At 60.3% G+C, this 56177-nt stretch carries 53 protein-coding genes, 8 tRNA genes and 1 pseudogene (2 of these 62 cut by a window edge); 27 read left to right on the top strand and 35 right to left on the bottom strand.

Features of this window, described 5'->3' with window-relative positions:
• The 3 genes in view from ICY20_RS05520 to ICY20_RS05510 are tightly spaced (each overlapping or abutting the next) and all read left to right on the top strand, a layout consistent with a single transcriptional unit that may run on beyond the window.
• A protein-coding gene (locus tag ICY20_RS05520; RefSeq protein WP_159963175.1) for a metal ABC transporter ATP-binding protein crosses the window boundary here: on the top strand, positions 1-698 show its 3' portion. The gene continues 49 nt to the left of window position 1, outside the view; 698 of the gene's 747 nt are visible here — the last part of the coding sequence; its start codon lies off the left edge, out of view; it ends in the stop codon at positions 696-698.
• Entirely contained in the window at positions 695-1594 is a 900-nt protein-coding gene (locus ICY20_RS05515; RefSeq protein ID WP_135287966.1) for a metal ABC transporter permease, read from the top strand. Before ICY20_RS05520 ends, ICY20_RS05515 begins: the two co-directional genes overlap by 4 nt.
• Entirely contained in the window at positions 1594-2550 is a 957-nt protein-coding gene (locus ICY20_RS05510) for a metal ABC transporter substrate-binding protein (RefSeq protein ID WP_159963177.1), read from the top strand. The genes ICY20_RS05515 and ICY20_RS05510 overlap by 1 nt, the downstream gene beginning before the upstream one ends.
• On the opposite strand, the gene ICY20_RS05505 is transcribed toward ICY20_RS05510, so the two are convergent.
• Positions 2531-3256, bottom strand: coding sequence for a UTRA domain-containing protein (locus ICY20_RS05505; RefSeq protein ID WP_159963176.1), 726 nt, complete (start codon positions 3254-3256; stop codon positions 2531-2533). The two genes, ICY20_RS05510 and ICY20_RS05505, sit on opposite strands and share 20 nt — an antisense overlap.
• A gap of 352 nt (positions 3257-3608) precedes the next feature.
• Here ICY20_RS05505 and ICY20_RS05500 point away from each other — a divergent pair, with 352 nt between their 5' ends.
• The 6 genes from ICY20_RS05500 (at position 3609) to ICY20_RS05475 (ending at position 8908) form a co-directional block, all read left to right on the top strand.
• Positions 3609-4685, top strand: coding sequence for an ABC transporter substrate-binding protein (locus ICY20_RS05500; RefSeq protein WP_122489178.1), 1077 nt, complete (start codon positions 3609-3611; stop codon positions 4683-4685).
• 127 nt (positions 4686-4812) lie between these two features.
• A complete protein-coding gene (locus ICY20_RS05495; protein ID WP_194937074.1) occupies positions 4813-5619 on the top strand; it encodes an alkaline phosphatase family protein in 807 nt (268 codons plus the stop codon).
• Positions 5616-6452: an ABC transporter permease gene (locus ICY20_RS05490; RefSeq protein WP_122489180.1), complete on the top strand. Its 837-nt coding sequence runs from the start codon at positions 5616-5618 to the stop codon at positions 6450-6452. Before ICY20_RS05495 ends, ICY20_RS05490 begins: the two co-directional genes overlap by 4 nt.
• Positions 6439-7239, top strand: a complete 801-nt coding sequence (locus ICY20_RS05485) for an ABC transporter permease (RefSeq protein ID WP_159963214.1) — start codon at positions 6439-6441, stop codon at positions 7237-7239. Before ICY20_RS05490 ends, ICY20_RS05485 begins: the two co-directional genes overlap by 14 nt.
• Positions 7236-8225, top strand: coding sequence for an ABC transporter ATP-binding protein (locus tag ICY20_RS05480; protein ID WP_159963213.1), 990 nt, complete (start codon positions 7236-7238; stop codon positions 8223-8225). The genes ICY20_RS05485 and ICY20_RS05480 overlap by 4 nt, the downstream gene beginning before the upstream one ends.
• A 29-nt stretch (positions 8226-8254) precedes the next feature.
• Positions 8255-8908 (top strand): HAD family hydrolase, encoded by a 654-nt coding sequence (locus tag ICY20_RS05475; protein WP_194937073.1) that lies wholly within the window; start codon positions 8255-8257, stop codon positions 8906-8908.
• 128 nt (positions 8909-9036) lie between these two features.
• On the opposite strand, the gene ICY20_RS05470 is transcribed toward ICY20_RS05475, so the two are convergent.
• Positions 9037-9999 carry a zinc-binding dehydrogenase gene (locus ICY20_RS05470; RefSeq protein ID WP_159963211.1) on the bottom strand — a complete coding sequence of 321 codons (963 nt, stop codon included), beginning with the start codon at positions 9997-9999 and terminating at the stop codon, positions 9037-9039.
• Between the two features lie 138 nt (positions 10000-10137).
• Between ICY20_RS05470 and ICY20_RS05465 the strand changes: the two genes are divergently transcribed.
• Positions 10138-12219 (top strand): carboxy terminal-processing peptidase, encoded by a 2082-nt coding sequence (locus ICY20_RS05465; RefSeq protein WP_194937072.1) that lies wholly within the window; start codon positions 10138-10140, stop codon positions 12217-12219.
• Between the two features lie 118 nt (positions 12220-12337).
• Positions 12338-14107: a bifunctional diguanylate cyclase/phosphodiesterase gene (locus ICY20_RS05460; RefSeq protein ID WP_159963209.1), complete on the top strand. Its 1770-nt coding sequence runs from the start codon at positions 12338-12340 to the stop codon at positions 14105-14107.
• On the opposite strand, the gene ICY20_RS05455 is transcribed toward ICY20_RS05460, so the two are convergent.
• From ICY20_RS05455 to ICY20_RS05440, 4 genes are all read right to left on the bottom strand, one after another.
• The gene (locus tag ICY20_RS05455) at positions 14104-14475 is read right to left on the bottom strand and encodes a hypothetical protein (RefSeq protein ID WP_005786715.1); all 372 of its coding nucleotides are present in this window, start codon (positions 14473-14475) and stop codon (positions 14104-14106) included. The genes ICY20_RS05460 and ICY20_RS05455 overlap by 4 nt on opposite strands.
• Complete coding sequence (locus ICY20_RS05450; protein WP_159963208.1) at positions 14472-14813, bottom strand: helix-turn-helix domain-containing protein; 342 nt, start codon at positions 14811-14813, stop codon at positions 14472-14474. The genes ICY20_RS05455 and ICY20_RS05450 overlap by 4 nt, the downstream gene beginning before the upstream one ends.
• 96 nt (positions 14814-14909) lie before the next feature.
• Complete coding sequence (locus tag ICY20_RS05445) at positions 14910-15365, bottom strand: YkvA family protein (RefSeq protein WP_159963207.1); 456 nt, start codon at positions 15363-15365, stop codon at positions 14910-14912.
• Between the two features lie 476 nt (positions 15366-15841).
• The gene (locus ICY20_RS05440; RefSeq protein ID WP_194937071.1) at positions 15842-16582 is read right to left on the bottom strand and encodes an FKBP-type peptidyl-prolyl cis-trans isomerase; all 741 of its coding nucleotides are present in this window, start codon (positions 16580-16582) and stop codon (positions 15842-15844) included.
• 247 nt (positions 16583-16829) lie between these two features.
• On the opposite strand from ICY20_RS05440, the gene ICY20_RS05435 reads away from it, so the two are divergent.
• The 3 genes from ICY20_RS05435 (at position 16830) to ICY20_RS05425 (ending at position 20049) form a co-directional block, all read left to right on the top strand.
• The gene (locus tag ICY20_RS05435; RefSeq protein WP_194937070.1) at positions 16830-18638 is read left to right on the top strand and encodes a di-heme-cytochrome C peroxidase; all 1809 of its coding nucleotides are present in this window, start codon (positions 16830-16832) and stop codon (positions 18636-18638) included.
• Positions 18635-19801: a catalase family protein gene (locus ICY20_RS05430; protein WP_194937069.1), complete on the top strand. Its 1167-nt coding sequence runs from the start codon at positions 18635-18637 to the stop codon at positions 19799-19801. The genes ICY20_RS05435 and ICY20_RS05430 overlap by 4 nt, the downstream gene beginning before the upstream one ends.
• Before the next feature lie 110 nt (positions 19802-19911).
• Complete coding sequence (locus ICY20_RS05425) at positions 19912-20049, top strand: hypothetical protein (protein ID WP_194937068.1); 138 nt, start codon at positions 19912-19914, stop codon at positions 20047-20049.
• Positions 20050-20098: 49 nt separating this feature from the next.
• Here ICY20_RS05425 and ICY20_RS05420 read toward each other — a convergent pair.
• The 4 genes from ICY20_RS05420 to ICY20_RS05405 all read right to left on the bottom strand — a co-directional run bounded on the left by ICY20_RS05420 (position 20099) and on the right by ICY20_RS05405 (position 20618).
• Positions 20099-20175 (bottom strand) — tRNA-Asp (locus ICY20_RS05420).
• 19 nt (positions 20176-20194) lie between these two features.
• Positions 20195-20270, bottom strand: a tRNA-Val gene (locus ICY20_RS05415).
• Positions 20271-20446: 176 nt separating this feature from the next.
• Positions 20447-20523 (bottom strand) — tRNA-Asp (locus tag ICY20_RS05410).
• Positions 20524-20542: 19 nt separating this feature from the next.
• Positions 20543-20618: transfer RNA gene (locus ICY20_RS05405), tRNA-Val, on the bottom strand.
• A 159-nt stretch (positions 20619-20777) separates the two neighbouring features.
• On the opposite strand from ICY20_RS05405, the gene rdgC reads away from it, so the two are divergent.
• From rdgC to sugE, 3 genes are all read left to right on the top strand, one after another.
• Positions 20778-21698: a recombination-associated protein RdgC gene (rdgC, locus tag ICY20_RS05400; protein WP_122489196.1), complete on the top strand. Its 921-nt coding sequence runs from the start codon at positions 20778-20780 to the stop codon at positions 21696-21698.
• A 153-nt stretch (positions 21699-21851) separates the two neighbouring features.
• Positions 21852-22817, top strand: coding sequence for a bile acid:sodium symporter family protein (locus ICY20_RS05395; protein ID WP_159963203.1), 966 nt, complete (start codon positions 21852-21854; stop codon positions 22815-22817).
• 105 nt (positions 22818-22922) lie between these two features.
• Positions 22923-23237, top strand: a complete 315-nt coding sequence (gene sugE / locus ICY20_RS05390; protein WP_010211634.1) for a quaternary ammonium compound efflux SMR transporter SugE — start codon at positions 22923-22925, stop codon at positions 23235-23237.
• A 118-nt stretch (positions 23238-23355) separates the two neighbouring features.
• Here the strand turns inward: sugE and ICY20_RS05385 are convergent, their stop codons facing one another.
• From ICY20_RS05385 to ICY20_RS05375, 3 genes are all read right to left on the bottom strand, one after another.
• Positions 23356-25224 (bottom strand): MFS transporter, encoded by a 1869-nt coding sequence (locus ICY20_RS05385; RefSeq protein ID WP_194937067.1) that lies wholly within the window; start codon positions 25222-25224, stop codon positions 23356-23358.
• A gap of 67 nt (positions 25225-25291) precedes the next feature.
• The gene (locus tag ICY20_RS05380; RefSeq protein ID WP_159963201.1) at positions 25292-26440 is read right to left on the bottom strand and encodes a TDT family transporter; all 1149 of its coding nucleotides are present in this window, start codon (positions 26438-26440) and stop codon (positions 25292-25294) included.
• 91 nt (positions 26441-26531) lie between these two features.
• Positions 26532-27716: an MFS transporter gene (locus tag ICY20_RS05375; RefSeq protein WP_194937066.1), complete on the bottom strand. Its 1185-nt coding sequence runs from the start codon at positions 27714-27716 to the stop codon at positions 26532-26534.
• A gap of 91 nt (positions 27717-27807) precedes the next feature.
• On the opposite strand from ICY20_RS05375, the gene ICY20_RS05370 reads away from it, so the two are divergent.
• Complete coding sequence (locus tag ICY20_RS05370; protein ID WP_159963199.1) at positions 27808-28347, top strand: TetR/AcrR family transcriptional regulator; 540 nt, start codon at positions 27808-27810, stop codon at positions 28345-28347.
• Between the two features lie 134 nt (positions 28348-28481).
• Here the strand turns inward: ICY20_RS05370 and ICY20_RS05365 are convergent, their stop codons facing one another.
• From ICY20_RS05365 to ICY20_RS05350, 4 genes are all read right to left on the bottom strand, one after another.
• The gene (locus tag ICY20_RS05365) at positions 28482-29261 is read right to left on the bottom strand and encodes an ABC transporter permease (protein ID WP_194937065.1); all 780 of its coding nucleotides are present in this window, start codon (positions 29259-29261) and stop codon (positions 28482-28484) included.
• Positions 29258-30190, bottom strand: a complete 933-nt coding sequence (locus ICY20_RS05360; RefSeq protein ID WP_159958355.1) for an ABC transporter ATP-binding protein — start codon at positions 30188-30190, stop codon at positions 29258-29260. The genes ICY20_RS05365 and ICY20_RS05360 overlap by 4 nt, the downstream gene beginning before the upstream one ends.
• Positions 30191-30324: 134 nt before the next feature.
• Positions 30325-30942 carry a glutathione S-transferase family protein gene (locus ICY20_RS05355; protein WP_159958353.1) on the bottom strand — a complete coding sequence of 206 codons (618 nt, stop codon included), beginning with the start codon at positions 30940-30942 and terminating at the stop codon, positions 30325-30327.
• Between the two features lie 43 nt (positions 30943-30985).
• Positions 30986-31645 carry a transglutaminase-like domain-containing protein gene (locus ICY20_RS05350; RefSeq protein ID WP_194937064.1) on the bottom strand — a complete coding sequence of 220 codons (660 nt, stop codon included), beginning with the start codon at positions 31643-31645 and terminating at the stop codon, positions 30986-30988.
• 157 nt (positions 31646-31802) lie between these two features.
• Here ICY20_RS05350 and ICY20_RS05345 point away from each other — a divergent pair, with 157 nt between their 5' ends.
• Complete coding sequence (locus ICY20_RS05345; RefSeq protein WP_159958349.1) at positions 31803-34250, top strand: acyl-CoA dehydrogenase; 2448 nt, start codon at positions 31803-31805, stop codon at positions 34248-34250.
• A 75-nt stretch (positions 34251-34325) separates the two neighbouring features.
• Positions 34326-34733, top strand: coding sequence for a PA2817 family protein (locus ICY20_RS05340; protein ID WP_194937063.1), 408 nt, complete (start codon positions 34326-34328; stop codon positions 34731-34733).
• Between the two features lie 67 nt (positions 34734-34800).
• On the opposite strand, the gene ICY20_RS05335 is transcribed toward ICY20_RS05340, so the two are convergent.
• Complete coding sequence (locus tag ICY20_RS05335) at positions 34801-35733, bottom strand: LysR family transcriptional regulator (protein ID WP_159958345.1); 933 nt, start codon at positions 35731-35733, stop codon at positions 34801-34803.
• Positions 35734-35822: 89 nt separating this feature from the next.
• On the opposite strand from ICY20_RS05335, the gene ICY20_RS05330 reads away from it, so the two are divergent.
• Together ICY20_RS05330 and ICY20_RS05325 are read left to right on the top strand one after the other, a co-directional pair.
• Positions 35823-36452, top strand: a complete 630-nt coding sequence (locus ICY20_RS05330) for an alanyl-tRNA editing protein (protein WP_159958343.1) — start codon at positions 35823-35825, stop codon at positions 36450-36452.
• Between the two features lie 113 nt (positions 36453-36565).
• Complete coding sequence (locus ICY20_RS05325; RefSeq protein WP_194937062.1) at positions 36566-38305, top strand: dipeptidase; 1740 nt, start codon at positions 36566-36568, stop codon at positions 38303-38305.
• Positions 38306-38406: 101 nt separating this feature from the next.
• Here ICY20_RS05325 and ICY20_RS05320 read toward each other — a convergent pair.
• The 4 genes from ICY20_RS05320 to ICY20_RS05305 form a co-directional block, all read right to left on the bottom strand.
• Positions 38407-38482: transfer RNA gene (locus ICY20_RS05320), tRNA-Gly, on the bottom strand.
• Positions 38483-38485: 3 nt separating this feature from the next.
• Positions 38486-38561 (bottom strand) — tRNA-Glu (locus tag ICY20_RS05315).
• Between the two features lie 104 nt (positions 38562-38665).
• Positions 38666-38741: transfer RNA gene (locus ICY20_RS05310), tRNA-Gly, on the bottom strand.
• Between the two features lie 3 nt (positions 38742-38744).
• Positions 38745-38820: transfer RNA gene (locus ICY20_RS05305), tRNA-Glu, on the bottom strand.
• Positions 38821-39190: 370 nt separating this feature from the next.
• Here ICY20_RS05305 and ICY20_RS05300 point away from each other — a divergent pair.
• Both ICY20_RS05300 and ICY20_RS05295 read left to right on the top strand, forming a co-directional pair.
• Positions 39191-39949 carry a hypothetical protein gene (locus ICY20_RS05300; protein ID WP_194937061.1) on the top strand — a complete coding sequence of 253 codons (759 nt, stop codon included), beginning with the start codon at positions 39191-39193 and terminating at the stop codon, positions 39947-39949.
• A gap of 116 nt (positions 39950-40065) precedes the next feature.
• The gene (locus ICY20_RS05295; protein WP_194937060.1) at positions 40066-40878 is read left to right on the top strand and encodes an alpha/beta fold hydrolase; all 813 of its coding nucleotides are present in this window, start codon (positions 40066-40068) and stop codon (positions 40876-40878) included.
• A 36-nt stretch (positions 40879-40914) separates the two neighbouring features.
• Here ICY20_RS05295 and ICY20_RS28375 read toward each other — a convergent pair whose 3' ends face one another.
• The 4 genes and pseudogenes from ICY20_RS28375 to ICY20_RS05280 form a co-directional block, all read right to left on the bottom strand.
• Positions 40915-41757 (bottom strand): methyl-accepting chemotaxis protein, encoded by an 843-nt coding sequence (locus ICY20_RS28375; RefSeq protein ID WP_407692616.1) that lies wholly within the window; start codon positions 41755-41757, stop codon positions 40915-40917.
• Between the two features lie 15 nt (positions 41758-41772).
• A pseudogene (locus tag ICY20_RS28370) lies at positions 41773-42000 on the bottom strand (HAMP domain-containing protein); the annotation flags it as partial.
• A gap of 997 nt (positions 42001-42997) precedes the next feature.
• Positions 42998-44410 (bottom strand): aminotransferase-like domain-containing protein, encoded by a 1413-nt coding sequence (locus tag ICY20_RS05285; protein WP_194937058.1) that lies wholly within the window; start codon positions 44408-44410, stop codon positions 42998-43000.
• A 202-nt stretch (positions 44411-44612) separates the two neighbouring features.
• Positions 44613-45374, bottom strand: a complete 762-nt coding sequence (locus ICY20_RS05280; RefSeq protein ID WP_159958331.1) for an SDR family oxidoreductase — start codon at positions 45372-45374, stop codon at positions 44613-44615.
• Between the two features lie 173 nt (positions 45375-45547).
• On the opposite strand from ICY20_RS05280, the gene ICY20_RS05275 reads away from it, so the two are divergent.
• Positions 45548-46555: an NADP-dependent oxidoreductase gene (locus ICY20_RS05275; RefSeq protein WP_194937057.1), complete on the top strand. Its 1008-nt coding sequence runs from the start codon at positions 45548-45550 to the stop codon at positions 46553-46555.
• 180 nt (positions 46556-46735) lie between these two features.
• On the opposite strand, the gene pyrF is transcribed toward ICY20_RS05275, so the two are convergent.
• A complete protein-coding gene (pyrF, locus tag ICY20_RS05270) occupies positions 46736-47434 on the bottom strand; it encodes an orotidine-5'-phosphate decarboxylase (protein ID WP_017734306.1) in 699 nt (232 codons plus the stop codon).
• Between the two features lie 259 nt (positions 47435-47693).
• Between pyrF and ICY20_RS05265 the strand changes: the two genes are divergently transcribed.
• Positions 47694-48458 carry a response regulator gene (locus tag ICY20_RS05265; RefSeq protein WP_194937056.1) on the top strand — a complete coding sequence of 255 codons (765 nt, stop codon included), beginning with the start codon at positions 47694-47696 and terminating at the stop codon, positions 48456-48458.
• Positions 48458-49495 (top strand): sensor histidine kinase, encoded by a 1038-nt coding sequence (locus tag ICY20_RS05260; protein WP_194937055.1) that lies wholly within the window; start codon positions 48458-48460, stop codon positions 49493-49495. Before ICY20_RS05265 ends, ICY20_RS05260 begins: the two co-directional genes overlap by 1 nt.
• Before the next feature lie 127 nt (positions 49496-49622).
• Here the strand turns inward: ICY20_RS05260 and ICY20_RS05255 are convergent, their stop codons facing one another.
• From ICY20_RS05255 to ICY20_RS05220, 8 genes are all read right to left on the bottom strand, one after another.
• Entirely contained in the window at positions 49623-50684 is a 1062-nt protein-coding gene (locus ICY20_RS05255) for an AI-2E family transporter (protein WP_194937054.1), read from the bottom strand.
• A 72-nt stretch (positions 50685-50756) separates the two neighbouring features.
• Positions 50757-51575 carry a DUF4892 domain-containing protein gene (locus ICY20_RS05250; RefSeq protein WP_159958319.1) on the bottom strand — a complete coding sequence of 273 codons (819 nt, stop codon included), beginning with the start codon at positions 51573-51575 and terminating at the stop codon, positions 50757-50759.
• Between the two features lie 102 nt (positions 51576-51677).
• Positions 51678-52532 (bottom strand): alpha/beta hydrolase, encoded by an 855-nt coding sequence (locus tag ICY20_RS05245; RefSeq protein ID WP_159958317.1) that lies wholly within the window; start codon positions 52530-52532, stop codon positions 51678-51680.
• Entirely contained in the window at positions 52529-53332 is an 804-nt protein-coding gene (locus ICY20_RS05240) for an alpha/beta fold hydrolase (RefSeq protein ID WP_159958315.1), read from the bottom strand. Before ICY20_RS05240 ends, ICY20_RS05245 begins: the two co-directional genes overlap by 4 nt.
• Before the next feature lie 98 nt (positions 53333-53430).
• Complete coding sequence (locus ICY20_RS05235; protein WP_159958313.1) at positions 53431-53874, bottom strand: hotdog fold thioesterase; 444 nt, start codon at positions 53872-53874, stop codon at positions 53431-53433.
• 31 nt (positions 53875-53905) lie between these two features.
• Entirely contained in the window at positions 53906-55552 is a 1647-nt protein-coding gene (locus ICY20_RS05230) for an AMP-binding protein (RefSeq protein ID WP_194937053.1), read from the bottom strand.
• An 85-nt stretch (positions 55553-55637) separates the two neighbouring features.
• Positions 55638-56087, bottom strand: coding sequence for a phosphohistidine phosphatase SixA (gene sixA, locus ICY20_RS05225; protein ID WP_159958309.1), 450 nt, complete (start codon positions 56085-56087; stop codon positions 55638-55640).
• Positions 56084-56177 carry the 3' end of a DUF4389 domain-containing protein gene (locus ICY20_RS05220; RefSeq protein ID WP_159958307.1) on the bottom strand. 254 nt of this gene lie beyond the right edge of the window, so only the last 94 of its 348 coding nucleotides appear in the window; its start codon lies off the right edge, out of view — the gene reads right to left on this strand; its stop codon occupies positions 56084-56086. The genes sixA and ICY20_RS05220 overlap by 4 nt, the downstream gene beginning before the upstream one ends.

Genomic DNA, 56177 nt, shown 5'->3' with positions numbered 1-56177 from the left:
AGTTCGATAACGTGTCCCTGACCCTGGGCCGCACAGTGATCCTCGACGGTGTAAGTTTCCAGGTTGAGCCCGGCAGCATCCACGCGCTGGTCGGCCCCAATGGCGGCGGCAAGAGCTCGCTGATCAAAACGTTGTTGGGGCAAACACCGCACCAGGGGCAATTGCGCCTGCAATGGCCGAACGCGGTAGGCACCATCGGTTATGTACCTCAGGCGTTGGAGTTCGACCGGGGCCTGCCGATGACCGTCGATGACTTCATGGCCGCCATGTGCCAGCGGCGACCGGCGTTTCTTGGCCTGTCCAAGCATTACGCTGGCGCCATCGGTGATGCGCTTGAGCGTGTAGGCATGCAGGACAAACGCAAGCGGCGCATGGGTGCGCTGTCTGGCGGTGAGCGTCAGCGCGTGCTACTCGCCCAAGGCTTGATTCCGGCACCGCACTTGCTGGTGCTGGATGAGCCGATGTCAGCCCTCGATGAAGCCGGCATCCAGGTGTTCGAGCGCCTGCTCAATGACTGGCGCCTCGCCGGCATCACCGTCTTGTGGATCGAACACGACCTGGAAGCCGTGGGCCGCCTGGCCGATCGCGTCACCGGTCTGAACCGCCACGTGCTGTTCGACGCAACGCCGAAAGAAGCGCTGACGCCGGACCGCTTGCTGACCCTGTTCTCCACCCACCCTCGGAGCCCGGCGCAATGAGTTATGAAGCCTTTCGCTTGATGGTCCAGGGCTGGGCCTCTTCCGGGTATCTGCCGGAAGCGCTGGCCTATGGTTTTGTGGTCAACGCCCTGCTTGCCGGCCTGTTGATCGGCCCGGTGTTGGGCGGTTTGGGTACGCTGGTGGTGGTCAAGCGCTTTGCGTTTTTCTCGGAAGCGGTCGGGCATGCGGCGCTCACCGGCGTGGCCGTGGGCATTCTGTTGGGCGAACCCTACACCGGCCCATACGGCGCGCTGTTCGGCTACTGCCTGTTGTTTGGCATCCTGCTCAATTACCTGCGCAACCGTACCGGCCTGGCGCCGGACACTTTGATCGGCGTGTTCCTCTCGGTGTCCCTGGCACTGGGTGCGAGCCTGCTGCTGATCCTGGCGGGCAAGATCAACGTACACATCCTCGAAAACGTGCTGTTCGGGTCGGTACTGACGGTCAACGGCAATGACCTGCTGGTGCTGGCAATTGTCGGCTCGCTGGTGATGGCCCTGGCGCTCCCGCTATACAACCGCATCATGCTCGCCAGCTTTAACCCACAGCTGGCCGCAGTGCGCGGCGTGGCGGTGAAGACTTTGGATTACCTGTTCGTGATCCTGGTGACGCTGATCACGGTGGCGGCGGTCAAGGTGATCGGCGCGATCCTGGTGGGTGCGTTGCTGGTGATCCCGGCCGCTGCTGCGCGCCTGTTGAGCCAGTCGCTCAAGGGCTTCTTCTGGGTGTCGGTGGTAATCGCCACGGTGAGCACCCTGTGCGGCATTCTGCTGCCGATCATCTTCGACCTGCCTATCCCATCCGGTGCCGCGATCATTCTGATGGCCGGTATCGCCTTCGCCTTCGCTGCCATCGCACGCGGCATTGTGCCCAGCCTCAAAGGGAATATTGGATGATGCGCCCCGTTTTTCGCCCACTGGCCTTGGCCATCGCTTGCTTGATCACCACCCCCGCGCTGGCGGCTGTCGACGGCTTCGACACGAAGGACTTCAAAGCCAATCACGGTCTGGGCCATGCTGCCCTGACCAACGCCAAGAAGCCGGTAAAAGTGCTGGCCTCGCTGCCGATCACCCATGGCTTGGCCGAGGTGTTGCTCAAAGGCACCGATGTGCAACTTGAACGTGCTGCACCGGCCAACCTGCCTGGCTCACGCCAAGTGTCCTACTTCACCGGCCGTGGCGCACCGGCGCTCGGCAAATTGGCAGTGGAAGCCGACGCAGCCATCGGCCTGCGTTCCCTGTGGGCGGACGACCCGCTCTACCCGGTGGCACGCCGCAGCAATATCCGCATTGTCGAAGTGGATGCCGCGCGCCCGGTGGACGGCGGTTTGCCTGGCATCGCCATACAGCCGGGCGTCACCGATGGTTTGAACAGCCAGCCGTGGCAATCGAGCAACAACATGGGCCGCATGGCCGATGTGCTCGCCGCTGACCTGAGCCGCCTGGCACCCAGCGCCAAACCGAAGATCGACGCCAACCTCGCCGCCCTCAAGCAACGCTTGCTCAAACTCACCGCCGACAGCGAAGCGCGACTGGCCAAGGCGGACAACCTTACGGTGGTCAGTTTGAGCGATCATTTCGCTTATCTGGTCAGCAGTTTGAACCTGGAGGTCGTCAGCACCGATGCCCGGCCTGATGCCGATTGGACCGCCGAGGATTTGCAGAAACTGAGTGCTGAGTTGAAAGACAACGATGTCGCCGTTGTGCTTCACCATCGCCAGCCGAGTGAAGCTGTGAAGGCGGCGGTGACCGCAGGCGGGTCACAATTGCTGGTGTTGAACGTTGATAGCGCAGAGCCGGTGACGGAGTTGGAGACCAATGTGGATCAGGTGCTCAAGACCCTGAGCCCATGACATCCACGCCTACATGGATGGCATCATGCCGCCAGAACTCCAGGTCGCAATCGATCAAACGCTGATGCTGGTCATAGTTGACCCGGGCGATGCGCAAGCCCGGGCTACCTACCGACACGCGCAACGCCGCGGCAGCCTCCACCGGCAGTGACGTCGGCACGATTTCAAAGCGCACCCGCCCGTAGTGCAAGTCGTACTTGCGTGCATACAACTCGGTCATCGACTGGTTCAAATCGCACTCCAGAATCCCCGCAAAGTACTGCGGGTTCAGGTAGTGCTCCACATACAACACCAGCCGACCATCAATGCGTCGGCCCCGGCAGATCTGGATCACGCTGGACAACGCCGGCAACTGCAACCACGCACACACCGCCGCCGACGCCGGTTGCAGCCGCGCCGAGATCACTTCGGTGGAGGCCACCCGGCCCTGATCGCTGACCATCGCGTGAAAGTGACTACGCTGCATCAGGTTGTAGGCCAACCGCGGCGGCGAGACAAACCAGCCGCGACGCTCCTCACGGTAAATCTGCCCCTGAGCCTCCAGCTGTAACAAGGCTTCGCGCACGGTAATGCGAGTGGTACCAAACAACTCGCTGAGCTTGCGCTCAGCGGGCAACTTGCTCGCGGGCGGCAACAGCCCGTGGTCGATCTGCTCTTGCAGCGCCAGACCGATGGAGGTTACCGCCTTGATTGCCTCATCACGCATCAACGTTACCTATCTGGACTAGACCAGCACTGTTCGGGTGCACAAACCGCGCCTTATCTGGGCGTCTGCGGCTACGTGCCAGCCTAGGCATTGCAGATGACCGACAGATGACACCCCGTGTCGACCCCCCGCAGCACACCCTGCAATACATCGGCCAAGTCCAATCAATGCGGGCACTTGAGCATGGTCTACGCTCACTCAGCGTCTTACGACATCAGCGATATAAAAACGACATCGACACGAAACTGTCATCCGCTGAGCCTAGATTGGCTCAGGTATTGCTGACCTAGACCAACACCACCGCAAACGTCGATTTAAAACGCAGCGTTGAACACGCCCATAGGAGCTTCGGATGAAACAGCTTTTCCTGGCATCACTGTTAGGCTCGACCATTGCCATGTGCACCGCCGCCATGGCCGCTGATACCGATCTAAAAACGTTGGAAGCCGCTGCGAAAGCAGAAGGCGCCGTGAACAGTGTCGGCATGCCCGATGACTGGGCCAACTGGAAAGGCACCTGGGAAGACCTTGCCAAGACCTATGGCCTCAAGCACATCGACACCGACATGAGCTCGGCCCAGGAAATCGCCAAGTTCAAGGCGGAAAAAGACAACGCCAGTGCGGATATCGGCGACGTCGGGGCGGCGTTTGGCCCGATCGCGGTGAAGCAGGAAGTGACCCAGCCTTATAAACCCTCCACCTGGGCCCAGGTGCCGGACTGGGCGAAAGACAAAGACGGTCACTGGGCCTTGGCCTACACCGGCACCATTGCGTTTATCGTCAACAAAAAGCTGCTGCACGGCTCCGAAGTACCGACCAGTTGGGCTGACCTGCAATCGGGCAAATACAAGGTGTCTGTCGGTGACGTGAGCACCGCCGCCCAAGCGTCCAACGCCGTACTGGCCGCAGCCATCGCCAACAAGGGCGATGAAAAGAACATCGCACCAGGCCTGCAATTTTTCACCAAGATCGCCCAACAAGGCCGCCTGTCGCTGTCCAACCCGACCATTGCCACCATGGAAAAAGGCGAAGTCGAAGTGGGCATCGTCTGGGACTTCAACGGCCTGAGCTACAAGGCCAAGATGGCCAACCCGGATGACTACGTGGTGCTGATCCCGTCGGACGGCTCGGTGAAATCCGGCTACACCACCATCATCAACAAATACGCCAAGCACCCGAACGCCGCCAAGCTGACCCGCGAATACATCTTCAGCGATGCCGGCCAACTCAACCTGGCCAAGGGCAATGCACGCCCGATCCGTGCTGAAACCGACTTGAAACTGCCGGCCGATATCGCCAAGAACCTGATCCCTGGCGAGCAGTACACCAAGGCCAACCCGCAGCCGATCAAGGATGCCGATGCCTGGGAAGCCACTTCCAAGAAGCTGCCGCAGTTGTGGAATGAGCAGGTCATCGTAGAAATGAAGTAAGGCTATTCCCCACATTGGAAATCCACTGGAAATCCAATGTGGGAGGGGGCTTGCCCCCTCCCACACTTGATCCCTGTTTCTCCAGATAAAGAGATTCAAGTCCATCCGTTGCGGAGCAACCTCCCCCATGAAGCACAACGTCATCCTTGTGGTGCTCGACGGCCTGAACTTCGAGGTTGCGAGGCACGCCATGGGGCACTTGCAGGCCTACGTCGGCGCCGGCCGCGCAGCCCTCTACAAACTGGAATGTGAGCTGCCCGCCCTGTCCCGCCCGCTGTATGAGTGCATCCTCACCGGTGTGCCACCGATCCAGAGCGGCATCGTGCACAACAACGTCTCGCGCCTGTCCAACCAGCGCAGCATTTTCCATTACGCTACCGACGCCGGTCTCACGACTGCGGCGGCGGCCTACCATTGGGTCAGCGAGTTGTATAACCGCACGCCCTTTCTCGCCGCACGGGATCGTCATACCGACGACAAGGCGCTGGCGATCCAGCACGGGCATTTCTACTGGAATGACCACTACCCCGATTCCCACCTGTTCGCCGATGCTGAAAGCTTGCGCCTCAAGCACACCCCGGACTTTATGGTGGTGCACCCGATGAACATCGACGACGCCGGCCACAAGCACGGCCTCGACACCCCGCAGTACCGCAACAGTGCACGTTCGGCCGACATCATCCTGGCCGACTACCTGCAAGCCTGGCTCAACGCGGGCTATCAGGTGTTGGTGACCGCCGACCATGGCATGAACAACGACCGCTCCCACAACGGCCTGCTGCCCGAAGAACGTGAAGTGCCCCTGTTTGTCCTCGGCGATGCCTTCAGCCTTGACGCAAAAGCCGCGCCCAAACAGACCGATTTATGCGGCACCGTCTGCGAACTGCTGGGCGTGCCCCACGACAAACCTATCTGCCGGGAGCTGTTGAAATGACCCGTGGTAAATGGCTGGCACTCCTGTGCCTGGTGCCGTTCGCGTTGTTCTTTATCGTGTTCGAAATTGCCCCATTGGTGTGGGTGTTGATCAACAGCCTGCAAACTGAAGAAGCCGGCTGGGGCCTGGAAAACTTCACGCGTATCTTCAGCTCGAAGTTCTACCTCCAAGCCATCCAGTTCAGCTTGGAGATCAGCTTCTACTCGAGCATCTTCGGCATCATCATCGCCACGCTGGGCAGCTACTCACTGCGCCGGGTGGATTCGCCGCTGCGCAATTTCGTCACCGCGTTTGCCAACATGACCAGCAACTTTTCCGGTGTGCCCCTGGCCTTTGCCTTCATCATTTTGCTGGGGTTCAACGGCAGCATCACCATAATGCTCAAGCAGGCGGGGATCATTGAGGACTTCAACCTCTACTCCAAGACCGGGCTGATCATCCTTTACACCTACTTCCAGATTCCCCTCGGCGTGCTGCTGCTCTACCCGGCTTTCGACGCCTTGCGCGAAGACTGGCGCGAGTCGGCAGCATTACTGGGTGCGAATGGCTGGCAGTTCTGGCGGCATATCGGCCTGCCAGTGCTGACGCCGGCATTGCTGGGCACCTTCGTGATTCTGGTGGCCAACGCCCTCGGCGCTTACGCCACGGTCTACGCGCTGACTACCGGCAACTTCAACGTGCTGCCGATCCGTATCGCGGGCCTGGTCTCGGGGGATGTGTCCCTCGACCCGAACATGGCCAGCGCCCTGGCCGTGGTGCTGGTGGCACTGATGACCGTGGTCACCGTAGTGCATCAACTGCTGCTCAAGAGGAGCTACCATGTCTCGCGCTGAAGCCGGCCCGGCCGCGCTCTACCACCGCATCGTGGTGTGGGTCTTGTTTGCGATCCTGGTGTTGCCGCTGATTGGCACCTTTGTCTATTCGATTGCCAGCAGTTGGTCGGCAACCATTTTGCCCGCCGGCTTTACCGTGAAATGGTACGTGCAGCTGTGGAGCGACCCACGCTTTCTGATGGCCTTCGGGCAGTCGTTGCTGGTGTGTGTGGGCGCACTCATCCTGTCGGTGGTCTTGATTCTGCCGCTGCTGTTTGTGGTGCATTACCACTTCCCCCGGCTCGATGCGCTGATGAACATCCTGATCCTGCTGCCCTTTGCAGTGCCGCCGGTGGTGTCGTCGGTGGGGCTGCTGCAACTTTACGGCTCCGGGCCGTTGGCAATGGTGGGCACGCCGTGGATTCTGATCGGCTGCTACTTCACCGTGGCATTGCCGTTCATGTACCGAGCGATTACCAACAACCTGCAAGCCATCAACCTGCGCGACCTGATGGACGCCTCCCAACTGCTCGGCGCCAGTACCTGGCAGGCGGCGATCCTGGTGGTGCTGCCGAACCTGCGCAAAGGCCTGATGGTCGCGCTATTGCTGTCGTTCTCGTTCCTGTTCGGTGAGTTTGTATTCGCCAATATCCTGGTGGGTACCCGCTACGAAACCCTACAGGTGTACCTCAACAACATGCGCAACAGCAGCGGCCACTTCACCAGTGCCGTCGTGATTTCGTACTTCTTCTTTGTGCTGGTGCTGACTTGGGCCGCCAATATCTTGAACAAGGACAAAAGCCAATGAGCTTCGTCAGCGTGCAACACCTGCAAAAAGGCTACGCCGGCACGCCGGTGTTCAGTGATATCAACTGCGAGATTGCCAAGGGTGAGTTCGTCACGCTGCTCGGCCCGTCCGGTTGCGGCAAGTCGACCCTGCTGCGCTGCATCGCCGGGCTGACCTCAGTGGACAGTGGGAAGATTCTGCTGGACGGGCAAGACATCGTCCCGCTGAGCCCCCAGAAACGTAACATCGGCATGGTGTTCCAGAGCTATGCCCTGTTCCCCAACATGACCGTGGAACAAAACGTCGCCTTCGGCCTGCGCATGCAAAAGGTCAATGCCGACGACAGCCACAAACGCGTGCAGGAAGTGCTACAACTGGTAGAGCTCAAGGACCTAGCCGGCCGTTATCCGCACCAGATGTCCGGGGGCCAATGCCAGCGCGTGGCCCTCGCCCGCTCACTGGTGACTCGTCCACGCCTGTTGCTGCTGGATGAGCCTTTGTCGGCACTGGATGCGCGGATTCGCAAGCACTTGCGAGAGCAGATCCGCCAGATCCAGCGTGAGTTGGGGCTGACCACGATCTTCGTGACCCATGACCAGGAAGAAGCCCTGACCATGTCTGACCGCATCTTCCTGATGAACCAGGGCAAGATCGTGCAGAGCGGCGACGCCGAAACCCTCTACACCGCCCCCGTGGACGTATTCGCCGCCGGTTTTATCGGCAACTACAACCTGCTGGACGCCGACAAGGCCAGCCAACTGCTGCAACGGCCCATCAACGGCCGTATCGCCATTCGCCCCGAAGCCATCGAACTGAGCCGCAACGGCGAGCTGGATGCGTTGGTGCGCAGCCACAGCCTGTTGGGCAACGTGATCCGCTACCGCATCGAAGCGCGCGGCGTCGAGCTGGTGGTGGATGTGCTCAACCGCTCGGCCGATGACCTGCACCCGGACGGGCAACGCCTGGCACTTTCCATCGACCCAAGCGCCCTGTGTGAAGTAGCCTGACGCAACGTTTTAACAAGAGAGCCTGACCGATGGCATTGGTAATTTTTGATCTGGACGACACCTTGATCCACGGCGACTGCGCCACGCTGTGGAGCGAGCAGATGGGCCGCCTGGGCTGGGTCGACCCGGAGTCGTTCATGCGCAAGAACCATGAACTGATGGACGCCTACAGCCAGGGCAAGCTGCTAATGGAAGACTTCATGGACTTCAGCCTGGAGCCGATGATCGGCCGCACGCCGGAGGAGATCGAACACTTGGTGGAGCCGTGGGTCGAGGACGTGATCGAACCGCTGATCTACAGCGACGCCACCAAGACCATCGCCCGCCACCGGGCCAATGGCGACCGGATACTGGTGATTTCCGCTTCGGGTACACATCTGGTCAAACCGATTGCGGCGCGCATTGGTATCGATGAGGTGTTGGGCATCGACCTGGAAGTCAGCCACGGCGTGTACAGCGGGCATACCGTGGGCGTGCTGACCTATCGCGAAGGCAAGATCACGCGGTTGCTGGAATGGTTGGAGCATGAAGGTGAGACGCTGGAGGGGGCGTATTTCTATTCGGATTCGCGCAATGATTTACCGTTGCTGCTGAAGGTGGATCATCCGCAGGTGGTGAACCCGGATCCGGTACTGCGTGAGCATGCCGAAGAAGCCGGTTGGCCCATCCACCACTGGATCTGATTCAACCTAGATCCAAATGTGGGAGGGGGCGTGCCCCTGATAGCGGTGTGACAGTGAAGAATGTTTCATCTGACACACCGCCATCGGGAGCAAGCCCCCTCCCACAGTGACCGCATTTCAAATCGAGATCAGGTCAACGCGTCATCAATCACCAACACCAACTTCCCGGAAACCTGATTGGTCGCCAATTCAGCAAACGCCGCCTCGGCATCCTTGATCGCAAAGGTTTTGGCCAGTTGCGGGCTCAAGCGGCCCTCCACGAACAATGGCCACACATGCTGGCTCAAATCGCTGAAGAGGTCAGCCTTGAACTGATCACTGCGGCTACGCAGAGTCGAGCCCAGCAATTGAATGCGCTTGCCCAGCACCTGCGCCAGATCCAGTTTTGCCTCCCGGCCGCCCATCAAACCGATCAATACCCAACGCCCATCCAAGGCCAGCAGCTTGAGGTCCAGCGCAGCATAGTCGCCGCCCACAGGGTCAAGAATCACATCAAACGGCCCAAAATCGCGCAGCGCCTCGATGCCGTCGGTACGTACCACGCCGCCCTGGGCGCCCAGTTCTTCGCAGTACGCCAGGCGCTCCGCCGAGCCGACGCTGACCCAGCACGGGCTGCCAAACGCCTTACACAACTGGATCGCCGCAGACCCCACGCCACTCGCGCCGGCATGCAACAGCACTTTTTCACCCGGCTTGAGGCCTGCCAGTTGGAACAGGTTGAGCCACGCCGTGCTGTACACCTCAGGCAATGCTGCCGCTTCGATCAGCGACAACCCTTCCGGTACTGGCAGCACGTGCCGCGCATCCACCACCACTTCTTCGGCCATACCGCCGCCGGCCAGCAGTGCACAGACGCGGTCGCCCACCTGCCAGGACGAGCCCGCACCCACTTCGCTGATCACCCCGGAGCACTCCAGGCCGAGCACAGCGCTGGCGCCTGGGGGCGGTGGATAGAGCCCGGCACGTTGTAATAAATCGGCGCGATTAAGCCCCGCTGCCGCCACACGAATGCGAACTTGGCCTACATCGCATGTAGGACTGGCTTCATCCAACCACTCCACGTGACCGTCAACGCCTTGCAATGCTTTCACAGTGCCTCCATAGTGAGTCTGGACTGAGCCCGTAGCTGTATCGCCGGGCTTTTTGCATTATGCGACCGGACCATATGGAACCGGCTCCCTCAAAGACGGCCTAATATGCGTTATCAATTGCCCCCGCGTCGAATCAGCATGAAGCATTTGTTCCCCAGCACCGCCCTCGCTCTTTTCATTGGTCTCGGCTTCGCGTCGATGTCGACCAATACGTTCGCAGCCAACAGCTGGGACAACCTTCAGCCAGATCGCGATGAGGTGATTGCAAGCCTTAACGTCGTCGAGTTGCTCAAGCGTCATCACTACAGCAAGCCGCCGCTGGACGACGCGCGCTCGGTGATCATCTATGACAGCTACCTCAAGCTGCTGGACCCGTCGCGCAGCTACTTCCTGGCCAGCGATATCGCTGAGTTCGACAAGTGGAAAACCCAGTTCGACGACTTCCTCAAGAGCGGCGACCTGCAGCCCGGCTTCACCATTTACAAGCGTTACCTGGACCGCGTCAAAGCGCGTCTGGACTTCGCCCTGGCCGAGCTGAGCAAGGGCACCGACAAGCTCGACTTCACCCAAAAAGAAACGCTTCTGGTGGACCGCAAGGACGCCCCTTGGCTGACCAGCACCGCCGCCCTCGACGACCTGTGGCGCAAACGCGTCAAGGACGAAGTGCTGCGCTTGAAGATCGCCGGCAAAGAGCCTAAAGCGATTCAAGAGCTGTTGACCAAGCGCTACAAGAATCAACTGGCGCGCCTGGACCAGACCCGTGCCGAAGATATCTTCCAGGCCTACATCAACACCTTCGCGATGTCCTACGACCCGCACACCAATTATCTGTCGCCAGATAACGCGGAAAACTTCGATATCAATATGAGTCTGTCCCTGGAAGGCATCGGTGCCGTCCTGCAAAGCGACAATGACCAGGTGAAGATTGTGCGTCTGGTGCCAGCAGGTCCGGCAGACAAGACCAAGCAGGTTGCTCCGGCTGACAAGATCATCGGTGTGGCCCAGGCCGACAAAGAGATGGTCGATGTAGTCGGCTGGCGCCTGGACGAAGTGGTCAAGCTGATCCGCGGCCCTAAAGGCAGCGTGGTGCGCCTGGAAGTGATTCCGCACACCAATGCGCCCAACGACCAGACCAGCAAGATCGTGTCCATCACCCGTGAAGCGGTGAAGCTCGAAGACCAGGCCGTGCAGAAGAAAGTCCTCAACCTCAAGCAGGATGGCAAGGACTACAAGCTGGGCGTGATTGAGATCCCTGCCTTCTACCTGGACTTCAAGGCGTTCCGTGCGGGCGACCCGGACTACAAGTCCACCACCCGCGACGTTAAGAAAATCCTGACAGAACTGCAGAAAGAAAAAGTCGACGGCGTGGTCATCGACCTGCGTAACAACGGCGGCGGCTCCCTGCAGGAAGCCACCGAGCTGACCAGCCTGTTTATCGACAAGGGCCCGACCGTGTTGGTACGCAACGCTGACGGCCGTGTGGATGTACTGGAAGACGAGAACCCGGGCGCCTTCTACAAAGGCCCGATGGCGTTGCTGGTCAACCGCCTCTCAGCCTCGGCTTCGGAGATTTTCGCCGGCGCCATGCAGGACTACCACCGTGCACTGATCATCGGCGGCCAGACCTTCGGCAAAGGCACCGTGCAGACCATCCAGCCGCTGAACCATGGCGAGCTCAAACTGACGTTGGCCAAGTTCTACCGGGTTTCCGGGCAGAGCACCCAGCATCAGGGCGTACTGCCGGACATCGATTTCCCGTCGATTATCGACACCAAGGAAATCGGCGAAAGCGCCCTGCCGGAAGCCATGCCGTGGGACACCATCCGCCCTGCGATCAAGCCCGCGTCGGACCCGTTCAAGCCTTTCCTGGCGCAGTTGAAGGCTGACCACGATACCCGCTCCGCCAAGGATGCCGAGTTCGTGTTCATCCGCGACAAGCTGGCCCTGGCCAAGAAGCTGATGGAAGAAAAGTCCGTCAGCCTCAATGAAGTGGACCGTCGCAAGCAGCACGCCGATATCGAAAATCAGCAGCTGGTGCTGGAAAACATCCGCCGCAAAGCCAAGGGCGAAGACCCACTCAAAGAGCTGAAAAAAGAAGACGAAGATGCGCTGCCGACCGAGGCGGATAAAACCAAGCCGGAAGACGACGCGTACCTGGCCGAGACGGGCCGGATCCTGCTGGACTACCTGAAGATCACCAAGCAGGTCGCCAAGCAGTAAATGATGGCAATTTAATGTGACCGTTCAGCGAGCTGTCATCATATAGACATCATTCTGTCGTGAAATGAAGGACCGCAGGCTCACCGCCTGCGGTCCTTTTTTTTCGATCGAGATCGCCATGACCATGACCGAACAGCTGAATGCATTGGGCTCTATCCTGGCTCAAGGCAGTTTGCACAGCCTGTTCCAACCGATCATCTGCCTGTCCGAACGGCGCATTCTCGGCTACGAAGCCCTGAGCCGCGGCCCGTCGAACAGCCCACTGCACTCCCCCGTCGCCTTGTTCTCGGTGGCCAGTCAGGCGGGGCGCCTCAGTGAGCTGGAAATGGCTTGCCGCGAGAGTGCATGTCGACGCTTCAGCGACCAGAAGCTGCCGGGCAAGCTGTTTTTGAATGTCTCCCCCGAATCGTTGATGGAAACTGCGCACCAACCGGGGCGCACCTTGCAACTGCTGCATGACTACGGCATCCCACCGAGCCAGGTGGTGATCGAGCTCACCGAGCAAACCCCTACCGACGATTTCGACCTGCTGCAAACCGCCCTGCACCACTACCGCAATATGGGCTTCTCGATCGCCCTTGATGACTTGGGTGCCGGTTACTCCAGCCTGCGTTTGTGGTCGGAACTGCGCCCGGATTACGTGAAGATCGACCGGCACTTTATCGACGGCATCCATCAGGATGCGCTCAAGCGCGAGTTTGTCGGCTCTATCCTGCAAATCGCCAAGGCTTCACGCGCCCAGGTGATTGCCGAAGGCATTGAGCTGCCCGAAGAGCTGGCGGTGCTGACAGAGATGGGGGTGGACCTGGTCCAGGGCTACCTGCTTTGCCGACCACAGGAACATCCGCCCCAGGAAGCGCGCCAGATGCTGCCCAAGCCCGACAGCGCCAACGTGGCCCTGAGCGAAGAAGGCAGTGACCTGAGCGCCCTGCTCAACGAGCAACCGGCGATGGACCAGGACACCGCCACCGCCCAGGTGCTGGAGGCGTTCCGGCGCCAGGCCAACCTCAACTCCCTCGCGGTGCTGGATGGGCGCGGCCAGCCAGTGGGCATCGTGCACCGGCATTCGCTGTCGGATGCGCTGCTCAAGCCGTTCGCCACCGACCTGTTTGCGCGCAAACCCATCAGCCGCCTGATGAGCACCGATTTTTTGGCGGTGGAGCTGAGCCAGTCGCTGCAACAGGTCAGCCGCTTGCTCACCAGCCGTGCGCGGCAGCGCATCGAAGAAGATTTCATCATCACCCTCAACGGCGATTACCTGGGGCTGGGCCGGGTGATCGATGTGCTCAAGCTGATCACCGAACTGAAAATCCAACAGGCCCGCTACGCCAACCCACTCACCCTGCTTCCGGGCAACGTGCCGATCCAGCAATGCCTCACGCGGTTGCTGCAACAGCAGCGGGAGTCGGTGATTTGCTACGTGGATATCGACAGCTTCAAGCCGTTCAACGATATCTACGGCTATGGGCGCGGGGATGAGGTGTTGCTGTGCCTGGCGCAGTGCCTGAACGACCGGGTGGACCCCAGCCGCGACTTTGTCGGGCACATTGGCGGCGATGATTTTTTGCTGGTGCTGGGGCCGCAAGACTGGCGCAAGCGACTCAACCAGTTGCTGGATGACTTCCACACCCAGTGCCGCCGTTTCTACCGCGCCGAACACCTTGAAGCCGGCTGCTTCGTGGCGCTGAACCGCCAGGGAGTGCGCCAGGAATTCGCGTTGTTGTCGCTGTCTATCGGCGTGGTGCATTTATATCCACAGGCCTGTGGACAACTCGATGCCAGCCAGTTGGCAGAGTTGGCTTCGCAAGCCAAGCACCATGCCAAGGACATGGCCGGCTACAGCATCCATGTGATCGACAGCATGGACGCGCTGCCTCAAGCGCTTTAAGCCTCGGCAGACTCCGGGTACTCGTACTCAAACACCCGCACCACCTCGGAGGCGTGCCAGGAGGCGGCCGCTACGCCATCGGAGGGCCCGCTAAAACGCCCCAGGCGTTCCACACACTCGAAGAAACCTGTACGCGGCAGGCGGCTAGCCCCCTGGCTGATCACCAACGAGCTGCGCAATGGCTGCTCGGCCTTGGCGTCCAACGCCGCCAGGTGCTCCAACGCAGCGGCAAGGGTCTGCATGGCCGGCGTGGGGAATTGCAGGCGCTCCAGCAACGCACGGTAGGTCAGCAAATGGCGCTGGCGGCGCGCCTGGTCCAGTTCGTTGAGCAACCCATCCCAGTGTTGACGACTGATACGTAGGCTCAAGATTCATCCCTCCAACCTGCAACGCCTAATTCCCAGGCCAAGCTGCGGCGGATCGCGGCATCCGGCTGGCGTTCACCACTTTCAATCAAACCAAGGTACGAGGGGCTGATGCCCACGGTGCGCGCCAGGGTTTCAATCGCCAAGCCCTTGGCCTCGCGCAAGCCGCGCAGATCTGCGAGCGGGCGCAGAGCCTGGTCAGGTGCAGGTTGGGCAGGTGTAGAAGAAGGAGGTGTAGCGGGTTGTTGCTGACCGGCAGCTTTTAACAGCGCCTGGTACTGGTCCCATGGCAACACCGCGTATTCGGGTTCGCCATTGCGTGAAATGATCTGAATATCCATGACTGCCCCGTAGGATAACTGCACTTACTTAGTAAGCTCTTTCCTTAGGAGTGTAATCCTAACAGCCACAAAGGTCGCAGGGGGATAACTGCGTTGTCAGTTTTTTTGCGGATTTTCCTTGGCCAGCAAGGCAGGCGTCGCGGGCAGGCGCTCGACCACGGCGAGTTTTTCCGGGCGCTGTGCCTCACGCCAGGCGCGAAAGGCGCTCAGTTCGCCATCCAGGGTCTTCATGACCCAGGCCAATACAGCGATGTCGTCGAGCATGCCGAACATGGGGATAAAGTCCGGGATAGCATCGATAGGGCTGAGAAAGTACATCAGCCCCGCCACCACTGAAATCAGCGCCTTGGGGCTGATGGCCCGATACTCACCGCGCCAGTACGCCAGGCACAAAGCCTGTAACAACCTGAGGTCATCCTTGAGCTTGCCCAGTCGATTGCCCTGGCTTGAGCCTTTGGCGGCGACGGCGAACAGCAAGGTGGGCAAACGGCCACGGCCGAGCAGGCGGGCAGCCATCGGCAGGAATCGGGTGAAATTGAAGGGTGGTTTCATTCGTCACTCCAGTTCCAGGCGTAAGAAAATGTTATCCACACAAATTGTGGATAACCTTGTGAACAGAGCCTGTTTTACAGGCTGAAAGCCACAGCCTACAAGGCCTGCAGTTAGATCGGGCGTTTTTTGCGCACATAAAAAAAACCCAAGATTTCATTGACTTGGCGTTGATGTGCGGCTACCCGTGCTCGAGTGTTATATCAGACTGTTGCAAGCTGCGGACGTTCGTTCGGATCTGCCAGCGGTTCAATGTAGCAGTGGGCTTGCTTCCAATGAGCAGAGTACCCACACAACGCCGAGTATTGCGCTGAACCTGTGGCGAGGGAGCTTGCTCCCGATTGCAGTGGGTCAGCTACATACTTGCCAACTGACACGCCCTCATCGGGGGCAGGCCCCCTCCCACATTAAAAGCAGTCAGCAAAAGACAGAAACAACAACGCCCCGTCAAGACGGGGCGTTGTGTGCTCAGCAGCCGATTACTTCTTGGCGGCTGGTGCTTCTGGTGCGTCAGGTGCTTCAGCCTTGGCTGGGTCCTTGATGGCCAGCAGTTCCAGGTCGAACACCAGCACGGAGTTGGCTGGAATCGCCGGGCTCGGGCTCTGTGCGCCGTAGGCCAGGTCAGAAGGAATGTACAGCTCAACCTTCTCGCCCACGTGCATCAGTTGCAGGCCTTCGACCCAACCCGGGATCACGCCGCTGACCGGCAGGTCAATCGGGCTACCGCGATCTACGGAGCTGTCAAAGGTGGTGCCGTTGGTGAGCTTGCCGGTGTAGTGAACAGTCACCACGTCAGTCGGCTTAGGCTGTGCGCCGTCGGCTTTCTTGGTGATCTTGTACTGCAGACCGGAAGCGGTGGTGACGACGCCGTCTTTCTTGGCGTTGTCTTCGAGGAATTTCTTGCCGGCGCTTGCCGACTCTTCGCTCATTTTGGTCATGCGTTCTTCAGCACGCTTTTGCAGTGCGGCAAACGCTTCAACCAGTTCGTCGTCTTTGAGCTTCTGCTCTTTTTTGCCGACGGCATCTTCGATGCCTTGGGCTACTGCTTTGGAATCCAGGTCATCCATGCCTTCTTGGGCAAGGCTCTTGCCCATGTTCAGGCCGATGCCGTAGGAAGCTTTCTGCGCCGGGGTTTTCAGCTCTACGCTGGTCTGCGAATCACAACCCGCAAGTACCAGGCTAACCAGGGCCACCGCCGCCGCCAACCGATGCTGTTTCATGCTATTTCCTTGTTCATGCGCCAAAAGGGCAATCGAATAAAGTCGCGAGCTTATCAGGCGGCCACGACCAATGGCTACCGGCATCTGAGCAGGAAACTTCTGATAAGTTCACGTGTTTAAAAGCATTTTCATTCATGATGAGGGCCCGCGACGGATCGTGGGACAGACCCTGACGGCGTTAATGGCCACTTGCCGCACCTACGGCCTAGTGGCATAACAGCGCTACCACTCGACAAGGATAGCCAGCTTGCGCATTTTTTCCCGTGCCTTACTCCTGATCCTCACGCTGATAGGCCTCGTTCTGGCCGTGGTGATCTACTTCATCATCAACCCCAAACTCCCGGACTACGTGCCCGTGGAACAGGTGCATTACCAAAACCAATGGAGTGCCGCCGACCGGCAGACTTACTACTTCACGCCCCAGGGCACCCAGGTAAAAGGCCTGCATTACGACTGGTTCACCGCCCTGGAATTGCCATTTTCCGAGCAGCGTTTCGCCACCCCCGAATACCTGGCGCGCTTTGGTTTTCTGGTAGACCCCAAGCAAGTACCCACCCCGCAAAACCCCGGCAACCTCCCCGTGGGCTTCGCCCGCCACAAGAACGCCGACAGCACTGCCGAATACCTGGACATCACCTGCGCCGCCTGCCACACCGGCGAGTTGCATTTCAAAGGCCAGGCCTTGCGTATCGACGGCGGCTCGGCCCAGCACGTGCTGCCCTCCAGCGTACCGACCCTGCGCGGTGGCAGCTTCGGCCAGGCCCTTGTCGCAAGCCTCGCCGCCACTTACTACAACCCGTGGAAATTCGAACGCTTCGCCCGCCAGGTATTGGGAGACCGCTATGACGCCCAGCACAGCCAACTGCGCCAGGACTTCAAGCAGTCGCTGAACACCTTCCTCAAGGTCGCCTGGAACGACACCCATCGCGGCCTCTACCCCACCGAAGAAGGCCCGGGCCGCACCGACGCCTTCGGGCGCATCGCCAATGCCAGCTTTGGCGACGCGATTTCCCCAGACAACTATCGCATCGCCAATGCGCCAGTGGACTACCCACAGCTGTGGGATATCTGGACCTTCGATTGGGTGCAATGGAACGGCTCGGCCCAGCAGCCCATGGCGCGCAATATCGGCGAAGCCCTTGGTGTAGGCGCCACACTGACCTTCTTCGACAGCGCTGGCCAACCGCTCCAGGGCGATGCCCGCTACCCCTCCAGCGTGCGGGTGCGCGACCTCAACCTGATCGAAGAAACCCTGCAACGTCTCAAGCCACCTACGTGGCCCGAAGCGTTGTTCGGCGCCATCGACAAGCCCCTCGCCGCCCAGGGCCGCGCACTGTTCAGCGAAAACTGCGCTGGCTGCCATGTGCCCGCCGTCACCCAGGAAAACGGCCGACCGGTGCAACAACTGAAAATGCTGCCCGTGGACTACATCGGCACCGACCCAGGCACCGCCAGCAATATTGCAGACCAACGCTACGACCTTAGTGCCCTGCAATGGGACCCGGCGGAACTGGCCGAGCTGAATGTCGAGCTGCACCCCACGCCAAGCGACCCCCTGGACCTGAAGAAAATGTCAGTGGCCAAAGGCCTGGCCTACGTCACCGCCTTCGTCGAAGACCACGCCTACCGCGCCGCCGGCGTCACGCCAGCAGAACGCCCAAGCCTCGACGGCTTCGGCCTGCCCATCGGCGTGCGCGAACTGCGCGCCTACAAGGCGCGGCCATTGGCGGGGGTGTGGGCCACGCCACCGTTCCTGCACAACGGCTCGGTGCCGACGATCTACCAATTGCTCTCGCCCCAGGACGAGCGCAGCACCACCTTCTATAAAGGCACCTTTAACTACGACCCGCGTCACCTGGGTTTTGAAGCCGGCGCGTTCAAGAATGCCTTCCTGTTCGACACCAAAATCACCGGCAACCACAACAGCGGGCACGAATTCCGTGCCGGCAAACGTGGCAATGGCGTCATCGGCCGCAGTCTGCTGCCGCAGGAACGCTGGGCGCTGCTGGAATACCTCAAAGTGCTGGGCGGCCCGCTGGAGCAACAACTGCCATGATGATTCGATCCCCCTACGACCGACCTTCCCTGCTCGCCCGCCTATGGCTGCGGATCGGCGCGTTTCTCGGCAAGACCCTGCTGTGGTTGGTGGGCCTGGGCCTGCTCGGCTGGCTGGGCGCCAGCGCCTGGTACGCCTGGCAGCACAACGGCCCGGTGTCGCCCAATGAACAGATCCCGCCGGGCGAAGCGGCAATGACCCAAGGCATCATCCAGACGGCAGTGCGCATCGTCGACCAGCACCGCGAAGGCACGCGTTACCTGCGTGATGCGCATGCCAAGGCCCACGGCTGCGTGAAGGCCGAAGTCAGCGTGGTGGCCGATCTCGACCCGGCACTGCGCCAAGGCGTGTTCGCCGAGCCGGGCAAAACCTGGCAGGCGGTGATGCGGCTGTCCAACGGCAACGCTTATCCGCAGTTCGACAGCATTCGCGATGCCCGGGGCATGGCGCTCAAGCTGCTGGATGTGCCAGGCAAGCAGTTGCTGGCCGACCAGCAATCGCGCACGGAACAGGATTTTGTGATGTTCAGCCACCCGAACTTTTTTGTCAGCGATGTGGCGGAATACGCGCAGAACATCGGTGCTCAAGCAGACGGCAAAAAGGTGCTGGCGTTCTTTCCCACAATCGACCCGCGCAGTTGGCAGGTGCGTCATTTGTTTATCGCCCTGGCGACCCTGGCCCCCGCACCGGCGAGCCCGACGCAGACCACCTACTTTTCGGTATCGCCCTACAAGTTCGGTGCGGCCAATGCCAAATTCCGCGTCGCGCCCGACCCACAAAGCTGCCCGGAATACGCACTGCCCAAACAGAACCAGGACCTGCCGAACTTCCTTCGCAGTGCCTTGAGCCAACAGCTCTCCACCGACCGCGTACCGGCGTGTTTTGTGCTGCAGATCCAGCGGCAGAACCCGCAAAAATTCATGCCGATCGAAGACACCAGCATCGAATGGAAAGAGAGCGATGCGCCGTTTGAAACCGTGGCCAAGGTGAAAATCCCTGCGCAGGACTTCGACACCCCGCAATTGAACCTGGCGTGCGACAACCAGTCGTTCAACCCATGGTTTGGCGTAGCAGAACACCGGCCTATCGGCGGCATCAACCGCTTGCGCAAGGCGGTGTACGAAGCCGTGAGCGACTACCGCCACAGCCGTAACGCCCCGTAAAGAGTGCGTAACAATAGGCCCGGCGTCGTAAGGTTTGCGTCGGGTCTATTGAGCCGCGTTCACCCCGCCTCTACCGTGAACACCTACCCCATCGCCCGTAGGAAATCACCGTGGAAAGCTCAACCCTCGGCATGCTCGTACTGACCATCATCGCCGTGTTCGGCACTGCGTCTTTCTGCTTTGAGCACCTGGCCACACGCCAGACGTACAAGGAAAAAAATCCAGACGAAAAAAAGCCCGCTCAATGAGCGGGCTTCTTGTGGTGACCTGGCGTTCAGTGTTCCAGGTTACCGAATATGGCGCAGCGGACGGGACTCGAACCCGCGACCCCCGGCGTGACAGGCCGGTATTCTAACCGACTGAACTACCGCTGCGCGTAACACTTGAAGCGAATGGTGGGTGATGACGGGATCGAACCGCCGACCCTCTGCTTGTAAGGCAGATGCTCTCCCAGCTGAGCTAATCACCCTTCGTTTCGGTGTGGGCGCATCATACACCAAAAAAACGTAATGTCTTGATTTAAATGCAATTTATTTAAAAAAAGTTTAAATCGCGATTTTTTGCCATATTTCGGACAAAGAAAAGCCCGCGATTAAGCGGGCTTTCTGTGGTGACCTGGCGTTCAGCGTTCCAGGTTACCGAATATGGCGCAGCGGACGGGACTCGAACCCGCGACCCCCGGCGTGACAGGCCGGTATTCTAACCGACTGAACTACCGCTGCGCGTAACACATGAGGCGAATGGTGGGTGATGACGGGATCGAACCGCCGACCCTCTGCTTGTAAGGCAGATGCTCTCCCAGCTGAGCTAATCACCCTTCGTCTCGGTGTGGCGCGCATTCTACGGAGCGACCCTAGGTCTGGCAAGCACTTTCTTAAATCTTTTTTTTGAGGCCTTCCAATGGCTTAGGCAGGGTTGGCCTCAGACGTTATCAAGACAATAATGCCCGCCTTTGTATAAAGGAGAGACTCACCCCATGTGGTTCAAGAACCTGCTTATCTATCGCCTGACCCAAGATCTGCCTGTTGATGCCGAGGCGTTGGAAACTGCAATGGCCACCAAACTGGCGCGCCCTTGTGCTAGCCAGGAGTTGACCACTTACGGTTTCGTCGCGCCTTTTGGTAAAGGTGAAGACGCTCCCCTGGTTCACGTCAGCGGCGACTTCCTGCTGATCGCTGCGCGCAAGGAAGAACGCATCTTGCCGGGCAGCGTGGTGCGTGATGCACTTAAAGAGAAGGTAGAGGAAATAGAGGCCGAGCAAATGCGCAAGGTCTATAAGAAGGAACGCGACCAGCTCAAGGATGAAATCATCCAGGCCTTCCTGCCGCGCGCCTTCATCCGTCGCTCGTCGACCTTCGCCGCCATCGCGCCGAAACAAGGCCTGATCCTGGTGAACTCGGCCAGCCCTAAACGCGCCGAAGACCTGCTGTCGACCCTGCGTGAAGTGATCGGCACCCTGCCGGTTCGCCCACTCACAGTAAAAACTGCGCCGACCGCAATCATGACTGACTGGGTCACCACCCAGAAACCGGCCGATGACTTCTTCGTCCTCGACGAATGCGAACTGCGCGACACCCACGAAGACGGCGGCATCGTGCGTTGCAAGCGTCAGGACCTGACCGGCGAAGAGATCCAACTGCACCTGACCACCGGCAAAGTCGTGACTCAGCTGTCCCTGGCCTGGCAGGACAAGTTGTCCTTCATGCTCGACGACAAGATGACCGTCAAGCGCCTGAAATTCGAAGACCTGCTGCAAGACCAGGCTGAACAGGACGGCGGCGACGAAGCCCTGGGCCAGCTGGATGCGAGCTTTACGCTGATGATGCTGACGTTTGGCGAGTTCATCCCGGCGCTGGTTGAAGCCCTCGGCGGTGAAGAGACCCCACAAGGCATCTAAGCCCTGTGATGATCAAAATGTGGGAGGGGGCTTACTCCCGATTGCAGTGTGTCAGTCAACAGAAATATGTGCTGATCCACCGCCATCGGGAGCAAGCCCCCTCCCACATTTGATTGCATTTACATTTCAAGAATCCAACAACAAGGACATCCCATGCGCGCTCTCGCCGCACTCAGCCGCTTCGTCGGCAATACCTTCGCCTACTGGGTGCTGATCTTCGCGGTGCTCGCGTTCCTCGAACCCAGCTGGTTCATCGGCCTGAAAACCGCCATCGTGCCGCTGCTGGGCCTGGTGATGTTCGGCATGGGGCTGACCCTCAAAATTGATGACTTCGCCGAGGTCGCCCGCCATCCATGGCGTGTGGCATTGGGCGTGGTCGCGCACTTTGTGATCATGCCGGGCGTGGCCTGGTTGCTGTGCCAGGCGTTTAACCTGCCGCCAGAAATTGCCGTCGGTGTGATCCTGGTCGGTTGCTGCCCAAGTGGCACTTCGTCCAACGTCATGACCTGGCTGGCCCGTGGCGACCTGGCGTTGTCGGTGGCTATCGCTGCCGTCACCACCCTCCTCGCCCCGCTGCTCACACCGGCGCTGATCTGGCTGCTGGCGTCGGCCTGGTTGCCGGTGTCGTTCATGGAGTTGTTCTGGTCGATCCTGCAAGTGGTGCTGCTGCCGATCGTGCTGGGCGTAGTGGCGCAACGCGTGCTGGGTGAAAAGGTCCGCCATGCCGTGGACGTGTTGCCGCTGGTGTCGGTGGTGAGCATCGTGATCATCGTTGCCGCAGTGGTCGCCGCCAGCCAGGCGAAGATCGCCGAGTCGGGCCTGCTGATCATGGCTGTGGTCATGCTGCACAACAGCTTCGGTTATCTGCTGGGCTACTTTACCGGCCGCGTGTTCAAGTTGCCATTGGCCCAGCGCAAGTCGCTGGCGCTGGAAGTGGGCATGCAGAACTCCGGGCTGGGGGCCGCATTGGCCAGCGCGCACTTCTCGCCACTGGCGGCGGTGCCGAGTGCGCTGTTCAGCGTCTGGCACAATATTTCCGGGGCACTGCTGTCGACTTACTTCCGCCGCATGAGCGAAAAGGAAGACCGTCGCGTTCTGGAAAACACCCCGCAAACTTGATCCCCGGATCAATGTTCGGCACTCTACGGAGCTTCGCGGGGACGACCTCGCGACGCTCTCAAGCGCCTAATCCGGGGACGACCCCACGTCTATAGAGGGGTCATCATGTCCTGGATCATTCTGTTTTTTGCCGGGTTGTTTGAAGTTGGCTGGGCCGTTGGCTTGAAGTACACCGACGGCTTCAGCAAGCCATTGCCTACCGCCCTGACGATCGCTGCCATGGCCGTCAGCCTCGGCCTGCTGGGGCTGGCCATGAAGGAGTTGCCCCTGGGCACTGCTTATGCGATCTGGACTGGCGTGGGCGCCGTGGGCACAGTGATTGCCGGGATTATCCTGTTTGGGGAATCCATGGCGTTGTTTCGGTTGGCCAGTGTGGCGTTGATTATCTGCGGGCTTATCGGCCTCAAGATTAGTACTTAGGCTACTACCGCCATCGGGGGCAAGCCCCCTCCCACACTAGACCGCGCTCGTCTGAACAACTCGGTCAAATGTGGGAGGGGGCTTGCCCCCGATGTGGCCGGTACATCCAACACAAAAACTACCTGACACTCCCCCGCAACTCACCCACCACCTCTTGCAACCTCGCAGGCGTCGGCCCATCCACCGGCTCCCCCGCCACCAACACCACCCGCGACCAGATTCGATGCAGAAACCCCTTCTTCGGATCACGACTGAAAAAGCTCCCCCACAAACCCTGCAATGCCAGCGGAACCACCGGTACCGGCGCCTCCTCCAGAATCCGCGTCACCCCGCCGCGAAACTCGTTCATCTCACCGTCGGCAGTCAACTTGCCCTCCGGGAAGATGCACACCAACTCCCCTTCCTTCAGGTACTGGGCAATCCGCGTGAAGGCCTTTTCGTAGATCTGGATATCTTCATTACGCCCGGCAATCGGAATCGCCCCAGCTGTACGAAAGATAAAATTCAGCACCGGCAAACGGTAAATCTTGTAGTACATGACAAAGCGAATCGGCCGACGCACTGCGCCGCCAATCAACAGCGCATCCACAAACGACACGTGGTTGCACACCAGCAACGCCGCGCCTTCATCCGGGATGGCCTCCAGGTTGCGATGCTCCACGCGGTACATGGAATGGCTGAGCAGCCAGATCATGAAACGCATTGTGAACTCGGGGACGATCTTGAAGATGTAGGTGTTCACCGCGATGTTGAGCAACGACACCACCAGGAACAGCTCGGGGATCGACAGCTTCGCGACGCTGAGCAGCACGATCGACACAATTGCCGACACCACCATGAACAACGCGTTGAGGATGTTGTTGGCCGCAATCACCCGCGCGCGCTCGTGCTCGGCGGTGCGCGATTGGATCAGCGCATACAGTGGCACGATATAGAAGCCACCGAACACGCCCAGCCCGAGGATATCCGCCAATACCCACCAGGCCTGGCCGTAGCTGAGCACCGCCAGCCAGTCGTTGGGCTGCACATTCTGCGGGAAACCGCCCGAATGCCACCACAGCAGCAGACCGAACACCGTCAGGCCAAACGAGCCGAAAGGCACCAGGCCGATTTCCACCTTACGGCCGGAGAGTTTTTCGCAGAGCATTGAACCCAGCGCGATGCCTACCGAGAACACGGTGAGTATCAGCGTTACGACGGTTTCGTCGCCGTACAACCATTCCTTGGCATAGGCCGGGATCTGCGTCAGGTAGATCGCACCGACAAACCAGAACCACGAGTTACCGACGATGGAACGCGACACCGCTGGCGTCTGCCCCAAACCAAGGCGCAAGGTGGCCCAGGATTCGCTGAAGATATTCCAGTTCAATCGAAGCTGCGGGGTCGAGGCTGCCGCCCGCGGAATACTGCGGCTGGCCAGGTAGCCCAACACCGCCACGCCAACAATCGCCACCGCCACTACTGGCGCATAGTGCGTGGACGACATCATGATCCCCGCGCCAATAGTGCCCGCCAGGATCGCCAAAAACGTGCCCATTTCCACCAGGCCGTTACCGCCCACCAGCTCATCCTCGTGCAGGGCCTGGGGCATGATCGAGTACTTCACCGGGCCGAACAGCGCCGAGTGGGTGCCCATGGCAAACAGCGCCAGCAGCATCAGCTCCAGATGGTTGGTCAGAAAGCCGGCGGCGCCCACGGCCATGATCACGATCTCGCCGATCTTGATCGCGCGGATCAACGCGTCCTTGTTGAATTTTTCACCAAACTGCCCGGCCAGTGCCGAGAACAGAAAGAACGGCAGGATAAACAGCAATGCGCACAGATTGACCCAAATCGAGCGGTCGCCGTCGATGGTCAGCTTGTAGAGAATGGCGAGGATCAGCGACTGCTTGAAGATGTTGTCGTTGAAAGCGCCCAATAACTGGGTGATGAAAAACGGCAGAAAGCGCCGTGTGCGCAGCAAGGTGAATTGCGAGGGGTGGCTCATCGTCCGTGTTCCTGCGTGGCCTGTAGGTGTTATAGATTTTCCAGGCCACGACTTTACCTAATCGCGCTTACTTATTCCCTAGTCCTGCAATGCACGGTGAAACAAAAAGCTCACCTTTATAGGCCCCCAGCACCGTGCGCTTGGCGACGATCAGCCACATCAGCGCCAATGCCACCACCAACACACAACCGAACACACTGAAAAAACCCAGGTGCAACAAGCTCGCCAGTTTCAATGTGGCCAGGGCATACACCCCCAGCGGGAAGGTAAAACCCCACCAGCCCAAGTTGAACGGAATACCGGCGCGCAGGTAACGCAGGGTGATCAACACCGCGATCAGCATCCACCACAGGCCAAAACCCCATAGGGTGATGCCTGCCACCAGGCCCAGGCCCTCGGCCATTTCACCCACTCGCGGCAAACCATTGGCGGCGAAGATCATCGGGGCATCGCCACCCAGCAACAACATGCCCAGAGCACCGGTGCCGATGGGCCCCAAGGCCAGCCAGCTCGACGCGGCCATATTGGCGTGAGGTAGTTTGTGCAGGGCCATGCGCAACATCAGGATGGTGAGGATGCTGAACGCCACCGGCAGCGAAAACGCCCACAGCACGTAGCTGGTCACCAGCATCACCAGTTGCGAATGCGCGTCAGCCAAATGCGGTGCCAACAGGCCACCGCTGGCGGCGGCGACTTCAGCGGCGACCACCGGCAACAACCAGACGGCCGTCATCTGGTCAATGCTGTGCTCCTGGCGCGTAAACATCATGAAGGGGATCAACACGCCGCAGGCCATGGCCATGGCGACGTCCAGCCACCACAGCGCTTCGGCCAGGGGTATGACCCCTTCGCCCCAACGCGGCAGGCCAAACAGCAACAAGCCGTTGAGAATGGTCGCCAGCCCCATGGGAATGGTGCCGAAAAACATCGAGACCGTGGAATGCCCGAAGATGCGCCGCGCCTCATGGAAAAACATCACCCACCGGGCGGCATACAGAACGCTGAACACAACAAACAGGCCAATGGTGAAAAACCACAGCCCTTCGGCAAGGGCGTGCACACCTGGCAACCTGACCGGCAGTTGCGCAAGCGCCAAGGCCAGCACCCCGGTGCCCATGGTCGCGGCGAACCAGTTGGGGGTGAACTGGCGAATCACTTCCCGTGGTCGGGTCAGGTGACTGAAGGGTTTGTAGCTGAAGGTATTGGAGCACGTCATGGGTAATCCTCTTCCTCGCATGAGGTTGAGACCATGATAGAACCGGATCGAATATCTATATAACGGGTAATTTCTCTAACTGTTATCTGTTTTACCTATAAGCCTTGGAAGCGGAGCTCTGCACAAGCAAACCGGCCAGCGCACTTAGGGACAGCACAATCAACACAACGCCATAGCCATCGGTGGTGGCGATCAAACCGAAACTGCGGATCAGATTGCCCGCCAGCAATGACGGCAGGCAAAACGCCAAGTAACTCAGCACATAAAACGCCGACATCAGCCCCGCCCGTTCATGGGGCAACGCCAGTGGCACGACACTGCGCAACGCGCCCAGGAATCCAGCGCCAAAGCCACTGCCCGCGATCAGCGTGGCAATGAAAAACAGCGGTAGGCTGGCGCTGTGCACCGCCGTCAGGATCAACGTCACACCCACGGCCAGCAGGCTTGCGCCCAATCGCAAAACTTTGTCCGCCGCGCGATTGCGCAGAGTGAAGATCATCAGCGCACCGCTCAACGTCAGCACTGCCACCAGCCCGCCGCCGATCAGGTTGGACGTGGAGCCGGTCGCCGCCCGCACCAGCGAAGGCGCCAGCGACAGATAAAACCCACCCATCGCCCACACCGCAATGTCCACCGGCAACGACAACCATAATGCCCGGCGTGCCTGCGGCGGTACATGCAGGGTCGGGCGCAACGAAGCCAGTGCACCCGGAATGCGGCTTACGGTTTCCGGCAAGCGCCACACATACACAGCCTGCACCAGCATCAGCCCGAACAACGCCCAGTAGATCAATTGCGTCGGCAGTGGTGCGAACTCCACCAGCACACTGCTGCCCATCGCGCCGCAGGCCATGCCCAGCAAAGGTGCCACGCTGTTAACCAGCGGGCCTTGCTGGCGATCGGTGTCGAGCAACGCCGCCCCCAACACGGCAGTCGCCATGCCGGTCGCAAAACCTTGCACGGTGCGTGCAGCAATCAGCCAAGCCACGCTGCCTTCATTGATAAACAGCAGCATCGCCAGCATATCGAGGACCAAGGCGGCGAAAATCACCGGCTTGCGCCCGAGATGGTCCGACAGCGAGCCCACCGTCAGCAGCGCCGCCAACAGGCTGATGGCGTACACACCAAAGATCAGCGTGAGCATGCCCGCGGAAAAATGCAGGCCCTCCTGATACAAGTGGTACAACGGCGTCGGCGCGCTGGAAGCCGCCAAGAAGGTCAGCAACGTGATCGCCAGGAACACCAGGCTGGAACGGTTGGAAGTATTGCTGGGCATGCGCACGCTCCGCTAAAGCTAATATTTTGCTTTTGCTGAGTGTGCTACTGGCCAGCGCTTAAAGCAAATTCTTTGTGTTAAGGTCGCAAACATGGCGATAAAAGAAGGCCTCCGCCCGGGGGGCCGTAGTGCCCGGGTACAAGAATCCGTCCATTTGGCGGTGCGCGAACTGCTGGACGCCCATGAGCGATCCAGCGTGACCGTGCCGATGATTGCGGCGCGCGCAGGCGTCACGCCATCGACTATCTACCGGCGCTGGGGCGACCTTTCTGCGCTGCTCGCCGACGTGGCCCTGGCGCGTATGCGCCCAGACAGCGAGCCTGCCAATACCGGCAGCCTGCGCGGCGACCTGCAAGCCTGGGCCGAGCAGTACCTGGATGAGATGAGTTCTGAGCCTGGGCGCAACATGATGCGCGACGTGCAATGCAGCCAGACGCCGGGGTATTGCGTGGCGCTGATTGGTGGGCAGTTGCAGGTGATTGTGGATCGTTACCCCGACAGCTCGCCGCCCACGGTAGACCGACTGATCAACCTACTGGCGGCGCCGACAGTGTTCAGGATTCTGTTTGCGAGTGCGCCGTTGCAGGTAGAGGAACTCCACGACCTGATCGAATTGGCGCTGCAAACCTAAAGCCTATACACAAAACCAAATGTGGGAGGGGGCTTGCTCCCGATAGCGGAGTGTCAGTCACCACTTAGTTGACTGACCCACCGCTATCGGGAGCAAGCCCCCTCCCACATTTTTTACTGCATGCATTCAGTAAGTTAGGTGCGCATCCCGCGACCACTTACCAGCAGCTTCGCGCAGCCGATATACAGCACAACGGTCGCCACCAACATAAACGTGATCGCCACGCTGATCTTGATATCCGACACCCCCAGGATGCCGTAGCGGAACGCATTGACCATATGCAGCACCGGGTTGGCCAGCGACACGGTCTGCCAGAACGGCGGCAGCAACGAGATCGAGTAGAACACCCCGCCCAAGTAGGTCAACGGCGTCAGCACAAACGTCGGGATGATCGAAATATCATCGAAGTTGCGTGCAAACACCGCGTTGATAAACCCCAGCAACGAGAAGATCGTCGCCGTCAGCACCACCACCAAAATGGTGACGCCCAGGTGATGCACCTGCAGGTGGGTGAAGAACAGCGACAGCAAGGTTACGATCACACCGACCATCAACCCACGCAGCACGCCACCCAAGGTGTAGCCGATCAAAATAGTGTGGGGCGACACCGGCGACACCATCAGCTCCTCGATAGAGCGCTGGAACTTGCTGCCGAAGAAACTCGATACCACGTTGCCGTAGGAGTTGGTGATCACCGACATCATGATCAGCCCCGGCACGATGTACTCCATGTAGGTGAAGCCACCCATGTCGCCAATCTGTCGGCCGATCAGGTTACCGAAGATCACGAAGTACAAGACCATGGTGATCGCCGGCGGCAGCAACGTCTGCGGCCAGATGCGGGTAAAGCGCTTCACTTCGCGATAGACGATGGTGTGCAGCGCGACGAGGTTGGGTTGCAGTTCAGAACTCATAACGCCACCTTGGCCAGATTTTTCTCCACCAGGGACACGAACAACTCCTCAAGGCGATTGGTTTTATTACGCAGGCTCAGCACTTCGATGTTCTGGGTCGCCAGCTGTGTGAACAGCGCGGTGATGCCCATGGCTTTGTCCACCTGCACTTCCAGCGTGTGGCTGTCCACCAGACGGCTTGGGTAGCCAAGCAGTTGCGGCGGCACCGACAGGTTGTTCTTCAGATCGAGCAAAAAGGTTTCCACATGCAACTGGCCCAGCAGGTTACGCATGCTGGTGTTCTCGACGATGGTGCCGTGGTCGATGATGCCGATGTTGCGGCACAGCTGCTCAGCCTCTTCCAGGTAGTGGGTGGTGAGGATGATGGTGATGCCCTTCTCGTTCAACTCGGTGAGAAAGGCCCACATCGAGCGACGCAATTCGATGTCCACGCCAGCCGTGGGCTCATCGAGAATCAGCAGGCGCGGCTCGTGCACCAGTGCGCGGGCGATCATCAGGCGCCGCTTCATGCCGCCAGACAGTGAGCGTGATGGCACGTCGCGCTTGTCCCACAGGCCCAACTGGGTCAGGTATTGCTCGGCGCGCTCCTTGGCGATTTTCGCCGGGATGCCGTAGTAACCCGCCTGGGTCACAACGATGTCGAAGGTCTTTTCAAACTGGTTGAAATTGAATTCCTGGGGCACCACGCCGATGGAACGCTTGAGCGCTGCCGGGGATTTGTCCAGGTCATGACCAAAGATATTCACCGTACCGCTGGTCTTGTTGACCAGGGTCGAGAGGATGCCGATGGTGGTGGATTTGCCGGCACCGTTAGGGCCGAGCAAGGCGAAGAAATCACCTTCGGCAACGTCCAGATCGATACCACTCAGGGCCTGGAAACCGTTGCCGTAGGTTTTGGTTAGCTGCCGGATGGACAGAGCGGAACTCATATCGGAATACGCACCAAAGAAGGGAATAGAAAGGGTAGATGAGGACGCAGCCCAGGTAGTTCAACGGCGGCGCATGACAAACATGGTGCTTGCCCGCGCCGCACAAGTACAGTCACCCGTATTAATAGTGGGTATTAAGTCAACGCGGTCATGACCGCTTTGCGGTAGGCCGGGCGTTGTTGCAGGCGCTGATACCAGGCCTCTAGATGGGGCATTGCGGGCCGCTCGATAGGCATTTCAAACCACGCGTAAGCAAAGCAGCCCAGAGGGATGTCACCGATACCGATCTCGCTGCCCGACAGATACGGCTGTTCGGCGAGGGCTTTGTCTACTGTGCTCAGCGCATCGATACAGGCTTGGCGCCCGGCGTGAATGTTGTCCCAGTTCTGTTTTTCTGCGGGGGTGCGCAGGATGCCCCAGAACACCGTCTTGAAGGGCTCGGCGAGTGTGGAGGTGGTCCAGTCCATCCATTTTTCCGCGCTGGCCCGCGCTTTAAGATCAGTCGGGTACCAGCTGGAGCCTTGCTTGGCGCACAGGTAGCGCACGATGGTATTGGACTCCCACAACACGAAGTCGCCGTCTTCGATCATCGGCACTCGCCCGTTGGGGTTCAACGCCCGGTAATGCGGCGTGTCGACCACACCAAAAGCCCCGCCCGCATCAATTGCTTCATAGTCCAGGCCGAGCTCTTCGGCGCACCACAGGGCCTTCCTGACGTTTGATGAATTTTTACGACCCCAGATTTTCAGCATGACCGTGCCTTATGGTTTGGTGAGCGCAGCAGCATACGCCGGTTCAGGCTCGGCTTAAATCGGTGTGCATATCACCCAGTAATTCGGGCATGTCTTCGGCGAACAGATGCGGGTAACACTGGCGGATATGCTCGAAGAAAAACGCTTCGGGCACGTCAGGAAATTGCCCATGATCCACCACGTACTCCATCGATCGCTGGCCTTGGCGGTTGAACGCGTGGAAAACGCTGTCGTTGATCCCGTCGAATTCCAAAGGCGGCACATCAAACAGCTCGCACAGTTGCTGATTGAACGCCGGAGTGGCCTTGACCCAACGCCCATCCAGATACAGCTCGGTGTACCCGTGCATGGCAAACACATCGCTTTTGAGCAAGGTGATCAGGCGTGGCGTCGATAAATGATTACGTACATCCGCCAGGCCGATACGCGCCGGGATGCCGCAGTGCCGAGCGCAAGCGGCGAGCAAGGTGGCCTTGGGCACGCAATAGCTTTCACCGGCCGCCAGGGCAAAGCTGGCGCTCAAGGTACCTGGGTCACGACTGAAGGTGTAAGGGTTGTAGCGAATCGCCTCACGGACGGCGTAATAAAGACTGACTGCCTGGTCACGCGGGGCCGCGCTGGGACCGCGGTGTTTTTCGGCGAACTCCACCACCGCAGGGTGGTCACTATCGATGAAGCGGCTGGGACGCAAGTACGTATCCATGAGCGTTATCTCCGAAGGAAGCCTGGAGTCTAACCACAGGCCGGGCGCGCCGATAACGACGAATCAGCCAAATCTCGTAACACCCTGACCACCCGCTTGTTCGGATGCCGACTAAGCTCCTGGGTGGTTTCGCCCTTGGTTTCACGGAGGATTGAATATGCTGTTGTTGTGGATACTGGTTCTGGTGCTCGGCATTGCCTACCTGGCGCACCGCCGCGTCGCCCCCCTGCCCGCCTTGGGCGTGGTCGCCGTCTACCTGCTGGCGATGGGCGTCTGGAGCCACGCGCCGGGCCTGTTGCTGGTGATCTTCTGGGTGCTGCTGGCCGCTGTCGCAGCGCCCCTGCTACTGCCGGATCTGCGCCGCCAGTACTTCACCAAGCCGCTGTTCAGCTGGTTCCAGAAAGTCTTGCCGCCGATGTCAGAAACCGAGCGCGACGCCATCGATGCTGGCACCGTCTGGTGGGACGGCGAACTGTTCAGCGGTCGCCCGGACTGGGACAAGCTGCTCGCGTACCCCAAGGTGAAACTGACCGAAGAAGAACAGGCTTTCATCGACGGCCCTACCGAAGAACTCTGTGCGATGGTCAGCGATTGGGAAATCGGCCAGGCCATGGACCTGCCGCCCGCCGCATGGGAGCACATCAAGACCCACGGCTTCTTCGCGCTGATCATCCCCAAGGAATATGGCGGCAAGGGTTTCTCGGCCTACGCCCACTCTCAGGTCGCAATGAAACTCGCCACCCGTAGCGGCGATTTGGCCTCCACCGTGATGGTGCCCAACTCCCTCGGCCCGGCCGAGCTGCTGCTGCATTACGGCACCGACGAACAACGTAACCACTACCTGCCGCGCCTGGCCCGTGGCGATGACATCCCGTGCTTTGCCCTCACCGGCCCCTTGGCCGGCTCAGACGCCGGCGCCATGCCCGACACCGGCGTGATCTGCAAAGGCGAATGGGAAGGTAAGGAAACCCTCGGCCTGCGCCTGAACTGGGAAAAACGCTACATCACCCTCGGCCCGGTCGCGACGCTGCTGGGCCTGGCCTTCAAGGCCCATGACCCCGACCACCTGCTGGGCGATGTGGAAGACCTGGGCATCAGCCTGGCGCTGATCCCCACCGACACCCCTGGCGTCGAAATCGGCCGCCGCCACCTGCCCTTGGGCGCTGCGTTCATGAACGGCCCCAACTCCGGCAAGGATGTGTTCATCCCGCTGGAGTTCCTGATCGGCGGCCAGGAAATGCTCGGCAAGGGCTGGATGATGCTGATGAACTGCCTGTCGGTAGGCCGTTCTATCTCCCTGCCTGCGGTGGGCACTGGCGCGGCCAAGTTCACCAGCCTGGTGACCGGCCAGTACGCCCAGGTGCGCGAGCAGTTCAACGTGCCGCTGTCTGCTTTCGAGGGTATTCAGGAAGCCTTGGCGCGCATCGGCGGCAATGCCTGGCTGATGGACAGCGCGCGCATGCTCACCGCCAACGCAGTGGACCTGGGGGAGAAACCCTCGGTGCTGTCGGCGATCCTCAAGTATCACCTCACCGAACGCGGCCGCGAGTGCATCAGCCACGCCATGGATGTGCACGGCGGCAAGGGCATTATCATGGGCCCCAACAACTACCTGGGCCGTAGCTGGCAGGGTGCGCCGATCTTCATTACGGTGGAAGGCGCGAATATCCTGTCGCGCAACCTGATGATCTTCGGTCAGGGCGCCATTCGCTGCCATCCGTTCGTACTCAAGGAAATGGCCCTGGCCGGGCGTGAAGACCATGACCAGGCGCTCAAGGAATTCGATGGGCTGCTGATGCAGCACATTGGTTTTGCCGTGAGCAACGCTGCCAGCACGCTGGTATTGAACCTGGGCGTGGGCCACTTCGAAAAAGCGCCGGGCAATCGCCTGAGCCAGGGTTACTTCCGTGCGCTGAACCGCCAGGCGGCGGCGTTCGCCCTGCTGGCCGACCTGAGCATGATGCTGCTGGGCGGTGAGTTGAAGCGCCGCGAACGCTTGTCGGCACGCCTGGGGGATGTGCTGAGCCACATGTACCTGGCCTCTGCAGCGCTCAAGCGTTATCACGACCTTGATTCTCCAGACCACCTGGAGCCGCTGTTTGCCTGGGCCATGGAAGAAAGCCTCGGCCAATCCGAACGTGCGCTGGACGAGCTGCTGAGCAACTTCCCGAACAAAGTGCTGGGCTGCCTGCTACGGGTGATCGTGTTCCCGTTCGGTCGTCGCCACACCGGGCCGTCCGACGCACTGGATGCCGAAGTGGCTGCGGTGATCGGCCGTGCCAAAGGCGACCCTACCCTGGAAGAGCTGCTGGCTGGCTGCTACCGCCCGCAATCGGCCGAAGATCCGGTAGGCGCCCTGCAACATGCCTACGACTTGCTGGGTGCCAGCCATCCGCTGCAGAAAAAACTGCATGTCGCGCTCAAGAGCGGCCAGGTCAAACCGGCGGCCGGCGAGCACGCCATCGATGCGGCACTACAGGCCGGCGTGCTGCAACCGGCCGAAGCGCAAACCCTTCGTGATGCCGAAGCAGCGCGGCGCAAGGTGATCGACGTGGATGATTTCAGCAAGGACGAGCTGGCCCATACCGAGGGTAAAATCCGCTGATCCCAGCGGTCGTATAAAAACGGGCGCGTGAGCTATATACTCTCGCGCCCGTTTTTGCTTTAGAGGACTTATCTCGTGTCCAACGTCGTTGCCGATCATCTCGTCTTGCTCGACCACCTGCGCAGCATCCTGGTTGCCGTCGGCGAAGCCGAACAGGTTCCCGAGGAAAGCCATTTGCTGTTCCTGGAGCGTTTCGACGAATTGCGCGCCCTGCTGCCTATCGACCCGATCGAAAGCCAGTACCTGGGCCAGGACCTGATGAGTCAGGTCATCCTGCGTTACCCGCAAATTGCCCACCTGGTGCCGCGCGACCTGCTGTGGTTCTTTGGCGGTGACTGCCTGCACTTCATGCCCGACGAAGAGCTGGACCTGTACCAGGCTCTGGAAGAACGTCGCTTCGAAGCTGAACAAAACGACGAACCCTTCGACTGGAACCAGGAAAAGCAGCTGCTGGCCATGCCGGATGACCAGAGCAAGCACTGATCCTGACGGACACTGTGGATCTAAATGTGGGAGGGGGCAAGCCCCCTCCCACATTTGCACCGCATTCCTACCGCTGGCGCAATGTCGGCTCCCTGGCCATGCACTCCACCAAATAATCGATAAACACCCGCAACTTCGGTGGCAAGTACCGCGTCGGCGAATGCAACAACCACACCTCGCCATGGTACGACGCAATAAAATCCCACTGCCCCAACACCTGCACCACCTCCCCCGCCTCCAGCGCATGGCGCGCCGTGAAGTACGGCAAGCTGCCAATCCCTACGTGCTGCAACACCGCATCCAGCCGCACCCCGGTGTGATTCGCCGCATACCGCCCGCGCACGCCGACCGTGACGGTCTTGCCGGCCTGGCGGAATTTCCAGCGAGCATCCGCCGGGGTTTCCCCCAGGTAAATACAGCTGTGGTTTAACAAATCATTAGGGTGCTCGGGCGTGCCGTGCTCGGCCAGGTACTGCGGTGTCGCGCACAGCAAATGCTCGATGGGAAACAACGGCCGCCCAACCAGCCCTGGCGGCGGGCTGTCGGAAATGCGCAGGATCAAGTCCAGGTTGTCATCGATCAAATCCACCGGCCGATCCTCAAGAATCAGCTGCACATCCACCTTGGGATAACGCCGCAGGAACTCCGGCATATGGGGATGGATCACAAAGCGCCCCACAGCCTTTGGCACACTGACCCGCACCAGGCCTTCAGCTTCATGGGTGAACTGGCCGCTGATCTCCATCACCGAGCGCGCCGCATTGACCATCTCCTGGCAACGCTTGAACACCTCCTCACCGCCCTCGCTCAGGCGCAGTTTGCGCGTGGTGCGTTGTAACAGGCGCGTGGCGAGGGCCTTTTCCAGGCGCGAGATGCTGCGGCTCACCGCGGAAGGCGAAGCGCCCATCTGCCGGGCAGCCTGCGAAAAGCTGCCGGTTTCCACTACTTTGACAAACGTCGCCATTTCGCCCAGCAGTGGCAAAGGAAGATTGATGCTCATGACGCACAGGTCCATTGATAATTGAGCCGATTATCACCCATCCATGCACTATTTATACTGCCCGCAGAACCCTGATGCGGATGTAGATAATGACCGAGCGCCTGTTTTTCACCCACGACCACCTGACTGCCGAATTGGAAGTGCTCAATTGCGCCCCCCACGAAGGTTTATTCGCCGTCACGTTGCAATCGACGATCTTCCACCCCCAAGGTGGTGGGCAACCGTTCGATACCGGCTGGCTGGGCGACAGCCAAGTCGTACGGGTCACCCAAGAGGCCGATCGGGTGGTGCACTACGTCGATCAACCCGTAACGCCAGGCCCGATCACCGCACGCGTTGATGAGCAGCGGCGCGCCCTGCATACCCGCCTGCATTCTGCCGGGCACTTGATCGGCAATGTCGGCGAAACCCTGGGCTGGATGCCGATCAAGGCCCATCACTGGCCCGGGGAAGGAAAGATCACTTTTATCCGTGGTGAAGCGGCGCAAACCATCGACGCCGACGCCATTCAACAGCAGGTCAACCAATGGATCGCCGCCGACTACCCACGCCAGATGACGCTGGAGGACGGCACCCGCGAAGTCGGCTTCGGCGAACTGCCCGCCTACGCTTGCGGCGGCACACATGTGCAAGCGTTGAGCGAGTTGGGCCAGGTGACAATTTTGGCGTTGTCGGAGAAAAAAGGGGCGCTGTCGGTGCGCTACGAAATCTGCGCATAGCACCGCGCGCCAGCATTGACGACGCGCACCTGACTAATGGTAGTGTGTGAAAATGTTTCTGACGATTCGGTCAGAAACTTCCTACTTATTACCTGCAAAGGAATGCTCCAGCAATGCACTTCCCACTTAAGCAACTGGCGGCTGCGACTCTGTTCGCCGCAAGCCTTTCGGCCATCACCGCACCTGCATTTGCCAATATCACCCCAGACCAAAGCGCGACCATTCTCAAGCGTTTCAACGAAACATCCGTCAGCGACTTCCGTGGTTTCCTTGGTGCCCTGGGCAAGGGCGACCTGGGTAAAGCCAGCGACGTGGGCCCGGCGATCAAGGCCTTTCTCGACAACAAAACCCTGAGTGCCGACCAGCAGAACGAGATCAATCGCCTGCTCGGTATCTATACGCGCGTGAAGTACGGCAAAGCCGCCACCGAAACCCTGCGTGAGCTGGTGGAAATCCCAACGTTCAACGTAGACGGCGTCCCCCAGTACAAAAACCCGGAATTTATCAAGATCGCCGGCAAGATCCAGGACCTGGCCAAAGCCTTCAACCTGACTTTCCGCAACATCGATAACCGTGTGTACGAAATTTCGCTGGAAGGCAGCGGCGATGAAGTCGTCGGCATCCACGCCCACGCCGACGTGGTGCCGGTGACGCCGGAGAATTGGGTGCTCAAGGATGGCACCCAGCTTGACCCGTTCAAGGTCACGTTGATCGGCGACCGCATGTACGGCCGGGGAACCGAGGATGACAAGAACGGTATCGTGGTGGCGATGTATGCCATGAAAGTGATCAAGGAAGAAAAGCTGCCACTGGCGCGCAACTTCAAACTGTTGGTGGACACCACCGAAGAAACCTCTGGCGACGCGATCCCCTATTACTTCGAAAAGAACCCGACGCCCCAGTACAACCTGGCGCTGGACGGCGGCTACCCGGTGGTGATTGCCGAGAAAGGCTACGGCACGGTGATGGCTACGTTCCCGCGGCGCAAGGGTGACGGCAAAGGCGCAGAAATCATTTCGATGACCGGCGGCATGGCCACCAACCAGATTCCGTCCGCCTCGGTAGCGACCTTTGTCAGCGACAAACCCGCCGAGCTGGCCGCCAGCCTGCAAAAGGCCGGGGCGCAATACGTCAAAAGCCACGGCGGCGATTTCGAAGTGGCAGCCAAGGTGGTCGGCAAAGAGGTCAAGCTGACGGTGACGGGCGTTTCGGCGCACTCATCCGAACCTGAGTCGGGCATCAACCCGGTGGCGCGCATGCTGGAGCTGATCCACAGCATTGACGGCAAAATCGCGCTCAAGCACAACCACATCACCGACGCCGCGCGCTATGCGGCCGACAATTGGGGCCTGGATTACCTGGGCGGCAAGTTGGGCGTGGGCTTCTCCGATGAGTTCATGGGGCCGCTGACCACTTCGCTGACGTTTGTGGGGCTTGATGACAAGGCCTTCAAGCTGGCTGTGAACCTGCGGGTGCCGAAGGGCAAATCGCCGGAAAAGCTCAAGGCAGAGATCGCCGAGAAGCTGAGCGCCTGGGACAAGAAAACCAAGGTAGCAGTGGACTTCACCTACTCGGTGGCCGAGCCGATGTACCGCAACCCGGAAGGTGAATGGGTGAAAGCGCTGCTGGCTGTGGCCAGTGAGAACCTGGGGATGGAGCACAAGTTCGGCACCTCGGCCGGCGCGACCTCGGTGCATGAATTGCCCAATGGCGTGCAGTTCGGCCTCGCGCGCCCGGAGGTGAAATACACCGGGCACACCGACAATGAGTTCAAGACGGTCGACCAGTTCTTGCTGGACCTGCAAATTGTGACCGAAATGATGGGGCGCATCGGCCAACTGCCTAAACTCTGATAGCAGAATGAGCCCGCCGTGATGGCGGGCTTTTTTTACCCGGCACAAATCGCAGACAAACAAAAACGCCGATCATCTCTGATCGGCGTTTTTGTTGAATATGGAGCGGGAAACGAGACTCGAACTCGCGACCCCGACCTTGGCAAGGTCGTGCTCTACCAACTGAGCTATTCCCGCAAATGGCGTCCCCTAGGGGACTCGAACCCCTGTTACCGCCGTGAAAGGGCGGTGTCCTAGGCCACTAGACGAAGGGGACACGCTACTGAAACACATGGTGTGTATTCCAGTGCCCAGAGGTTAAATCCGAAGATTCTGCCCTGGTTTCACTCAGTGCCGCCCGAGAGCCACACTGCTTAAACTTGGAGCGGGAAACGAGACTCGAACTCGCGACCCCGACCTTGGCAAGGTCGTGCTCTACCAACTGAGCTATTCCCGCATATGGCGTCCCCTAGGGGACTCGAACCCCTGTTACCGCCGTGAAAGGGCGGTGTCCTAGGCCACTAGACGAAGGGGACACACGTACAACATTCACTACTCGCCGCGTTTCGCTGTGTGCTTTACGCTTTAAGTGGCGCGCATTCTATGGATGGATTGGGAGGTCGTCAACCCCCAAGGATAAATTTATTAAAATCAATGACTTCCCCCTGCTTTACCGGCCTGTATGGGGATTCTGCCCGTCTGGGCCTTGGCGCCTATATTCTGGCGCTCGACAAGGCGTTATAGTTGCCGCCGGCAAATGATGGCAATGTGCATCTACTCATGGAACGATTACCTATATAGAAGCATCTACCTGAGCAACTGGTCGATCAGCCCTATCCGCCGGATGGCCCAGTCACTACACTCCACAGCAAACCCTATAAAGAGGTCACACCGGTGACACCACTCATGATCACCCTGCTGGTAATAGCCGGGATCGTAATACTGATCGCCATTGGCTACATGAACCACGTGGTGGAAAACAACAAGCTGGAGAAGAAACGCACCGAGATCGAGCTCAATGATCGGCTGCGCCGTTGCGGTGAAATCACCGAGACCTTCCCCGGCCAATTGATGACCCCGGCGCTTAAATTGTTGCTGACGCGCCTGGAGCTCAATGTCAATCAGCGCTTGCTCAACCTCAATAAGACCAGTGCCCCGATCAAGGCCCGCATCATCGAGTTGACTGCCCAGGTCGCCCAGGGCGAATCGATCCCGGTGAACAACCCACCTGCTCCGATCCAGACCGAAGCCAAGGCCAAGGACGTGCGCTTTTTGCTCGAAGCCTTGCATGGCCAGGTTACCCGTGCAGCCCAGGACGGCTTCCTGCCGGCCAACGAGGCCAAGCACTGGATCAAAGAGATTCGACATATCCTGGTACTGCTGCACATCGAGTTCTTCAACAACCTCGGCCAGCACGCCCTGCAGCAAGGCCAACCCGGCCAGGCGCGCCTGGCGTTCGAACGTGGCGTGCAATACCTGCGCAAACAGCCGGAGCCGGTGGTCTACAGCGCACAACTGCAACACCTCGAAGCGCAACTGGCCCGCGCCAACTCCACGGTGCTGACCAACAGCAAGCCCGCCGAAGACGAGGTCAATGAATTGACCGAAGGCCTGAAAGAGGCCGACACCGACGCCGAGTGGAAAAAGAAAGTCATCTACGACTGATCACGCCCTCCCCCTGTGGCGAACCCTGTTCGCCACATGCCATCACTTTGCATCTATCCCCCCGCCCACGACTAGCGTAAAAAATGCCCCTCACTCCATGAAGTCAGAGGCCCGCCATGCCTGTCGCCGTCATTGATGGACAACCGCTGCACTATCTCGACCAGGGCACCGGCCCCGTCGTCCTGCTGGGGTCCAGCTACCTGTGGGGCTTCGAGATGTGGGCGCCACAGATTGAAGCCCTGTCGCAGCAGTACCGCGTGATCGTCCCGGAACTATGGGGCCATGGCGAATCGGGGCCGCTGCCTGCACACACCCGCTCCCTCGACGACCTGGCGCGCCAGGCCCTCGCCCTGCTGGACCACCTGGACATCAAGCAGATCAACCTGGTGGGGCTGTCGGTGGGCGGCATGTGGGGCGCACGCTTGGCGCTGCGGGCACCGCAACGCGTCAACAGCCTGGTACTGATGGACACCTACCTCGGCGCCGAGCCCGAAGCCACGCGCCAGTACTATTTCTCGCTGTTCAAGATGATCGAAGACGCCGGCGCCATCCCTGAGGCGCTGCTGGATGTAATCGCACCGATCTTCTTTCGCCCGGGCATCGACCGCGAATCGGCGCTGTACCAGGACTTTCGGGCGTCGCTGCAAGCGCATTCGCGCGAACGTCTGCTCGACAGCATCGTGCCGCTGGGTAGGCTGATTTTCAGCCGTGAGGATGTACTGCAACAACTGTCGCGCCTGGACGCCGACACGACTCAGGTCATGTGCGGCGAACACGACAAGCCCCGGCCACCCGCCGAAGCCCAGCAAATGGCCGATCTGATCGGTTGCAGCCTGATCCTGATTCCAGAAGCCGGTCATATCAGTGCGCGCGAAAACCCGGAGTACGTCAACGAGGCGCTGCTGACCTTTCTCGCCAACAACGCCTGATCGCCCTGCCCCTTGGTCGCTGCGCGCGGGCGGCGGTCAAAGGCGGAAGTGCCCCACCATGCCTTTGAGTTCCGTGCCCAATTGCGCCAACTGGATACTCGACGCGGCATTGCCCTGCATGCTCAACGCCGACTGATCGGCGCTGGCGCGAATGCTGGTGACACTGCGGTTGATCTCTTCGGCCACTGAGCTTTGCTGCTCGGCCGCCGCCGCAATCTGTTGGTTCATCTGCTGAATCAATGACACTGCCACGGCAATGCTGCCCAAGGCGCTTTCAGTCTCCAGCGCATCACTGACCGCCAGCTTCACCAACTCGCCACTTTGCTGGATCTGCTGCACCGAAGATTGCGCGGCACTGCGCAAGGTACTGACCAGCCGCTCGATTTCTTCCGTGGACTGCTGGGTGCGCTTGGCCAATGCCCGCACCTCATCGGCCACCACCGCAAAGCCACGCCCCTGTTCACCGGCGCGGGCGGCCTCAATGGCGGCGTTGAGGGCCAGCAAGTTGGTCTGTTCGGCCACGCTTTTGATCACACCCAGCACGGTGCCGATATTCTGGATCTCCGCGCTGAGGCTTTCGATACTGGCGCTCGCGCTGGTGCTCGACGTCGCAAGCTGCTCGATACGCTGCAAACTCTGACGTACCACCTGCTGGCCGCTATCAACTTTGTCGTCCGCCGTCTGCGCGGCCTGCGCAGCCTCTTCGGCATTGCGCGCCACGTCGTGCACCGTGGCGGTCATCTGGTTCATTGCCGTGGCCACCTGCTCGGTTTCTTCCTTCTGGCTGCTGACTTCGACATTGGTCTGCTCGGTCACGCTGGACAGCGAATGCGCAGAACTGGCCAACTGTTCGATACCCGCCTGCAAACCGCTGACCATCTGGCTAAGGCCATTGCCCATCTGTTGCATCGCCTGCATCAGTTGACCGATTTCATCGCGGCGACTGACCTCCATCCGCCCGCTCAGGTCGCCGGCAGCAATCTGCTGGGCCACTGCAATGACACTGCGCAGCGGCGTGACGATCAAACGGGTGATCACCCAGGCCGCAATCAACCCGACTAGCAGGGCCAGCGCCGACGAGCCGATAATCAGCAGTGTGCTTTTCTTCAATTGTGCCTGCATCGACTGGTCTTCGGCGTCGTAGGCCAGGTTGACACGGCTGACCACCTGGGCCGCCCGATCATTGAGCTGTTTGTAGACCACCTTTTCCTGGGCCAGCAAGCCGGTGTATTCGCCCAGCTTTTCGCTGAAGGCGGCGATATGCCCAGAGACCTCATTCAGCACCGTCTGATAGCCGGGGTCCTTGACCGAGGTTTTCAACTGTTCGACCTGGGCCAAAGCCTGGTCCGCCTGCTCGATCTTGCCTTGTTCGGCCTCGTCTTCGCTCACCCTGCGGCTCTGGTCCAGACGCACCCGAGCTTCGTTCATCGCTTGCAGCATCAGGCGCGAAACCTGACTCACCTGCCCCGCCTGCTCGATAAACTCGGCGCCCTCCTTGCCTTGGCTTTCCTTGAGGCCATAGCCACCGTCGTCCGCCAGCCCGGCCTGCAACACGTCGAGGTTATTGGCGACGCTGGACACCGACCAACTGGCCATTTCCAGCGCCAGGTCTTTGGTCTGGGTCAGCTCGACGAACTCATCGAAGGCCTTGCGATAGGCGGCCAGGGCCTGCTCGACCTCGCTCATCACTGGCTCATTGGCTGCCGACTGCGCTTTGAGGCGGGTCGCCAGAGCCGTCAAGGCGTCGACGCTTTCGTGTAGGGCGTCGACGGCCTTGGGGTCAGCATGCAGTGCGTAGTCCTGCTCGATCAGGCGCACCTTGAGCAAACCGCTGTTGAGCGACGACATGGCGTTCAAGCCTTCGAAGCGCTGGGCAACGGTTTGCAGGGACCACACACCTATGGCCGCCACCAAGGCCGTGAGCAGCAGGACCAGGGCAAAACCCAGGCTCAGTTTTTTTGCCATACCCAGGTTGGCGAAACGTCGTTGCACGGCCGAAATCATTGCACTTGAGTCCTCTTGCAATGGCAGATGCCATCAAGCCCGATTTACCAGCAGCCAGATTGGCAACCGCAAGGCACTGAACACAAGACGTTGGCGCCACAATAATGGCAAAAAGCTACATGCTCGTCGTTTTCAGAATGGTCGAGGTCGATCTGGCGGGGCCCAGGTCACGGAACAATGCCTGCGCCCGCTGATCGCAGGCATAGGCCACATTGATGCGCAGCCAGTCACTGTGTTCAGCGTTCGGGCTGAACAGCGCCCCGGGCGACAACAACACGCCCAGCCGCTGGGCACACGCCGACAATCGCGAGGCGCTCGCTGCCCTAGGTCGAGCCCAGAGGAACATGCCGCCCGCCGGCACAGCAAACACCTCCCACTCCTCATCCTCCAGCACTTGCAACGTGTCGGCCATTTCGCTGCTCAAGCGCTTGCGCAGGCGCTGCACCCACTTGCGGTAGGTGCCGTTGGCCAGCAGGGTCGCGACCACCGCCTCGGCAAACCTTGAGGTGCCGAAACCGGTCAGGGTTTTGAGGCTGGCCAATTGCGCGACGATTGCCTTGCTGGCGCTGAGGTAGCCCACCCGTAACGCACTGCTCAGGGTTTTGGAGAAGCTCGCGATATAGATCACCCGGTCATCGTGGGGCATGGCAGAAAGCCGGGTGCAACTGGCATGTTGCAGGTCGCCCAGCACGTCTTCTTCGATGATCAGGAAGTTCTTGCGGTGAGCGAGATCGAGCAGGCGCTCGGCCACGCCACGACACAGGCTGGTGCCGGTGGGGTTGTGATACAGGCTGTTGATAAACAGGCACTTGGGCCGATGCTGTTGCAGCAGCGCTTCCAGCGTCGGAATGTCCGGGCCGCCACGGGTGCGGGGCACTTCCAGCAAGGTCACGCCCTGAAAAGCCAGTTGCCGATAGAGGTTGCCGTAGCCCGGGGTTTCCACGACCACGCAATCGCCGGGCTTAAGCAGCATACGGATCAACAAGTCCTGGGCATGGCTGGCACCTGCCGTAGTAAGGATGCGTTCGAGGCTGGAAGGAATATGAAGCCGGGTAAGGCGCTTGAGCAACTGCTCACGCAGCGCGGGCAGCCCCAAGGGCGTGCTGTAGTTGAACAAACCGGCCGTGTCGGTACGGGTGACTTCGCGGATGGCATAACTGATGTCGTCGCTTTCGCGCCAGGCATCCGGCAGCCAGCCACAACCCAACTTCAACTCTCCCAACGGGTTATCGACAAAGACGCCCCACCCCTGCTCCGCGCCTTCATACCATTGACCTTCGTTCAACACGGGCGGCTGAGCCACCACAAACCCCGAGCCCTGCTTGGACACCAGCACGCCTTGGGCGACCATGCGCTCGCAGGCTTCGATCACGCTGGACTGGCTAAGCAGGTTATCCAGGGCCAATTGCCGGATGGACGGCAGGCGAGTCCCGGGGCTTGCCCCGCTCTTGCGAATCCACTGCGCCACCGCGCTGACGATTTGCTGCACCACCGGTACAAGGGCTTGTCGATCGATCCCTAAATCCATGAGCCACTCACTTCACTGTCTGTTATTCAACCCAAAACAGTTAAGCACAGAAGCCCAAAAACACCGGCGGCTAAAATTTATTAAAGTATTGATTTTATTGAGTTATTTACCTAGTGATACACATTCTGACAAGGCACTTCGCCAGTCGAGGAAAAACCTCACAGCCCCCCAAACCTTTTCGAATAGAGGGCGGCGAAAGTTCTTAGATCGCCGTAGCGCCACCGTCTACCGCCAAGGCCTGCCCAGTGGTAAATGCCGCCCCATCGCTACACAGGTACAGCACCGCGCTGGCGATCTCTTCGACTTTGCCGATGCGCCCTACCGGGTGCATGGCGGCAGCGAAATCTGCCTTGCGCGGGTCGGCTTCATAGGCGCGCCGGAACATATCGGTATCGATCACCGCCGGGCAGACTGCGTTGACGCGGATGCTCTTCTTCGCATATTCGATGGCTGCCGATTTGGTCAGGCCGATCACCGCGTGCTTAGAGGCTGCATAGATGCTCATCTTCGGCGCAGCCCCCAAACCCGCCACCGACGCAGTGTTGACAATTGCCCCTCCCCCTTGGGCCAGCAGCAGCGGCAATTGATATTTCATGCACAACCAGACGCCTTTGACGTTGACGCCCATGATCGCGTCGAACTCGTCCAACGTGCCGTCGGCCAACTTGCCTTTCTCGATCTCGATCCCGGCGTTGTTGAAGGCGTAGTCCAGGCGGCCATAAGCAGCGATGGTCTGAGCCATCAACTGCTGCACATCCGCGTCCACGGTGACGTTGCAACGCACAAACAACGCATCACCACCGCCCTGCTGGATCAGCGCCACGGTGCCCTCACCGCCGGCCACGTCCAGGTCGGCAACCACAACCTTCAAACCTTCGGCGGCGAACGCCAGCGCGGTGGCGCGGCCAATACCGGCGGCGGCGCCAGTGACCAGGGCAACCTGGCCGGAAAACGTCATGCTCATGGAGGGATGTCCTGTAGGGAAGGTAACCGTAGGGCGAGTCTAACCAACACCGTGATAAGCGCGTCAGCACTATTGGCAGCGCCTATCAGCCTGCATTCGCACCTGAAGCCGGTCTTGCCTCAAAGGCACTGAAGGTCTATCACTCTAGGTTCATTTCCAGAAGAGTCCCTGCCATGACCGCCCAGACCAACCGCCAATTCCTGCTCGCCAAACGCCCGGTCGGCGCCGCCACGCGGGAAACCTTCACCTACCAGGAAGTGCCCGTGGGCACGCCTCAGGACGGACAGGTGCTGGTGCGCAATGAATACCTGTCGCTGGACCCGGCCATGCGCGGCTGGATGAATGAAGGCAAGTCCTACATCCCACCGGTCGGCATCGGTGAAGTAATGCGCGCACTGGGCGTAGGTAAGGTGGTCGCGTCGAATAACCCAAAATTCGCGGTCGGGGACTACGTGAATGGCGCCCTGGGCGTACAGGATTATTTCCTGGGTGAACCGCGAGGCTTCTACAAAGTCGATCCGAAATTGGCGCCGTTGCCGCGTTATCTGTCCGCCTTGGGCATGACCGGCATGACGGCCTACTTCGCCCTGTTGGACACCGGCGCACCCAAAGCCGGCGAAACCGTGGTGATCTCCGGCGCGGCGGGCGCGGTGGGCAGCATTGCCGGGCAGATCGCCAAGATCAAAGGCTGCCGTGTGGTAGGCATTGCCGGCGGCGCCGACAAGTGCAAGTTCCTGGTGGACGAGCTGGGTTTTGACGCCGCCATCGACTACAAAAACGAAGACGTACCCGCCGCCCTCAAGCGCGAGTGCCCTAAAGGCGTGGATGTGTATTTCGACAACGTCGGCGGCGATATTCTCGACGCGGTACTTAGCCGCCTGGCGTTGAAAGCACGGGTAGTAATCTGCGGCGCAATCAGCCAGTACAACAATAAGGAAGCCGTGAAAGGCCCGGCCAACTATTTGTCACTGCTGGTCAATCGTGCACGCATGGAAGGTTTTGTGGTGATGGACCACGCCGCGAACTTTGCCGCCGCCGGGCAAGAGATGGGCGGCTGGATGGCTCAGGGCAAGCTCAAGAGCAAGGAAGATATCGTGGAGGGGCTGGAGACGTTCCCGGAGACGTTGATGAAGCTGTTCAACGGGGAGAACTTTGGGAAGTTGGTGCTGAAGGTCAGCTGACACACCCCAAATCTATCTGGTGATGGGTGATCTAAATGTGGGAGGGGCGGTGCGACGATTCGACTTGCCCCCGATGGCGGTGCATCAGCTAAAAATAAGCTGGCTGACACACCGTAATCGGGGGCAAGTCGAATCGTCGCACCGCCCCTCCCACATTTGGAACTGTGTTTACTTTAGAGATCAGGCGATCTCGGCAACTACCGCCGCCAACGCCTTCGCAGGGTCCGCCGCCTGGCTGATCGGGCGACCAATCACCAGGTAGTCCGAACCCGCATCCAAAGCCTGACGCGGCGTGAGGATACGGCGCTGGTCATCCTGTGCGCTGCCCGCAGGGCGAATGCCCGGGGTCACCAGTTGCAACGACGGATGCGCCGTCTTCAACGCCTGGGCTTCCAAGGCCGAACACACCAGGCCATCCAAACCGGCTTTCTGGGCCAGGGCGGCCAGGCGCAGCACTTGCTCTTGAGGCTCGATGTCCAGGCCGATACCGGCCAGGTCTTCGCGCTCCATGCTGGTCAGCACGGTCACGCCGATCAACAAAGGCTTGGGGCCGCTGCGCTGTTCCAGCACTTCGCGGCAGGCGGTCATCATGCGCAGGCCGCCGGAGCAGTGCACGTTGACCATCCACACGCCCATTTCGGCGGCGGCCTTCACGGCCATGGCGGTGGTGTTGGGAATATCGTGGAATTTAAGATCGAGGAACACCTCGAAGCCTTTGTCACGCAGGGTGCCGACGATTTCTGCGGCGCAGCTGGTGAACAGTTCCTTGCCGACCTTGACCCGGCAAAGCTTGGGGTCCAACTGGTCAGCCAGCTTCAGTGCGGCGTCACGAGTGGGGTAATCCAGGGCGACGATGATAGGAGTCTGGCAGACGGACATTGGAATGGGCTCTCAGGCAAGTCGAAATCGGCGCGGATTGTAGCGCAAGCAGCGCCGTTGCGGGATCCGATGATCGGTAAATACTGACCAACCGCCCTCGCGCGGGCATTTTAGCCATATATTTCAAAGCTGATACATTCACGACATGCCCCCAACACGCCCCACGGCTAGGCTCGCTCGCACGACCCACCGACCAGCACTTCCAGCCATGTGGCTGGGCGCCTATGCTGACCGCAACAACCAGGCAGATGATCGCACTATGCATACCCCTTCCGTCCCGCCGAATGACGAGCACAAAAGCGCGGTGATCGCCGACGACAAACGCTGGAACACCCGCGCACTGATCGTCGATGACGATGTGCCGATTCGCGAGCTGCTGATCGATTACCTGGCGCGTTTCAATATTCTCGCCACCGGCGTGACCGATGGCACCGCGATGCGCCAGGCCATGCAGGCCGAAACCTTTGACGTGGTGGTGCTTGACCTGATGCTGCCGGGCGAAGACGGTCTGTCGCTGTGCCGGTGGCTGCGTTCGGAATCGGACATCCCGATCCTGATGCTCACCGCCCGCTGCGAACCCACCGACCGCATCATCGGCCTGGAACTGGGCGCCGACGACTACATGTCCAAGCCGTTCGAGCCGCGTGAACTGGTGGCCCGTATCCAAACCATCCTGCGCCGTGTGCGCGATGATCGCACCGAACAGCGTGCCAATATCCGCTTCGACAACTGGCGCCTCAACAGCGTACTGCGCCAGCTGGTGGCCGACGATGGCCTGGTGGTGCCGCTGTCCAACGCCGAGTTCCGCCTGTTGTGGGTATTTATCGAACGCCCGCGCCGGGTGCTGAGCCGTGAACAATTGCTGGACGCTGCCCGAGGGCGCTCCATCGAGGCCTTCGATCGCAGCATCGACTTGCTGGTGTCGCGCTTGCGGCAAAAACTGGGGGACGACCCCAAGGCTCCGCAGTTGATCAAGACCGTGCGGGGCGAAGGCTATCTATTCGACGCCCGAGACATAGGCTGATGCGTGCCCCCTTCAACACGCTGTTCGGTCGGCTGTTTGGCGTGTTGCTGGTGGGCATCGTGCTGGCCCATGTGCTAGCGATTTCCTGGTTCCGCTATTACGGCCCTCCGCCACCGCCGCCCCAGGAAACCTTTGTAGAGCAGCCGGACGGCACCATGGTGCCGCTCAACAAGGAACGCCATCGCCCTTGGTTCGGCGGCCCGCTGGTGCCGCTGACGTTCCAGTTCATCTCGCTGATCATCGCCGCCTGGTACGGTGCCAAGCTGTTAAGCCGGCCGATCCAGCGCCTGAGCGATGCCGCCGAGCAACTGAGCCTGGACCTCGACAGCCCGCCCTTGGACGAGTCTGGCCCACGGGAGGCTCGGCAAGCGGCGTACACCTTCAACCTGATGCAGAGACGCATCCGCGAGCAGGTCAGCCAACGTGCACGCATGCTGGGCGCGGTCTCCCATGACCTGCGCACCCCGCTGTCACGCCTCAAATTGCGCCTGGAACAGATCGAAGACACCCGGCTGCAAGGTCAGATGCGCCAAGACCTGAACGACATGATCGCCATGCTCGACGCCACGTTGAGCTATCTGCACGAGCAACGCACCAGCGAAACCCGACATTGGCTGGACGTGCAGGCGCTGGTGGAGTCGATGAGCGAAAACGCCCAGGACCAGGGCTCTGATGTGCAATTCGCCGGCACCTGCGCGCCCTTGCAGGTACAGCCGATGGCCTTGCGGTCAGCCCTCAACAACCTGATCGACAACGCGTTGCGTTACGCAGGCACTGCGCGTGTGGAGCTGCAAGACAGCCGTGAAGCGCTGGTGATTCGCGTGATCGACCACGGCCCCGGCATTGCTGCGGATATGCGCGAGACGGTGTTCGAGCCATTTTATCGGCTGGAAGGCTCGCGTAACCGCAATTCCGGTGGCGTTGGGTTGGGGATGACGATTTCCAAGGAGGCGGTTGAGCGCCTGGGCGGGCGTCTAACCTTGGAAGAAACGCCAGGCGGTGGGCTGACGGCGGTCTTGTGGCTACCAAGGGCCTAGAAAGCAAACACAGGTCAAATGTGAGAGGGGGCTTGCTCCCGATAGCGGTGTATCAGTCAAAGCATTCGATGCCTGACACTCTGCTATCGGGAGCAAGCCCGCTCCCACATGGATAACGCCCTTTCAGTTAGATCGATTTGTCTTCTCGGCGACCTTGCGCTTGGGTCGCACTCCAATCCATCAACAAGCTATACGCCACCGCCAGCAACGTCGGGCCAATAAACAGGCCTATGAAGCCAAAGGCAATCAACCCGCCAAATACCCCGAGCAACACGATCACCAGCGGCAGGTTGCCACCCCGGCTGATCAGGTAGGGCTTTAACACGTTGTCGACGCCGCTGATGATGAACGTGCCCCAGACACCAAGGAACACCGCGTAGGTGTAGTCGCCTTTCCAGGCCAGCCACGCCGTGGCCGGGATCCACACCAACGGCGGGCCCATGGGGATCAGGCTGAGCAGGAAGGTGACGATCCCCAGTACTAGCGCCCCCGGCACACCGGCGATCAGGAAGCCAATCAGCGCCAGCAGCGCCTGGGCGGCGGCTGTGCCAATCACGCCGTTGACCACTCGTTGCACAGTGCCTGCCACCAATTCGATGTAGTAGCCGGCACGTTCGCCGATCAAGCGCTCCAGCAGACGGTGCACAAACATCGCCAGGCGCGGGCCGTCCCGATAGAAGAAAAACACGAACACCAGGCTCAGGGTCAGCTCAAGGATGCCGCCGCCGATCTGTGCGCTGCGCGCCAGTAACCAATTGCCCACCTGACCCAGATAGGGTTTTAACGTCACCATCAATGCCGCACCCTGCTGGTCGATGCTGTCCCACATCGCGACCAGGCGGTCGCCGACAATAGGGATCGACCCCAGCCAAGTGGGCGAGTGGGGCAGGCCATCGACCTGAATATCCTTGATCAGCGCCACGGCATCGCGTACGTGGTCCGCCAGGTTAAACCCCAGCCACACCAAGGGGACTGCTACCAACAACATCCAGCCCAGGGTGAGGATGCCGGCGGCCAGGGATTCGCGGCCACCCAGCGCGCGGGTGAGCAGTCGCATCAGCGGCCAACTGGCAAACGCCAGCACCGCGCCCCAGAACAGCGCCGACCAGAACGGCGCCATCACCCAGAAGCTGGCACCAAACAGCACCAGCAGCAGGATTTGCACCAGCAGGCGATCGTTATTGAGCATGGGGGTTCTCTAGAAACAGATGTTAGGAAACTAGCTTAGGCGAACGGCACGGGTCCGTTCGCCCCGTGACGCTTAGCGTATCAGATGCAGGTGCAGGCCCTTGGCATCATCGGTGCCTGTTTCCAGGCGCGCGGCGCGCACGCCACTGTCGATCAGGCCTTGGCGCCAGGCCTCGGCGGTTGGCCCGGTCAAACTCACGCGCAAGGTGGTGTCGAGGTTCAACCCGCGCGAAATCAAGGTCAGCCAGGTCTCATCAGGCTCGGCGCCCAACGCGGGAAAATCCAGCTCGCCAGTGCTTTTGAGCTCGCGCAGCAAGGTTGCCGAGGTGGGCAGCAAATCACCCAAGGGCGCGCTGGCGTCCAGTTGCTCTACATGCAGATAGGCGCGACGGTTGCCGCGGGTGATGCCGTACAGCGCCACCAGGGAGTTGTCCTGCGGCGCAGCCAGGCGCAACAACAGGTATTCCTGCTGGCCATCGGCGCCGACCAACTTGGCGTTGCCGAAGACCTCATTGGCCCACAGGCTGCTTTCGCCACAATCACGGGCCTTGCACCAGAACAATAACTGCGCGCCCTGCTCCTGCAACGCTTCGCGAGTGGCAGTAAACGCAGCACTGGAGGTGTGCTCGGCGGGTAGTTCATAAGTGACGGCAGTGATTTGGCCGCGGGCAATGGCCTGGCCGTCGTAGCGCAATTGGCCGCTGATCTTGCGGATGGCGCCCATGGGGTAGATGCGTTCTTTTTCTTCCGCTGGGCGGTAATCGACGATTTGCGCGTCGACCTGACGGGCTACTGTGGGCAGGTCCTGACTACCCGGGACGTCGGCGGCAAATACCAATGGGCTCAGAAGGCTCAGGCCCAGTACACGGATACATCCGTTACGCACGCTCATAAGATCAACGAGCCCAGGCCATCGGAGGTCGCAGCAATGTTGAGTTTATTCATGGTTGACTCCCTTTCAATCCGCCCAGCCTCGGCAGTTGACCGCCCCAAGTCAAGGCGCGCAGAAGAACCTATTGAAACAGTCTGCAACAAGGAGCGCGCCGGGCTCATCATTCAAGTGCAAATGATGGCCGCCTGGCAGCGTGGTCACCGTGAAGGGTAGCTGGGAAAGCAATTCGGGATGTTTCGCCAACATGCCGTCAGCGGCTACTACCAACTGCGCAGGGCAACTCACGCGCCGCACGAAAGCCATAGCTTGTTCGTCTGTCAGACGCATCGGCGACGCCAGGGTAAGTCGACTGTCGGTGCGCCAGGTATAACCGCCCGGTACCGGCATCAAACCGCGCTGGGCCAGCAGTTCGGCAGCTTCGCGGCTGACGGCAACCAAGCCTTTCATGCGCGCTTCAACTGCACGATCCAGGGTGCTGTAAACCGGTTTGCGCTTGTCCTGCAGGCTCAATTGCGCCTGCAAAGCCATGCCCAAGCGCTCGGCCGCGTTCTCGCCGCTGGCGGTTGGCGGGATCACCCCATCGATCAACCCAAGGTGCGTCACTCGCTCCGGCAAGGCGCCAGCCAACACCAGGGAGACGATGGCGCCGAGGGAGTGGCCAAGTAATGCAAAACGTTTCCAGCCCAGTTGTTCGGCGACTTGCAGCACATCAAAGACGTAATCCCACAAGGCATACCCGGCGCCGGCAGGACGATGGGCCGAATGCCCATGCCCTGCCATGTCCAGGGCCACGATGCGCAAACCCTCAAGCTTGGGCGCCAACCGCGCAAAGCTGTTGGCGTTGTCCAGCCAGCCATGCAGGGCGATTACCGGAAGGCCATCCTCGGGGCCGAACAGATGGGCCGCCAACTCAATGTGCGGCAGGCTAAGGCGCACTTCCTCGACCGGCGCACTCATGCGCAATTGCGCTCGCGGGCTTGCCAGCGGGAAAACAGGTTCTTGATCAGGGTCGCAGTGTCCTGGGGGCGTTCAAGGGGGAACATGTGGCCGCCGGGCATGGTGAGCATCTCGCCCATGGGCAGGCGATCGACGCCGCTGGCGTGGTGACGCATCACCACGCGGCTCTGGCGACCACGCACCACCGCCAGGGGTACTTTCAATTGGCGCACCTGGCCGGGGCTGGTGTGGGGCACGCCGCGGTAGATGCTGATTTCGGTGGCCGGGTCAAAACGCAATCGCAGGCGATCGCCCACTTGCTGCAAGCCATGTTGCAGGTAGGCGTCGAAGCATTCCGGGTCAAAGCCACGGAACAGGGTCTTACCAGCAAAATAGCTGCGGGCGGCGGCCAAATCGCTGAATTCTTCACGCCGGCCCAGGGTGCGCCCGGCCGGGGTCAGGCGGTCGATAAAACCGAAGCGCTTGGCCGCACGAATCACCCAGCGGTCGGCGCGGGTCAGCACCGGTGAGTCGAGCATCACCACGCCGCGATACAGCTGCGGGCAACGCATGGCCGCATGCAGGTGCAACACGCCACCCAAGGAATGGCCCACGCCCCACACCGGCTCTGGCTGTTGCTCCAGGTGGTGGATCAATTCGTCCACCAGGTTCTGCCAGTTGTCATCCACCGGAAACCTGGGGTCGTGACCGTGCTGCGGCAAGTGAGCCACTGCGTATTCCGGGGCCAGGGCGGCAAACAACTTGCCGTAGGTGGCCGAAGGGAAGCCATTGGCGTGGGCAAAAAACACGTGCTGCGACATACCGGTTCCATCTATTTAAAACAGACATCGATTGTCACCAGCCCAGGGCAGCACAGCAATGACTGTAACTGCCAGGAATGATGACACTCACGCCACGCCTATCGAACCGGCGGGTTCTCGCCCAGTGGCACCACCGCCATGGTCAGGCGCGACACGCAGCTGGCCTTGCCCTCATCGTTGGTAAGGCGGATATCCCAAACCTGAGTGGTACGGCCGATATGGATCGCCCGCGCCACCGCCGTCACCCGCCCGCTGCGCACTCCGCGCAAGTGGTTGGCATTGACCTCCAGGCCCACGCAATAAAACTTGCTGGGGTCGATGCACAGGTAGGCGGCCATTGAGCCGATACTTTCTGCCAACACCACCGACGCACCGCCGTGCAACAGGCCAAAGGGCTGATGGGTACGAGGGTCGACCACCATGCTGGCGGTCAGGGACTCGTCGTCAAAGCTTTCAAAGCGAATATCGAGCAGCTCGCCGATGGTGTTTTTCTGGATCGCGTTGAGTTGTTCGATATTCGGTTGGGTGCGCCACAAGCTCATGGGTAGTGTCCTTATTGGTTTTATTACGCCCCTAATCCTGCCACAGAACGGTTTCGGAACGCTCGCTCCACATTTGGAAATATTCACCGTAAGTCGATTCGATCACGTTGCGCTTGATCTTCAAGGTCGGCGTCAGAAAGCCGTTTTCCACGGCCCAGTTGTCCCTCACCACCACCAATTGGCGTAGGCGCTCATGCTTGTCCAGCGTCTGATTGACCTGTTCCAGCCAGCGCTCAAGGCTTGCGCGCAACCCCGAGTCCTCGCCTGCCGCCGATAACACGCATAAGCCTATCGGTGCGGTGAGGCCATCGCCTACCACGCAGACTTGCTCGATCCGCCCATGTTCGGCCAAACGGTTTTCAATCGGTGCCGGGGCCACATATTTGCCCTTGCTGGTCTTGAAGATCTCCTTGAGTCGCCCGGTGAGGCGCAGACGGCCATCGGCGTCTTGCTCGCCCTTGTCGCCGGTGCGCAGGAAGCCATCGGCGGTGAGGGTCTCGGCGGTTTTGTGTGGGTCTTTGAAGTAGCCGAGCATGGTCGCGCCACTGCGCACCTGCACTTCGCCGGTAGTGTCTATGCGCACTTCAACCCCGGGGCACGGCAGGCCGATCCAACCGATTTTTTGCTGGCCGGGGCGACACACATGGGAATAGCCGCAGCTCTCGGTCATGCCATACACCTCAAGCACGTCCAGGCCCAGGCGTTGATACCAGCGCAACAGCGCCTCGGGCACGGGTGCAGCGCCTGAAAGGGCAACGCGCAGCGCGTCCAGCCCCAGCCCGGCCAGTACCTTTCGGCCCACACGCTTGCCGATGAAAGGCAGGCGCAGCAAGGTGTCCAGGCGTTTTTGCGGGATTTTGGCGAAAACACCCAGCTGAAATTTGGTCCAGATACGTGGCACGCCAAACAATGCGGTCGGCCTTGCCCTACGTAAATCCGTCAGAAAAGTATCCAGGCTTTCAGCGAAAAATACGGTTTGCCCGGTGTAGATCGACGCCATCTCCACAAACATCCGCTCCGCCACATGGCACAGCGGCAAATACGACAGCAATCGGTCGCCCTCCCCCAGGCCAAACAACTCGGTGCCACGGGTGGCCGCAAAGCCCAGGGCGCCGAAGCTGTGCATCACGCCTTTGGGCAAGCCGGTTGTGCCGGAGGTATAGATGATGGTGGCCAGGTCCGACGCCGCAGGGGTGGGTTCGTCCTGGATCGGCGAGCAGGCTTGCAGGTCGGCCCAACTGAAATCGAATTCGCCCTCCGGGCACAGCGGCAGACTGATGGTCGGCACCTGCGCCAGCACACCGGGCGCCATGGCGGGCCAGTCGTCGAGCTTGCCGATAAACACCAGCGCGGCTTCGGAGTGGCTGAGCACATGGGCGACGGAATCGGCGGTGAGGTTGGGGTAAAGCGGCACCGAGACGTGCCCGGCCATCCAGATCGCCAGGTCGGTGATGATCCAGTGCGCACAGTTTTTTGAAATCAGCGCAATGTGCGAGCCGTGGGGCAACTCCCGGGCACGCAGCCAGTGCGCCGCGCAACGGGCCTGGTGGCCCACCTCGCCCCACGTGAGGCGCTGTACCTCGCTACCGCCAATGGGTTGAACCAGATAGGTTTGGCGCGGATGTCGCGCTTCACGTTCGAAGAAGACCTGCAACGGCAAACGAAAAGCAACGGGCATGGGACGCGCTCCTTTGTGGTCCGACGATAGCCAACCAAGCACTTGCTTGGTTGACTATATAGCACACACAAAGCTGCGATAAAGCCTACGGATTCTTCACGCTGACCAGGCTCATCAGCCCCGCCAGCGGGAAATCCCCTTCCAGCTCCGCCAAACTGGCGGTGTACATCGGTTGCGGCTGGCGCTGATGACCGTGCTGCAAAAAGCTGATCAGGCTGCCCACCAAAGGCTGGTGGCTGACCAGTAGCACGTTGTCATCGGTGTCGAGTTTTTCCAGCACCTGCTGGGGGTTACCTTCGGGTGTCAGCCACGGCACCGTGCGAATTTCAGGCTCAAAGCCCAAGGCTTCACGTACCAGATGGGCTGTCTGCTGCGCCCGTACATAGGGGCTGGCGATAATGGCACTGATGGGCTGGCCGATCAGGTGCGCGGCGCTGCGCAACACCTCGCCGCGACCCTGCTCGGTAAGATTACGCTCGGCATCGGTGCGGGCATGCCCCTCGGCTTCACCATGACGCAAAACCCAGAGCTTCAAAGCTTTGGCTCCTCATCACGGGCCGGGTGCGGCGCCGGCGGCACGCTGTGGGCGGCTTCGCCCTCGGGTGCGCGCGGCGTTGGCCAATCG

Source organism: Pseudomonas pisciculturae, from assembly GCF_015461805.1.
GTDB classification, from domain to species: domain Bacteria; phylum Pseudomonadota; class Gammaproteobacteria; order Pseudomonadales; family Pseudomonadaceae; genus Aquipseudomonas; species Aquipseudomonas pisciculturae.
The sequence above is the reverse complement of the archived record's forward strand: the minus strand, read 5'-3'. Positions and strand labels throughout refer to the sequence as shown.

Excerpts from the sequence above, each read along its gene's own strand:
- rdgC (WP_122489196.1), top strand. The coding sequence starts at position 20,778 with ATGTGGTTCAAGAACCTGCTTATCTATCGCCTGACCCAAGATCTGCCT.
- ICY20_RS05445 (WP_159963207.1), bottom strand. The coding sequence starts at position 15,365 with ATGAAACCACCCTTCAATTTCACCCGATTCCTGCCGATGGCTGCCCGC.
- ICY20_RS05375 (WP_194937066.1), bottom strand. The coding sequence starts at position 27,716 with ATGCCCAGCAATACTTCCAACCGTTCCAGCCTGGTGTTCCTGGCGATC.
- ICY20_RS05255 (WP_194937054.1), bottom strand. The coding sequence starts at position 50,684 with ATGCTCAATAACGATCGCCTGCTGGTGCAAATCCTGCTGCTGGTGCTG.
- ICY20_RS05365 (WP_194937065.1), bottom strand. The coding sequence starts at position 29,261 with ATGAGTTCTGAACTGCAACCCAACCTCGTCGCGCTGCACACCATCGTC.
- ICY20_RS05465 (WP_194937072.1), top strand. The coding sequence starts at position 10,138 with ATGAAGCATTTGTTCCCCAGCACCGCCCTCGCTCTTTTCATTGGTCTC.
- ICY20_RS05475 (WP_194937073.1), top strand. The coding sequence starts at position 8,255 with ATGGCATTGGTAATTTTTGATCTGGACGACACCTTGATCCACGGCGAC.
- ICY20_RS05395 (WP_159963203.1), top strand. The coding sequence starts at position 21,852 with ATGCGCGCTCTCGCCGCACTCAGCCGCTTCGTCGGCAATACCTTCGCC.
- pyrF (WP_017734306.1), bottom strand. The coding sequence starts at position 47,434 with ATGTCCGTCTGCCAGACTCCTATCATCGTCGCCCTGGATTACCCCACT.
- ICY20_RS05300 (WP_194937061.1), top strand. The coding sequence starts at position 39,191 with ATGATCACCCTGCTGGTAATAGCCGGGATCGTAATACTGATCGCCATT.
- ICY20_RS28375 (WP_407692616.1), bottom strand. The coding sequence starts at position 41,757 with ATGGTCAGCGGTTTGCAGGCGGGTATCGAACAGTTGGCCAGTTCTGCG.
- sugE (WP_010211634.1), top strand. The coding sequence starts at position 22,923 with ATGTCCTGGATCATTCTGTTTTTTGCCGGGTTGTTTGAAGTTGGCTGG.
- ICY20_RS05275 (WP_194937057.1), top strand. The coding sequence starts at position 45,548 with ATGACCGCCCAGACCAACCGCCAATTCCTGCTCGCCAAACGCCCGGTC.
- ICY20_RS05230 (WP_194937053.1), bottom strand. The coding sequence starts at position 55,552 with ATGCCCGTTGCTTTTCGTTTGCCGTTGCAGGTCTTCTTCGAACGTGAA.
- ICY20_RS05245 (WP_159958317.1), bottom strand. The coding sequence starts at position 52,532 with ATGAGTGCGCCGGTCGAGGAAGTGCGCCTTAGCCTGCCGCACATTGAG.
- ICY20_RS05335 (WP_159958345.1), bottom strand. The coding sequence starts at position 35,733 with ATGAGCATCAATCTTCCTTTGCCACTGCTGGGCGAAATGGCGACGTTT.
- ICY20_RS05500 (WP_122489178.1), top strand. The coding sequence starts at position 3,609 with ATGAAACAGCTTTTCCTGGCATCACTGTTAGGCTCGACCATTGCCATG.
- ICY20_RS05325 (WP_194937062.1), top strand. The coding sequence starts at position 36,566 with ATGCACTTCCCACTTAAGCAACTGGCGGCTGCGACTCTGTTCGCCGCA.
- ICY20_RS05280 (WP_159958331.1), bottom strand. The coding sequence starts at position 45,374 with ATGAGCATGACGTTTTCCGGCCAGGTTGCCCTGGTCACTGGCGCCGCC.
- ICY20_RS05385 (WP_194937067.1), bottom strand. The coding sequence starts at position 25,224 with ATGAGCCACCCCTCGCAATTCACCTTGCTGCGCACACGGCGCTTTCTG.
- ICY20_RS05510 (WP_159963177.1), top strand. The coding sequence starts at position 1,594 with ATGCGCCCCGTTTTTCGCCCACTGGCCTTGGCCATCGCTTGCTTGATC.
- ICY20_RS05450 (WP_159963208.1), bottom strand. The coding sequence starts at position 14,813 with ATGGATATTCAGATCATTTCACGCAATGGCGAACCCGAATACGCGGTG.
- ICY20_RS05515 (WP_135287966.1), top strand. The coding sequence starts at position 695 with ATGAGTTATGAAGCCTTTCGCTTGATGGTCCAGGGCTGGGCCTCTTCC.
- ICY20_RS05285 (WP_194937058.1), bottom strand. The coding sequence starts at position 44,410 with ATGGATTTAGGGATCGATCGACAAGCCCTTGTACCGGTGGTGCAGCAA.
- ICY20_RS05505 (WP_159963176.1), bottom strand. The coding sequence starts at position 3,256 with ATGCGTGATGAGGCAATCAAGGCGGTAACCTCCATCGGTCTGGCGCTG.
- ICY20_RS05350 (WP_194937064.1), bottom strand. The coding sequence starts at position 31,645 with ATGGATACGTACTTGCGTCCCAGCCGCTTCATCGATAGTGACCACCCT.
- ICY20_RS05235 (WP_159958313.1), bottom strand. The coding sequence starts at position 53,874 with ATGAGCTTGTGGCGCACCCAACCGAATATCGAACAACTCAACGCGATC.
- ICY20_RS05295 (WP_194937060.1), top strand. The coding sequence starts at position 40,066 with ATGCCTGTCGCCGTCATTGATGGACAACCGCTGCACTATCTCGACCAG.
- ICY20_RS05265 (WP_194937056.1), top strand. The coding sequence starts at position 47,694 with ATGCATACCCCTTCCGTCCCGCCGAATGACGAGCACAAAAGCGCGGTG.
- ICY20_RS05345 (WP_159958349.1), top strand. The coding sequence starts at position 31,803 with ATGCTGTTGTTGTGGATACTGGTTCTGGTGCTCGGCATTGCCTACCTG.
- ICY20_RS05460 (WP_159963209.1), top strand. The coding sequence starts at position 12,338 with ATGACCATGACCGAACAGCTGAATGCATTGGGCTCTATCCTGGCTCAA.
- ICY20_RS05360 (WP_159958355.1), bottom strand. The coding sequence starts at position 30,190 with ATGAGTTCCGCTCTGTCCATCCGGCAGCTAACCAAAACCTACGGCAAC.
- ICY20_RS05240 (WP_159958315.1), bottom strand. The coding sequence starts at position 53,332 with ATGTCGCAGCACGTGTTTTTTGCCCACGCCAATGGCTTCCCTTCGGCC.
- ICY20_RS05480 (WP_159963213.1), top strand. The coding sequence starts at position 7,236 with ATGAGCTTCGTCAGCGTGCAACACCTGCAAAAAGGCTACGCCGGCACG.
- ICY20_RS05485 (WP_159963214.1), top strand. The coding sequence starts at position 6,439 with ATGTCTCGCGCTGAAGCCGGCCCGGCCGCGCTCTACCACCGCATCGTG.
- ICY20_RS05250 (WP_159958319.1), bottom strand. The coding sequence starts at position 51,575 with ATGAGCGTGCGTAACGGATGTATCCGTGTACTGGGCCTGAGCCTTCTG.
- ICY20_RS05330 (WP_159958343.1), top strand. The coding sequence starts at position 35,823 with ATGACCGAGCGCCTGTTTTTCACCCACGACCACCTGACTGCCGAATTG.
- ICY20_RS05440 (WP_194937071.1), bottom strand. The coding sequence starts at position 16,582 with ATGAAACAGCATCGGTTGGCGGCGGCGGTGGCCCTGGTTAGCCTGGTA.
- ICY20_RS05430 (WP_194937069.1), top strand. The coding sequence starts at position 18,635 with ATGATGATTCGATCCCCCTACGACCGACCTTCCCTGCTCGCCCGCCTA.
- ICY20_RS05380 (WP_159963201.1), bottom strand. The coding sequence starts at position 26,440 with ATGACGTGCTCCAATACCTTCAGCTACAAACCCTTCAGTCACCTGACC.
- ICY20_RS05260 (WP_194937055.1), top strand. The coding sequence starts at position 48,458 with ATGCGTGCCCCCTTCAACACGCTGTTCGGTCGGCTGTTTGGCGTGTTG.
- ICY20_RS05355 (WP_159958353.1), bottom strand. The coding sequence starts at position 30,942 with ATGCTGAAAATCTGGGGTCGTAAAAATTCATCAAACGTCAGGAAGGCC.
- ICY20_RS05370 (WP_159963199.1), top strand. The coding sequence starts at position 27,808 with ATGGCGATAAAAGAAGGCCTCCGCCCGGGGGGCCGTAGTGCCCGGGTA.
- ICY20_RS05490 (WP_122489180.1), top strand. The coding sequence starts at position 5,616 with ATGACCCGTGGTAAATGGCTGGCACTCCTGTGCCTGGTGCCGTTCGCG.
- ICY20_RS05495 (WP_194937074.1), top strand. The coding sequence starts at position 4,813 with ATGAAGCACAACGTCATCCTTGTGGTGCTCGACGGCCTGAACTTCGAG.